The following is a 57,556-nucleotide window of genomic DNA, read 5'->3' on the forward strand; positions in this document are numbered from 1 at the left end:
GTGTAAATTCATGTTTGGTGGCGATAGCGGAGGGGTTCCACACGTACCCATCCCGAACACGACCGTTAAGCCCTCCAGCGCCGATGGTACTTGGACCGCAGGGTCCTGGGAGAGTAGGATGTTGCCAAGCTAAAAAAGAGTATGACCTTATTGGGTCATACTCCAGGCTGTCGAGAAAGTCTCGACAGCTTTTTTATGTTTACGGTTAATAAACAGACGACTCAATTTGACGATACCTGGGCCAGTTACCGGCATATATACATATCTTATCATGTTGTCGCTGAACAAAAGTATATAACATAAGAAACCGCGATTATCGCGGTTTTTTTGATTCGAAAATATATGTGCTTGTCAAAATTTAATATGAATTCCCAGGAGTCAAGACTGGTGCGACAAAAGTAATCCAGTTTTGTTTTAGAAAAAAACATGTTAAACTTCTCTGATAAAAATAAAAACGTACTTTCAGAGGTGAACTGAATGTTGGAACGTTCTATGGAGAATACAAGGGAATTACATAAAGGAAAGGGAGTGGTTTAAAGAAGAGCATCATTCGATAGCTCTTCTTAATAAAAAGAAAAGAGGACTATTAAAATGAGCAAATATCAAATTGTTATTAGTGATGGATTTGAGCTGAAATATTGTCTAAAAGGTTATGGAAAGCCGATAGTAGTGGTGATTGGCAGTAGTATATATTATCCTCGCTTATTTTCAGACTATTTATATAAAAAGTTCCAGTTCATTTTCTTGGATCATAGAGGATTTGTAAAATCGAGTCGAGCTTTAAATCTAGAAGACTATACATTGGATAAAGTAATAAATGATATTGAAACAGCAAGACAACGCCTTAAATTAGATCAATTTATCATATTAGGACATTCCGGGCATGCTTTTATGGCTGTGGAATATGCTAAACAATACCCGGACTATGTTCAAAGAGTGGTGTTATTAAATTCAGCACCTACGAACAGCGAAGAAAGACAGCGTCAAAGCTTTTCATTCTTTAATGAAACTGCCAGTTCAGAAAGAAAGGAACATTTTGGAAAGGATATTGTTTTATTAGAGGAAGATATCAAAAGAGACCCTGATAGAAGATTTGTTCACATGTGTATACGTATGGGAGCCCAAAGCTTTTATGACTACACTTTTAATGCAGCTTACATGTGGAATGATGTGTACACGAACATGCCTATCATTGATTATTTATGGGGAGAAGCATTCGGAAATATTAATCTGATACAATCTTTGGCGTATGTCCATAAACCCGTATTTATTGGTTTGGGAAGATATGATTACTTGGTTGGGCCCGTTTCATTGTGGAATTTAATTGATAATTCCTATGAAAACGTAAAGAAAGTTGTTTTTGAACATAGTGGGCATAATCCGATGTTTGAAGAACCTCATTATTTTGATCAAGTATTAATCGAATGGTTTAATGAAACTAACTAGAATTTAAAAGGTCGATTCCTATTAAAAAAGGAGTCGACTTTTTGATGTTAACAGGGCAATTACCCCTTCAACTGGTTGCGTTAGACGGAAGGAGAACAGCCGAATATTTTTTTGAATAGTCTAGAGAAATAATAGGGATCTTTGAAGCCAAGTGTTGCGGCGATTTCTTTAATGGAGCCATTTGTCAGGTCCAACAGTTGACCCGCGCGTTGCATCTTCAAACGCAGAAACTAAATTATAGAAGGGCTGAATAGAGACAGGGAGGATAGCCGAATTCATATTGCCTACGGCACATTATATACCGAAAGTGAGAACCATTTTCGTCAGGCCAAGGTGCGTCTCACATGGCGGAATCCCAACCCTTATGACGGTTTTCTATCAACTCGGCTTTTCTCTGAAGCATCAGGGACGGCTTGAGGAAGCATACTCCTCTTTGTATAAATCCATATGGTCAGCGGCTTGGCAAGACGAGGGTTACTTCGCACTGGCCCAAAGTGCATGCGAAAAAGGCAACTACGAAGAAGCGCTTGATCTGACGGAGCGGTCGCTTATTCGAAATTCACGCAACTACAAGGCGCCCGATCTGAAAGCGGCACTGCTGTGCAATCTTGGTCAGCATGAAGCGGGCTATACGCTTTTGCGAAGAAACTCTTAAGCTGGATATTACTGATTTCACTGCATACCATGAAAAGATACTGTCACTTCAAGAGCTGGACAGAGCATCCATTTCGATGGAAGTCACCGCCGAATTACTTAAACTGATGCGCAGCGATGCACATAACTATATGGCAGTAGCATCGGATTACGCAGCAGCAGGTCTGAACGAGGAGCCTTGGATGAACGTCTTGATGGAAAATCTGCCACGGAAAACAACGATCACGATGCGGGATTTCTCCTGGTATACGATGACTTTACCGGGAGAGCCTTATCACGATCTTGCGGCCCGTTTTAAGGAGGCTGTAGACAGGGACTACAATACATTCTGCATATGTGCGATGCCGTTTATGTTGTTTACAGCGGACGGTAAACGACCAGGACCGTTAAAGTTCGGGAATCTCGGAGCAGTCGGCCAACGCACACGTTGGTATAATTGCCGAGGCGGCGCCGTGTTGAACGGGCATGTACACCTGCTAGAACTATTCAGACAGGCGAAAAAGCACGGTTGTTATATTATCCTGTCCTCCTGGGAGTATCAGCAGAGTCCTAGCTTCCTGGCTCATACCGATACAGTGATCATAAAATTGCGATGCTGAAAAAGGCAGACTTGCGATTAGAGGATTTTATGAGTGAACCCGTCATTCCGGCATGCCCATTGTCATTGGAGAAGGGTACGTTGGCTATACGCCGTTTATGCCGGCTTTGAGGAAGGCCCAGTCGGCAAGTTCATTGCTGAATACGTCTTGCGCAAAGGTATGCCGCTTGGCTTTTAAGGAATGTCCCTGTGCCCAAATTGCGCACCGCATCATCCATTCTGGAACGATATAGCATGGCAGTGAAAGTGGAACAGCTTTATTCTCGAATCGGATTAGTTTTGCAAGGTTAACTCCATGTTGAGAGAGCTGCTCTTTATGAAAATTTACCGAATTATCGTCGAAGATGATCACAAGCACAGTAGCTATAATTTTGAGCCTTGTTACCTGCCAGAAACTTACCCGTATGCGTGTTGCGAGATGGGCGGGTGGCATGGTGCAGTTCTATAAATACCGTTTTGCATTTCCGTTCGTAGCGTTTCGGCCATGACGGTGATGAAAGTAGGGGAAGGTTGCAATCTAATCGGCTACAATATGTACTATGGCGGTTCCAATCCGAGAGGTAAACTGAATCCATATACAAAGGATTTGGCCACGTCCAAAATTCTTCTTTACTTCTCCGCTCCGAACTTCGCGTTCCAAAAGCTGCTGGTCCTCAAGTCGGCGAGGATGAAAATATCAAGTTCGATATACCTCTGCCAACCCTGTATCAAACTGCCCTTCAGCAGTCATCTCCTCAGTGATTTTTCCTACGGCTGATCATAAATTGAGTTACATTGGTGGCATGGATAAGTATGTCTTGGAGAGCCGTCCCAGCATCGGGTAGGAGCCTGTCCCTAGCCGCAGCCATAGCTGTGCAGTAGCGAAGTGGAGGATTTGAAATGTGGAGAAGCGATAGCGTTCGTAAGATCAAATCCTCCACGTAGCGTCTTATCTCCCCAGCTATAACCAAAGATTTTGCCTTAATCACAACTCCTCCACACATTGCCTTCGATATTAGATATACGTTATGATATACTATATTTTATAAGTGATAGACAAAAATGATAGAAAAAAAGAATTGCTGATCGCTGTAAGATCATGCAATTTGGTTGTTTGTTGACATTCGTCCCGTTTCTTCTGGGTTTTACATTTTGAGAGGAGGATGTTATTTGAAATTGCGTGCAGTTCCTATCGTTGTGGCGGCAGTTTTGGCAGCCTCGCTGCTGTTTGGGGGATGGTTCATTTACCGTCAGGTTACAATGCAAAGCCCTCTGGAAAAGCTGGTTTCTCAATATCCCGGCGTGACAAGCGCTCAAATAGATATTAAACAGGATCAGGTCGTATTGAAACTGGATCTCAAACCGCAGGCGGATGTGGCCGGATTGGTCGATGTGGTTAAGCAAAAAGGACAATCCATTATTGGCAGCCGCACCATTAAGCTGGATATTGCAGATCGTTCCAATTTAGCACTGAATCAATGGTGGTCTGAGGCTATGTTTCCCGTAGCCGAAGCGATGGAAAATAAAAAATATACTCAAATTTCATCTACAGTTGAACAGATGAAAAAGAAAAAGACGGGTATCAAGGCTGATACCGATATGGATTCGAACAATGTCTATATCCGACTCAGTGAAGGTAAAGCGACTAAGTTTATCGTTTTGCCACGTCAATCTCAGCAAATGGGGGTATGGCCTAATGCCTAGATGGATCAAGGAAGCATTAATCGGCATTGTGCCGGTGACCATTATATTTCTCGTCTTTATTGGGGTGAATATTATCCCTCTTCTGGTCGCAGGCGTGATGCTCAGTGGCTTGTTAATGCTCATGCACGCGCGTGGCGGCTTGGCCGTAGGTGCCGGGCAAGAGCGTAAACGCAAAAAAAATGGTCCGGACAAGCTGACTTTTGAGGAAATTGGTGGGCAAGAAAGCGCTAAGCAGGAACTGCGTGAAGCCCTGGATTTTTTGAATCGACATGATGAAATTTCCAAGTTTGGTATCCGTCCATTAAAAGGCGTTTTGCTCACAGGCCCTCCGGGAACAGGAAAAACACTGATGGCGAAGGCAGCCGCACACTATACCAATTCTGTATTTGTTGCCGCCTCAGGTAGTGAATTTGTTGAAATGTACGTTGGTGTTGGGGCAGGTCGTGTCCGTGAGTTGTTTCGGGAGGCCCGTACCCGTGCAGCCAAGGAAAAGAAGGAAAATGCGATTATTTTTATTGACGAGATCGACGTTATTGGTGGTAAGCGTGAGGGTGGACAGCAACGTGAATATGATCAGACATTGAATCAGTTGCTGACAGAAATGGATGGTATTTATTCGGCAGATACTCCGCGGATTCTGATCATTGCGGCAACAAACCGTAAAGAAATGTTGGACAGCGCCTTAACGCGTCCAGGGCGTTTTGACCGTCATATTCAAGTGGATTTGCCTGATAAGAAGGGCCGTCTTCATATTCTTAAGATTCATGCCAAAAACAAACCAATTCAGGAAGATGCGAATCTGGACAAAATTGCTGAAGAATCCTATGGTTTTTCCGGTGCACAGCTGGAGAGCGTCATGAATGAAGCGGCAATCTATGCGATGAGACAGGATCAGGAAATGATTGCGCAGAAGCATCTGTCGATGGCGATTGACAAGGTGATGATGGGTGAAAAAACAGATCGAGAATCAACGTTGGAAGAGAAAAAACGTGTAGCGATTCATGAACTGGGACATGCTATTATGGCCGAAATCGTTCGTCCCGGTAGCGTAAGTCAGGTAGCGCTCAGCCCGCGTGGGAAAGCGCTCGGCTATGTGCGTCACAATCCACAGCAAGAGCATTATTTATACACCAAGCAGTACCTGGAGGAGCAGATCATGATCTCGCTTGCAGGGGCTACGGCGGAAGAAATGTACTACGGCGGTCGCAGTACCGGCTCTAGTAATGATTTTGAGCAGGCGCTGAACATCGTTCATACGATGATGACTTCCGGTTTGACTTCACTTGGCATTATTAACATGGAAATGGTAACAAAAGAAGAACTCATGCGGGAAAATGGCGAGATTATGGATGACCTGCATACCCGAACTTTGGAGCTGCTGGAAAAGCATCGTCCTGTGTTCGACAACTCTCTTGACATCCTGATGAAGGAAGAAACTCTGTCTGGAGATCAATTTAGATGTCAATTTAGTGAAAATGCTTTATTACCAGCATAATTTTTTTATGCTGGTTATTTTTTTTTACTTTTAGTCCGTGCTAAGATATTATTATCTATTGGGACATAAACATGTATTTTTCGACAAAGAAGGATACAATATATGAGAGTGACCAGGAAAGGGTGGAGTAAAGAACCATGCAATTTAAAAAAATCGGCGTCATCGGCGGCGGCACCATGGGACAGGGGATTTCTGAAATGCTCGCGTCCAAAGGAATTGATGTGCTGCTGGTAGAGCAGACACCAGAGAAACTAGACTACGCCTATAATATGATTGAAACGAGTCTGGACAAACAACTGGAAAAGTGGGCAATTACACAAGCAGAGAAAAAATTGATCTTATCCCGCATTCAAAAAGTATCCCATTTGGCGGAGCTCGGTAGCTGTGATATGGTCATTGAGACCATTACAGAGAATCTGGACGAGAAGAAAGCAGTTTTCCAAGAGCTGGACTATGTGTGTCCAAGCAACATTATTCTTGCAAGTAATACATCCACGCTGAGCCTGACCGAGCTTGCCAGCTCGACCAAGTATCCAGAGCGTGTTATTGGTATGCACTTTATTTATCCAGTATCCCGCATTGATCTTGTGGAAATTATTCGTGGTTTGAAAACTTCGGACGATACGTTTGAAAACACTAAAATGTTCGTGGAAGAAATAGTGGAGAAAAAAGGAGTCATGATTTATGAATCTCCTGGATTCGTAACAAGCCGGATCATCTGTCTGCTGATTAACGAAGCCGCTCATGTACTACAAGAGGGCGTAGCTTCCGCCGAAGATATCGACGATGCTATGCGGATCGGCTACAGCTTCCAAAACGGACCTTTGGAAATGGCTGACCGCTTTGGTTTGGATTCCGTTTTGGCTGCTCTGGAACGTATGTTCCGTGAATTCGGTGAATTGAAATACCGTCCGTCCATCGTCTTGAAGAAAATGGTGCGTGCAGGTAATCTGGGCGTGAAATCGGGCGAAGGCTTCTTTAAGTACGACAAGGATGGTGACCGGTTATGAAAATTCTCGTAATCAATGCAGGGAGTTCTTCCCTGAAATACCAATTGTATGATATGACGGACGAGTCCGTTTTGGCAAAAGGATTGGTAGAGCGCATCGGTATGGATTCATCCATTCTGACGCATAAGCCAACCAATAAAGAAGAATACACTGAAGTTAGCGAAATTTTGGAGCATACTACAGCTATCCGTAAAGTGCTGAATGCACTCACAGATGCGGAACATGGTGTAATCTCCAGTACTAGCGAAATTCAGGCTGTGGGCCACCGTGTGGTTCATGGAGGCGAAATCTTCAAACAGTCAGCGGTTGTAACGCCTGAAGCTAAGAGTGAAATCCGCCGCTTGTTCGACCTTGCTCCACTGCATAACCCTGCTTCCATGATGGGGATTAAAGCGGCTGAATTGAATATGCCAGATGTACCGCAGGTTGTGGTATTTGATACCTCGTTCCATCAAACCATGCCTGAAAAAGCTTATATGTACGCTATTCCAAGAGTGTTGTACAATAAGTACAAGGTTCGTCGTTACGGTGCCCACGGTACTTCCCATGATTTTGTAAGTAAGGAAGCAGCCAATTTCCTCGGTCGTCCTTTGGAAGACTTGAAGATTATCACTTGTCATATCGGTAATGGTGGTAGTGTAACAGCAGTTCAAGGCGGTTTGTCCGTAGATACTTCCATGGGTATGACTCCACTGGAAGGACTTATGATGGGTACACGTAGCGGTGATTTGGACCCAGCAATCGTTCCTTATGTCATGAACAAAGAAGAATTGACTGTCAATGAAGTCAATTCCATGCTGAACAAACATAGTGGACTTTTAGCTATCTCCGGTGTCAGCAGTGATATGCGTGAAATTACAGAAGGTATGGAAAAAGGCGAAGCTAGTTCTACATTGGCATTTGAAATGTATGAATACCGTCTGCGTAAATACATTGGTTCGTATGCTGCCGCAATGAACGGGGTAGACGTGATTGTATTTACGGCAGGTGTAGGCGAAAACTCAGTCGTTCTGCGTAAGAGAGTGTTGGAGCAACTGACATTCCTCGGTATCGAGCTGGATGAATCGTTGAACGCTATTCGTTCTGGCGAGCCTCGCCGGATTACAACAGCAAATTCGAAGGTAGAAGTACTGATCATTCCGACGAACGAAGAACTGGTTATTGCCCGTGACACGTTCCGTCTGGTTCAGTAGTTCGATCCGAAAGTTTAAACTTTATGCATGCGGATTATGTTTGAGTCCCGCATGTACCAAACAGCGAGAGCAAACAGCCTAACCCAGGGGGAAGGGCTGTTTGATTTTCGGTTAAGAGGAGAGAGACGGTCATGACGAATAAAAGTACAATTGCCCAAGTGGGCCGCCATGTAGGGGAAACGGTTACAATCGGTGCTTGGGTAAACAATAAACGATCTAGCGGTAAAATTCAGTTCCTGCAATTGCGTGATGGTAGCGGATATATTCAAGGGGTTATTGTGAAAAGCGAAGTTTCCGAGGACATTTGGAATGACGCCAAATCTTTGACTCAAGAAAGTTCCCTTTACGTTACTGGAGTGGTGCGTGAAGAACCGCGTAGCCAATCGGGCTTTGAATTAACGGTTACAGGCATTGAAATTATTCATTTGACCGAAAACTACCCGATTACGCCAAAAGAGCACGGTGTAGATTTCCTGATGGATCATCGTCACTTGTGGCTGCGTTCCGCCAAGCAACGTGCTGTTCTGATCGTACGGGCGGAAATTATCCGTGCTGTACAGGAATTTTTTAACGGCAATGGCTTTACGAAGGTCGACCCACCTATTTTGACTCCTTCTTCTGCAGAAGGCACAACAGAGTTGTTCCATATCAAATATTTTGACGAAGATGCGTATTTGACACAAAGCGGACAGTTATACATGGAAGCAGCAGCAATGGCGCTGGGCAAAGTATATTCCTTTGGCCCAACTTTCCGTGCGGAAAAGTCAAAAACACGTCGTCACCTGATTGAGTTCTGGATGATCGAGCCTGAGATGGCTTTTGTGGATCATGAAGAATCCTTGCGCGTTCAGGAGCAGTTTGTAAGCCATATCGTGCAGTCTGTTCTGAAAAATTGTGCGAAGGAGCTTGAAACAATCGGACGCGATGTTTCGAAGCTGGAGCAAATTCAAGGCGAATTCCCACGTATTACGTATGATGAGGCGATTGCCTTCCTTCAAGGTGAAGGATTCGATATCCCATGGGGTGAAGACTTTGGCGCTCCTCATGAAACGGCTATTGCCGAAAGATATAACAAGCCTGTGTTCATTACGCATTGGCCGACTCACATTAAGGCATTCTATATGAAACCAGACCCGACCCGTCCTGAGGTTGTTCTGTGTGCCGATATGATCGCTCCTGAAGGCTACGGCGAAATTATCGGGGGTTCTCAACGGATAGATGATCCAGCATTGATGGAAGAACGTTTTAACGAGCATAACTTGGCACGTGAAGCTTACCAATGGTATATGGATCTGCGCACCTATGGTACCGTTCCGCATTCCGGCTTTGGACTGGGACTGGAGCGTACAGTAGCATGGATTTGTGGACTCGATCATGTACGTGAAACGATTCCGTTCCCACGTATGCTGTATCGTTTGTATCCGTAAGCGATGACCGGATCATTCGACAAGACATCAGCGGCAGAATGGGCGGAGGGAGTAGCCTTTGCTATGGAAGCCGGAATGGTCCAAATTCCCTACGCCCTGCTCAAGCATTATCGGACGCTTCGGCTGACGGATGGTGAAATGCTGCTACTGATGCAGTTGCTTGCCTTTAAACAAGCGGAACGTAATGAATTTCCGACATGGGAGCAATTGCAGGCCCGCATCGGATGCACTGCGAACGAAATCGCGCTCTATTTCAGTAAGCTCATGAAAGAAGGATTTTTGCGAATTGATTCCGTAGAAGACCGCAGTTCATCCGTACAATTTGAACGTTACAACTTAACGGGGCTGTATCGTAAACTGGCTGAATGTATGATCGCCGAGCGTACGGAACAGCGCGATGAAGATGACATTTTGTTTGCCGGGAAACCCGATTTACTGAATGGAATATCGGAATCCCCGCTTACCGAAGAACGGAATTTGTTCACGATTTTTGAGAAAGAATTCGGCCGACCATTATCACCAATGGAATACGAGACGATCACCAGCTGGGTGGATCAGGATCGGTATCCCGAGGAGCTAATTTTGCTGGCTTTGAAGGAAGCGGTATTTGCAGGGAAGGTACATTTCCGGTATATAGACCGTATTTTGCTGGAGTGGAGCCGAAACCGTGTCCGTAATGCACAGGATGCCAAAGAATACGCCCAGCGATTCCGTGGTGGCGGACGCAATTAAAGCATCAGTCTGAGCCTTTTAGGCAATAGATTTACGTACTGGGGCTGTCACGGCGAAGTAGCTATTGCAGTGGGGCAATCTGGAATATTGCTTGTGCATGTAAAATAAGCCGAAAATGAAAGCGACCAAATAGGCTTTAATGATAGAGGACACACCATTCCGACAGGAGGGTGTGTCCTTTTTTAATATTTTTTTCGAAATATGCAGGGGAGGGAATTTCCCTGGCGTCTATAGTATTGGGAAGGGGGAGAGCGTCATTGAAATAGAGAGAATCATTGAACGAATACGGTCCGGTGATCGGCAGGCGTTCCGTGAGATCGTAGAGCTGTACAGCAAGCACGTATTTCATGTGGCCTATTCGGTACTGCATGACAGCAAGGAAGCGGAAGATGCCGCGCAGGAGGCGTTCGTTCAGGTGTACAAGTCTCTCCCCCAGTACCGGAACGAAGGTTTTAAAACGTGGCTGAGCCGAATTGCGCTCCACAAAGCGCTGGATATCAAGCGCAAACAGGACAGACGGCCCGCAGAGCTTATAGACGTCGCACAATCCCTTGTGCAGCTCCCTTCCCGGGATGAAGATGTGCTGGCCCGTCTCATCCGCGAGGAGCAAACTGTAGAACTATCGCAAAAAATCTCCCAGTTGCCCCAGCAACATCGGGATATTATTCAAGCCTATTATATGCAGGGCAAAACCTACGACCAAATTGCTGAAGAGACGCAGGTAGCTTTAAAAACGGTAGAGTCCAGACTCTATCGGGCGCGGCTATGGATTCGAAATCACTGGAAGGAGGAGGAATGGCAATGACTGACCAACAGGATAAACCGTGGATTGAAGGGCAATCGAATGACTGGCATGCTTACATTACAGGAACTTGTACGATAGAGGAATCTGCCCGGCTGGAAAAGCTCCTGCTGGAAGACGAACAGGCGCTGATGATATATCTTGTTGCACTGGAGCAACTGGAGCCGACATTGAAAGATTATTCTGCCTGGATGGATATGGAGCGCTTCACAGATCAGGTAATGGCCGTTCTTCCCGATATAGAAGCAGAACCGAGTCAAGTTGTGTTTAAAAAACGCCGATGGTTTGAAAAACCTGTGTTTCACTATGTTGTTGCGGCAAGCCTGACGTTGATCTTGCTTTCCAGTGGAGCCTTTGACAAAATGATGCCGCAAACAGGCGGAAAACCGGTTCCTCCAAAAGAACGCGTTTCTTACAGCGAAGAGGTCATGCAAGCTACGACAACCTGGCTTGATAAATTAAAGCCCTAAATAAGTTAAAGAGTGAGACGAAAAAGTTTAAAAACAACCTTCAGATAGGGATTTTATCAAAATCCCGTAAATAGAAAGGAAGTGTAGCAGTGCCTTATACGGAACGAAGCAAGCTATTGGCATTTCTATTGAACATCATTCCCGGTGTGGGACACTATTACTGGACCCGAAAAGCCAATGCGTTTGTATACACCATTTTGTTTTTTGGATGTCTGGCGGGAGGATTATTTTTTTCAGTGGTATCAAGTGACGAAATGCCTTTATTGGCCAGTATGTTTGTTGCCGCCCTTTTCTGGGGACTCAGCATGCTGCATATCATTATTAGCTTGTTGCGTTATGATCCTCGTGCAGTTGCTGTTCCATATCCCCCTCATGCAGGGCCCCATCCATATGGCTTTTACTCTCAAAGTGGGCCCTATGGACATGCAGGTTTAACGGGAGAGGTACCGGAGAGTGCAACAGACGCGGATACGGATGCACCAGGAGCAGGAATGGGTTATGGTGCAGGCTATAACCATTATGAACAAGGACACTACGGTGTGGCAGGATCGCCTGCTTTTCAAAAAGGATCGGGCAATGAACGCTTTTTTACGATTTTGCTGTCATTTATCCCGGGACTGGGACACCTTCATCTAGGGATGATGCAGCGTGGTTTGTCTTTTTTACTGTCCTTCTTTGGCTTTGGTGCGATTCTTATCTTTATTACTAGCATTACTAACGAATCCGGATTTTTGGCCTTTGGGGGCGTGTTGCCGATCATTTGGCTGTATTGCATGTTTGATGCGGTGCAGCATGTACATCGCAAACAAGCTGGAGAAATTCTCCAGGACCGGACTTTATTTGAGGAACTGGAGCATGGAAGAGTCGAGGGACGCCGAAGTAAAATGCTGGCTACCATTTTATCGGTATTTCCCGGTGCCGGACATATGTATATCGGTTTGCAAAAACGTGGACTCCAGCTCATGCTTCTGTTTTTAGGAGGTATCTATGTACTGGACGTGCTGCATCTTTCACTCTTTTTGTTCCTGATTCCGGTGGTCTGGTTTTACAGCTTTTTTGATGCATTGCAGCAAGTAAGCCGTTATGGACGGGAGCCGCTAATCGACAAGCCTGTTATCGGTATGTTTGCTCAATATCACCGCTGGGTAGGCTTGGGGCTGCTGCTTCTGGGCGCATATTACATCCTAATTAACGTACTTGTTCCCTTACTGGACCGTCTGTTCCCGGACGGACAAATTTACACTATGGTTGATATGTACTTACGAACGATTATTGTATCCTTCTTATTGATTGGCGGTGGTATTTGGATGCTGATCGGTAATTCCAAATCTAAACGAGTAAAGGAGAAGCAATAGAATGGATACTGAATTTTCAAAGAGTGAGGCTCCCTTTAAGGGAGTCCATCACTCTCAGAGCGACGGGACAGGCGCAATAGGCTTATCGGGTGCTTCATCCCATAAGAATGGTACCTCCAAGACGTCAAACGCTCCAGCAGGGGTGTGGAAAGTCGGAAGGCTGTCAATGGGACTTTTCCTCGTCCTGCTGGGGGGCGTAACGTTTGCCTCCAAGTTTTGGGGAGCGGACATACTGGACCAGGCGTTGACCTGGTGGCCTGTCGTTTTTGTTTTGCTGGGACTGGAAATTTTAATGTACACCGCTTGGAAAGGGACGCGTGAACGCATTCGTTATGATTTGTTCAGTATGTTTATTACGGCGGTATTGGTTTTTTGTTGTATCGGATTTGCCTTGGTCAGTTCATTGGGGATCACTCCGCAAGTCAGAGAAATAATGAGTTCAGTTCAGGAAACAAGAATTCTCCCAGATTGGCATGAAAAACTGCCTGCCGGAGTGACCAAGGTGATTGTACAGGGAGAAGATCCTTATGCGGTCAAAATTGACGCAACCACCTCACCGGAGGTGCATGTGTTTGGAAGTTATGTATACACAGGCAGAGAGGCCGAAATAAAAGGACAAGATTTATATCAGACAAAGCAAATCGGCGATACCTTGTATGTGCTACTAGGTCAAATTCCGACACGTTTTATGCAGACTCAGCAGCAGCTTGATGTTACGATTGCTGTACCTGAGGGAATTACGGTTACTGTGCGCGATAGCCGAGGAAATATAATTGAAAAATAGGGAGAGCTTCCGGCTCCAGCTTTACATTCTGCATCATTCACGCGATACTTAAAAGAGAAGCCTGAGATGTCAGCCATGTCGCTAGCTGAATGGTGTATTTGCTTATTAGGCAAAACTTGATGATGTACAGTCGAATAGCGATTGTGATCGGAAAAGAGGGAGAAAAAATGATTTCATTGAATCCTGACACGCTTACGGGGCGTGAAAATTATAAGCTGTTGACCGGAAGTATTATCCCAAGGCCGGTAGCCTTTGTCACGACTTTGAGCAGCGAAGGGGTGCTGAATGGTGCGCCGTTCAGTTATTTTTCCATCGTAGCCTCCGAACCGCCACTGTTGTCTGTATCCGTACAACGTGTCGATGGAGTATCCAAAGATACAGCACGTAATGCGATGGAGCATAAAGCTTTTGTCGTACATATTACAGACGAGGACAATGTGGGCGCGGTGAATGTGACGGCTTCCCGTCTGTCGCCGGAGGAGAGTGAGGTAACACTGGCTGGCCTTACCCCGATAAAAAGTACAAAAATCGCAGTTCCCGGTGTGACTGAAGCAAAAATACGTATGGAATGTATTCTGGAGCAGGTGATACCGCTGGGAGGCAAGGAGGACACACCTGCCTGTGATCTATTAATCGGACGCGTAGTGCAGTATCATTTGTCCGAGGAAGCGTACCAAAATACATATGTGATTGCCAAGGAGCTGCGTCCAGTGAGTCGGTTGGCTGGGAATAACTATGCGAAGCTAGGAGAACAATTTACGCTGGAGCGTCCCCAATAGGGGGCGTTGTTTTTTTACAGCATTGAATAAAGGAATTTATCAGCCAATGAGGATTTTCCAGAGTCGAGCATAAACAAAGAGTGCCGCAATTAAGAAAGGGTGTTCTGATAATTCAATTATTCTTGGATTCCCTTGAACATCGCTCCTACGATTCTTAATCATCACATTTCCTTTATTAAGGCTATGTTTAATCTCAATGTTGATATTATTGTGGTATTTCGAGAGCCGAATGTTTAAAATAAGCCTCCTATTTTGTTGGAGTCCCCTGATGAAAAAACATTTGCCATTGCCCATCGTTTAATTTCCAAATATAATTTCTTAATGACTTATTTCCATTGTCAATCGATTCAGTACAGTATGTTGTATGTACAAATTCTGACGACAACAACTTTATTTTAAAGTCGGTAATCATAAATGGTATGTAGTTCAAAGTAGCTTTACCATTTAAAAAACTTAATTGCAATGACTTGTCGTATTTTTTACCTGAAGAACCATACTCAATATAATCATTAGCTAATAGTTTTTCAAAATCCTCTCTTCGATAATGCATTAACTGCTTTTCTAAATTTAATATAACATCGTGTAATTCTTTACTCACCTTATCACCTCAACTAAGATTTTATATCGCTAGTAGAATAGGGTGCCCTTTTCATAAAAAAGAGAACGTTCCCGTGCTTTCGCTTAGGCTACGTTCTCGATATTCAATGGCAATTTTTAATTCAATTATACGCACATTTAATGTTTATGGAGTTTTCATTTCGAAGTTTTCAGCAGCAGGGAGCGATAGGTCGTTTCAAACAAAAATTCAAACGCCTCCAGATGCTTTTTAGCTTCAAACACGTCACGCCCCCACGCATAAATGCCGTGGTTACGCAATAAAATTCCTGGCACCTGATCATTCAGAACACCGGGCACCAGCTTGGCAATCGAGGCGATATCCGCGTAATTAGGCAGTACGGGAATGTGGATTGCAGCATTTTCCTCCCAAATGTTAAAAGCCTTGATCAGCTCAATTCCTTGCACAGGTACAGAGCCTTGCTCTCCGTAATATTCGGATATGAGATTGTTAAACACGGTATGCACATGAAAAACGGCTCCGCAGCCTGTTAGGCGGTAAATTTCGCAATGTATGAGTGTCTCTGCGCTTGGCTTGAGGTTTGTGGCTTCTGCCGCTTTTCCGTACTGATCTACGAAAAGAAAATCCTCAGGAGTGCGCTTGGTTTTATCCTTGCCGCTGGCGGTGACTGCAAAATAAAATTGTTCGGGATGGAAGTCACCGATTCGGATTGACAAATTGCCGCTTGTGCCTGGGAACCAGTTGCGAGATGCGAATAGCTCTTTGACATCAGCGAGTTCTTCCAGTGCGCGACGTTTTTCTTCCAATGAAATGTCTGCCAAGTTAAAACTCATTTACAGCACCCCTTGCTCCTGTTTTTGCTTTAAATCCTCGATAATGTCGTCAAATGTTTCAAAGGGTACATGAGGTACACCCAACTCTTGGCACTTTAAAGTCAGATGTGAGCGAGAGTACACAAGGTCGGCAATTTTGGCTCCTTCAAAATCCGTCAGGCTGTCTCCGATCAAAATCCGCTCGTATTGTTCGGCAGGGTATTGACGAATGACGGTCGTTTTGCACATACCGCAGTCGTTCGTACACGGCTCCTGACATGGATGCGGCCACGTAATTTGGATGTTATCCCCGGAAAAATCCGCTCCATTGCAAAAGATGTGATCATGTGGAATATCGAAGGGTTTTAGCAATGGATCAATAAAAAAATCGATACCGCCGCTGGTGACGAAAAATTCAATCTGCTGCTCTCGTACATAGTCTAAAAAGCGTGCAAAGCCCTCGCGTATACCAGCTTGTCCAAGTACATATGAGATAATTTCGTCCTTTTGCTCCGAAGGCATCAGGGCAAACATGGCACCTACGCCTTCACGAATGGATGTATGCCCATTTACGATTTGATGCATGATGGGCTCACAGCCTACGGGCTGAAAATGTTTCATAATGGCGACAATGTTGTCGCTGTTCGTAATCGTCCCGTCAAAGTCGCAAAAAATGACGGGTTTCTTTGCTGTACTCATCGTTCGCCTCCCCACGTGTCGAGCGCGGATTGCAGCTCGGGGTGAGTACGGGCGTATTGTACCAGCGGAACGTTCTGTTGCACCGCTTCAATCGCTTGCACAAAGGCGCGCCCACCAGCTTCCGTACCCATCGGATGTCCGTGAATACCACCCCCGGCGTTAACAACAACGTCAGTACCAAAGTCACGTACAATTAACGGTACGAGGCCCGGGTGAATCCCTGCGGAAGGGACAGGCATGCTGGCCTTCTGCGGTAGATCAGGGGTGATCAGCTCATCGCGGATCGCCATGTTTTCCTCATGTGGCATCGTCACCGAGCCGTAGGGAGAAGGGAAGAGGACGAGATCAGCCCCAGCCAGCCGCATAAGCTGACCAAGCAGGACGGACGCCGATATACCATAATGCGGCGACGGATAAGCAGCACCCGCCAACGAAGGATGGGCTGCAATCGGCACCGAGACGGCGGGATCGCTGCTAAGTTCATGCAGCACATCGTAACCGTAGGCCAGCACGTTAAACAGTAACGCGTTCGCGCCCGCGTCGATGGCCTTAAGAGCTTGCGCTTTGAGCTGCGAGGTTGGCCCGGTTAAATTAGCGGCATACAGCAGCTTTTTACCGGTTTCACGCTCAGCCGCTTCGGCGGCTTTGATGCAGGCTTCAACACGTTTTTCAATCGGCGTCAGCGCATTTTCAAACAAGATCTCGTCGTCCTTGATCAGATCAACGCCACCGAGAGCCTGCCGGGTAAACTGTTCACGAAGTTCGTCCAAATTAAGACCAATCACGGATTTGAAAATGCTCATGAGCAGAGGACGATCGTACACGCCGAGCTGCTCACGCAAGCCGCTGATACCGAATTTCGGTCCCGGAAAAACAGAACGGAATGCTTCCGAGAAACCCAGTTTCGTTAGCTTAATTCGACCGTCCATCGAAATTTTGCCGAAGACCGTAACCAGCAGTGCAGGAATGTCCCGGCTGAAATTGACATCTGGATAAGCGATGGTCAGGTCGGCATACCGTTCACCGGGGCCTCCATCGTGAATGTCCACAGATTGAACAGAGCCGAGATGCTTTTGCATCGTGTCCCGCTTGGCTTGCGGGAGCTCAGTCCAGCTGCCCACCGTCATGCCGATGGCAATAGATTGGGCCTTTTGGTTAAAATCGGCTTTGTCATCGTATACCCGGTAGGTCGCCAAGCAATAGCTCATTCAATTCCCTCCTTTAGTACAGCTCCCATCTCGCGGGATCGTTCAGCGCACCGCTGCACCGCCGCAATCACTGTTTCGTAGAAGTCGCCTTTGTCCAGCGTTTCCAATGCTGCTACCGTGGAGCCATTGGGTGACATGATTTTGTGGCGAAGGGCAGAAGGCTCCTCTCCGGTTTGCTGTACCATGCGTGCCGCTCCAAGCGCGGTTTGCACCGTTAGTTCGTGTGCTTGCTCAGGAGTTAAGCCACCACGGATTCCCCCGGCAATCATGGCTTCCATCAAGTAATAGACATAGGCAGGACCGCTTCCGGATATCCCGGTCAAAACATCCATTTTCTCTTCTTCTATAATCGTTACCGTACCTACAGATTCGAACATCGCAAGCACGTTTTTACGCTGGTTTTCGCTGATCTCTTTGGAAAAACTGATGCCTGTGGCTCCCAGCCCAATCGAGCTGGATGTGTTTGGCATTGTCCGCGTGATCGGCTGCTTGCGCCCAAGCAACGTTTGCATCGTACGAATGGACAATCCGGCGATTACCGAAATGATCAGCTGCCCATCTGACAGGAGGGGGCCGAGCTTTCCAAGTGCTTGTGCAGCATCCTTGGGTTTCATAGCAAGCACGATGACCGGAGAATGACGCAGCAGTTCGGTTTTGGCGGCATCTTCGGTTTGGAACAATACTCCGTATTGCTTTTGAAGTTCTTCAAGGCGAGCCTGATTACTGCGGTTGATGACGGTAATACCGCCACGTTTGACGACAGAACGAGCCGTCATTCCGCGAATAATAGCCTCTGCCATTGATCCTGCCCCGAAAAATGTAATTTGTTCGTTAATTAAAACCTTTGTTTGTGATTCACACATGATTCATAACCTCCAAGGATACGGATTGATTTATGATATTATTCCCTGATTTGTCCAGTACCGTACACGCGATATTTGGTCGAAGTCAAGGCAGGCAATCCCATTGGGCCGCGGGCATGTAATTTTTGCGTGCTGATTCCGATCTCGGCACCAAATCCAAACTCGAAGCCATCCGTGAAGCGGGTGGATGCATTGTGGTACACGGCTGCGGCGTCTACTTCTTGCAGAAAACGTTCAGCATGGGCTTTGTCCTCGGTGACAATACATTCCGAATGCATCGTACCGTAACGGGCAATATGCTCCAGTGCTTCGTCCAGATTGTCTACGACCTTGACGTTCATAATGTAATCATTATACTCGGTGCCATAATCCTCTTCCGTGGCAGGAACAGCCCAAGGAGCCAGTTCTCGTGTCCGTGCGCAGCCGCGCAGCTCAACCCCGGCATCACGGAAGCGTTCTGCCAAACTCGTTAAGTGTGCTTGTGCATAATCGGAGTGAACGAGTAATGTCTCTATTGAGTTACATACGGACGGTCTTTGCACCTTGGCATTCAGTGTAATCGCTTCGGCCATTTCTACATCCGCTGTAGCGTCCAAAAAGGTATGGCATACGCCAGCCCCGGTTTCGATGACAGGCACGGTAGCGTTCTGAACAACATTTTGAATGAGTGAACGCCCACCGCGTGGAATAATCACATCCAGCAAACCGTTCAAGGTGAGCATTTCGTTGACGGAGGCACGGTCTGAATCTTCAATAAGTTGAAGCGCCTCGCGTGGCACGGCTGTTGCGTCTAGCGCCTGCTGAAGCACTTCAATGATCTTGCGGTTGGAGAAGAGGGCGGCCGAACCACCGCGGAGCACAACCGGATTGCCTGTTTTCAAGCACAGACCCGCAGCATCCACGGTCACATTTGGACGGGCTTCATATATGATGCCGATGACACCCAGCGGTACACGTATTTTCTCAATTCGCAGACCGTTTGGACGTTCAATATGCTCGAGCGTGTCGCCGACCGGATCAGGCAGTGCCGCAATTTGGCGTAATCCTTCGGCAATAGCCCCGATTCGGTCCTCGGTCAGCTTGAGGCGGTCGAGCAGCGATTCCGACGTTCCCAGTTCTCGTCCACGCTTCAGGTCATTATGGTTCGCTGCAATCAGCTCTTCAGTATGATTTACTAGAGCTTCAGCCATAGCAAGCAATGCTTCGTTTTTCTGTGCTGTAGTCAGGCGGTTCATGACCCCGGCACTTTTTTTGGCAAGATTCGCTTTGGTTCGTACTTCGCTAAACTGGTTCTCATCGGTTGCAGCTGTGTTCGTCGTTAATCCACTCATGCCTTACGGCCTCCCCACATTTATAATGTAATCCATTCATCCCTGTGAATCACCTCAAGCCGGTGAATGGGACCGATCTTGCCCACAACCTCGCCGCTGGGTAATCCTTGAACAATTTGAAGCTGTGCATCGTCATAATTGACGATACCGCGTCCCAAGACCTTATTTTCCGGCCCCAGCACCTCGACGACATCACCGGCATGAAAGCTGCCTTCCACACGGCGTACGCCAACGGGAAGCAGACTGTGTCCGCCATGCACCAGCGCTTCCTCGGCTCCATGGTCTACATGCACCGAACCCAGTGGGGTGGACATGAAACCAAGCCATTGTTTTTTCATCGGCAGCGAAGAGAGGTGAGTGTCAAAATAAGTCCCAGGCCCGTGTCCTTCGACGGCTGCGTCCAGATCGCCATTTGCGCTGACGCGTCCCACATATACAGGCACACCGCCGCGCGTAGCGACTTTGGCTGCTTCGATCTTGGATCGCATACCGCCGGTTCCTACAGCTGACCCGGAACCTCCGGCCAATGCATAAATCTCCTCAGTAATCTCGTCAATGCGTTCAAAACGTACGGCGTTCGGATGCTTGCGCGGATCTGCCGTATATACGCCATCGGTATCCGTAATAATGATCAAATGCTGCGCTTTGACCAGATTGGCGACCAGTGCAGACAGCATATCGTTATCACCGAATTTCAATTCATCAATCGATACGGTATCATTTTCGTTAAAGATCGGGATGACCTGCTGGCGCAGCAATTCTTCCACGGTCATTCCAGCATTATTCATCCGTTTACGGCTCAAAAAGTCACTGCGAGTCAGCAGGATTTGCGCGCTTACCAAGCCAAAATCTTTAAAAGCCTGCTGATAGGATTGCATGAGAAGAGCTTGGCCTACGGCTGCCGCCGCTTGCTTTTCATGCAGCAGTTTGGGGCGAAATGGGTACCCAATCTCCCTGAACCCGGCGGCTACTGCGCCTGATGTGACCAGCAGCACTTCATGACCTTTTGCACGAAGTAAGCTGATTTCTCGGGCAAAATAAGCAATGGCTTCCCGATTCAAGCCACCTTCCACTCCAGTCAGGGAGCTGCTTCCGATTTTAATGACGATTCGTGTTGACAAGACGTCCACTTCCTTAATTTTACTCTTTTTAATGCAAAAAAAACTTCCATCCTTTGTATGCAAAGGACGAAAGTTTGTGCTTCCGCGGTACCACCTTCATTGATGATTCATGATCATCCCACTTGAAACCTGTTAACGGCAGGGGCCGCCTGATTGCGCAGGGCGCTCGGGGATAGGAGTTGGGAGAGAGTCCAGGTAAATTCTTGCAGCCTATCGGAATTTACTCTCTGAACAGGACCGGGTCTCTCTTAATAGTCCCTTCAACGCGCTAAATGATATTGGATACAGAATACCACGAAAAGACCAGGTTTGGCAAAGAAGTTGTAGCTGGAAAATACGGCTTAACCAAACAGGTTTAGCTTGCCAATTCGATCAGCCGCCTCGGTCAGTCGAGCTTCTGAGCTCAGCAGCCCCGCCCGCACATATCCTTCACCGCCGCTACCGAAGCCGATCCCCGGAGCGACAGCCACCTTGGCTTCCCGCAGTAGCAGATCGGCAAAAGAAGCCGAAGTATAGCCCTGTGGTACAGGCAACCAACTGAAAAAGGAGCCGCTTGGGCGCGTCGCCTTCCAGCCTATTTGCCCAAGTGCATCATAAAAAGCGTTACGGCGCGATTCATAGCGGGATACCAGCTCGCCTACGCATTCCTGCGAGGCCGTCAGGGCCGTCGCCGCTGCTGCCTGAATGCCGCCAAACAGGCTTACATAAATATGATCCTGGAGCAGATTAATCATCGAGATGATTTCGGCATTACCGAGCGCGAAACCAACACGCCAGCCCGCCATATTGTATGTTTTGGACAAGGTATAGAACTCAATCCCCACGTCCTTAGCACCCTCAGCCTGGAGGAAGCTCACCGGACGTTCGCCGTCAAATCCAATAGCACCATAGGCAAAATCACTGGCAACCACGATACCGTTACGTTGCGCGAATTCAACCGTATCCTCGTAAAAGGAAAGTGGAGCAGTTGCCGAGGTTGGATTATTCGGATAATTAAGGAACATTAACTTGGCGCGGCGGCGATCTTCCTCGGAAATGGCCTCATAATCGGGCAGAAAACGGTTCTCTTCCTTTAATGGGAGAAAGGACATTTCCGCTTTAGCCAAGGCCACGCCAGACCAGTAATCCGGGTAGCCGGGATCAGGGACGAGACACACATCGCCGGGATTGAGTAAGATTTGCGGCAGCTGAACCAAGCCCGTTTTCCCGCCAAACAGGATGGCGACCTCGGTTTCGGGGTCGAGCGTCACACCGTAATCCTCCTGATAGCGCCGGGCAACGGCTTCCTTAAGAAAGCTGTAACCGCGAAAAGGCGAATATTTATGATACAGCGGGTTATCCGCTGATTCCTGCAAAGACTTTACAATATGAGATGGGGTGGGGGTATCCGGGTTCCCCTGTCCGAGATTAATGACATCATGCCCTGCCGCAATTTCACGGTTTACATTTTGTACAAGTGTGGCAAAAAATTGAGTGGGTAACTGTTTCATGACGTCAGCGGAGGGAATAAAAAAATGAGTCATCAATTCACACGACCTTTTGGAATAGTTTAAGAAATAATTTATCACGATTTTACCGAGTTGTATAGGAGGAATTAAGCTTGCATGGTTGCGTAATCCAGACTGATCGGGCTATGATGGGAGAAAATACCGGACAATGGGTCACGGGAAGCTCCGGCTCACAAGGAGGAGGAAGGATTTTGACGTATCAGGAAGCTCAGCCGTTCAGTGTTGCACTCATACAAGCTCATATTGAGCTGGGAAATCCCCCGGAAAACCGCAGTCATATCCGAGCTTTAATGGAACAAGCGATGAAAGCCGAACTGAAACCGGATCTGATTGTCCTGCCGGAAATGTGGAACACAGGCTATGCCTTAGATCGCATTCATGAGCTGGCGGACAAAGAAGGGACGGAGACTCGGGCATGGATAGCAGCATTCGCTGCCAACCATGAAGTGAACGTAGTAGCTGGGTCGATCGCAGAGAAAAAAAGCGACGGTCATGTGTATAATACGATGCTCGTTTTTGACCGAACAGGCAGAGAGGTTGCTTCGTATTCCAAAATTCATCTGTTCCGACTTATGGATGAAGAAAAATATCTGCAGCCTGGCGAAGAAAAGGTTTTATTCACACTGGATGGCGAGATTCGGGCAGGTGCGTCGATCTGCTATGATATCCGTTTTCCCGAACTAGCCCGCAGTTTGGCCCTGTCGGGCGCAAATTTGCTGATCGTACCCGCAGAATGGCCTCATCCCCGGCTTCATCACTGGCGTACCTTGCTGACCGCACGTGCTATAGAAAATCAGATGTATGTCATTGCTTGTAACCGGGTAGGTCGCAGCGGAGATACTGATTTCTTCGGGCATTCGCTCATAATTGATCCATGGGGAGAAATCATTGCCGAGGGCGGAGAGCAGGAGGAGGTTCTCACAGGAACAATTGAGTCTGCCTTGGTGCAGGACGTACGTGGTCGTATTCCGGTGTTTGAAGATCGGCGTCCCTCACTGTATGACCGATAATCAGTGTAGAAAGGAATACTCCATGCTTAAGGAACGCATTGAATTTTTGTGCAGCAGGGAAGCATTATAGAGGTCATTTATTCACCTCAAGTTCCTTCGAAATTGGTCTTTAAAACCCAAGTGAGTGAAGCCGAGGTACAGCAAGCATTTGGTTCTTCTCGATAATAAAAAAGTTTTCCGATACCTGTTTCAGATACAGTCCATAGGTGTATTATAATAGTATCCCGACACCAGGAGGTTGATAACGATGGATAACCAAAGTAGATCCGAACTGGCGAATAGGGATGGCCTGTCACGGCCGAGAGGCTTAAATAGACAGGTTGTCGGAAACAATTATGAAATGGGCTATGATCAGGATAAAAGTCCACCAGATTTAGGGAGACCCTGATCACAAAAAGGCGAGGACAGGCACTTTGGGATCACACAGCACATTGGAACTGAGGTAGGACACTCTTGGGAGACCAAGGCTAGAGACCTTAAGGAAAGAAGTGATGCGGGATGGATAAAGTGGAGTTTCCGAGCAAGCGTAAAGTAATCAGGCGAGGCTGACATGAAATTCAAATGAACATGAAATGTGGTTCGTTAAAGACAGATGGAAGCAACATCGCAACAGTGTAATCGAACCCGTAAAGTAAATGAAGTATTGAAAGTATAGGGGCGAAGCCCCGGGACCGCCTTCTTCTCTGGCTTTGGCTAGGGAGGAAGACGGTCCTTTTCACATTCGAAGCTACTTTTGAGAAAGTTGCTCGACCGTTTCTCGGAAGGTATCAATAAAGGCTTCGGCAGCTTTAGACAAATAACGTCCGTTTCGGTAAGCAATGGCCAGGGTACGGCTGGGGGTAGGTTCGGCGAGTGGCAATAATGCTGGAACAAACTCGCTGCTGGCGGCTCGGGCGATAAAACGGGGGACGAGTGTCACTCCCATACCTGTCGCTACGAGCGATTGGAGCGTCTCCATATTAGTGCTTTCAAATACCACATTGGGTTCAAAGCCTGCTTGATGACACAAATCCATCGTCAGCTTGCGAAATCCTTGCCCTTTTTTCAGCACGACAAAAGGCTCATCTTTCAGTTCTTCCATATGCACAGGCTGCGGATGGTCACCATTTTTACGCAGGGCTAGGGGGTGACCCGGAGGAACGGCAAGATCAATCCACTCTTCACCGATGGGCACATAGGAAAGTGTAGGTTCAACTAATGGAAGAGATAGCAGGCTGAGATCTGTATCCCCACTGGCAGTTTTTTTCTCCAAATTCATAGATGAATCCTCGACTAGCACGATTTCAATGTCCGGGTGAGCCTTTTTGAATACCGGCAACACATGCGGCAGCAAATGAGAACCTGTGATAGGCATACTGCCAACCACAACCTTCCCTTTTCGCAGTTGAGAAATATCGTCCATTTCCTGCCGGAGCTGCTCGACTGCATCAACTATTTTTTTTGCCTTTTCTACAAAGCTTGCTCCTGCATGTGTTAATTCCACCGTGCTGGTGTTGCGTTGAAATAAAAGTACCCCAAGTTCTTTTTCCAGTTTGGACAATTGTTGGCTCAACGAGGGCTGAGCAATATGCAGTTTTTCTGCTGCGCGTGAGAAGTTTTTTTCCGCTGCAATTTGCAGGGTGTACTGAAGCTGTCTGAATTCCATCGAATTTTGCGCCCCTTATCTTATAAGCTTTACCTATTACATCATAGATTGATTATACAATAATATAATGAAATTCCCAATCTTAACGATTCTCATGTGTCACAAGTTTTATATAGATGAAGCGTTTTTTCACAAATAGAGTCTTTTAATACAGATAACCAATTCTCTTAACATTCTCCTGATAAAATACGATTAATCTTAGTTCTGGTTGTAAATAAAGTGTCTGGGAGGAAAATGAATGCTAAAATGTTGGGGGATACATACGAAAAAATCGGTGGCTGCACTCGTGGCGACTATGATGCTAGCAGTAAGCGGCGGGACGGCGATGGCAGTCGAAAAGGACACGTCGATTAAAAACGTAATTATTTTGATTCCAGACGGTATGGCTAATGACGCCACTGCACTGGCTAGATGGTACAAAGGTTCTTCCTTAACGTTAGACAGCATGGCAAGCGGCATGGTGCGTACGCATTCTGCGGATGCTCCGATTGCCGATTCAGCTCCGGCGGGTACTGCTTTTGCCACAGGACATAAATCACATACTGGATACGTAGGTGTCCTTCCTGATGAAGCGACAATGCCTGGGCAAGAACCCATTGCAGCGGGTGACGCCAAAAAGCCTGTAGCTTCCATTCTCGAGGCTTCCAAGTTGGCAGGAAAATCGACAGGAATCATTGCTACTTCGGAGATTATGCATGCGACACCAGCCGATTTTACTGCTCATTACCCTGATCGTAAAAATTATGATGCACTCAGCATGCAGCAAGCCTACAACGGGGTTGACGTGGTGTTAGGTGGAGGCGGCAAGTTTTTGGAGGCAGCAGGACGTAAGGACGGCCAGGATTTGGTTGCCCAAATTAAAGACCAGGGTTATGAATTTGTCACGACACCTGAAGGTTTGAAAAATTCGATCTCCAGCAAGCTCTGGGGCAGCTTTTCTCCCGAAGCCCTCGCGTATAACCTGGATCGAGATGCATCCAAGGAACCTAGCCTGGCAGAAATGACAACGAAAGCAATTGATGTGTTATCCAAAAATGACAAAGGCTTCTTCTTAATGGTAGAAGGCAGTAAAGTAGATTGGGCCGCACATGCAAACGATCCAACGGGGATTATTAGCGACGTGCTTTCATTTGACGATGCGGTGAAAGTCGCTTTAGATTACGCCAAGCAAAACCAAAATACTGTCGTTGTAGCAGTAACAGACCACGGAAACGGCGGATTGACGATTGGTAGCAGTAATACAACAAGCAATTATGACAAAACGCCTTTAGCTTCTTTTATAGATCCTTTGAAAAAAGCGAAGCTGACAGGTGAAGGATTGGAAGCCAAGCTGAATGCAGATCGCAGCAATATTAAAGAAGTGCTTTCCACGTATTTTGGCATTACCGATTTGACAGACGAAGAAGTAAAAACAATTAAAGATGCCGAAGAAGGCAGCATGAACTATGCCGTCGGACCGATCATTAGCAAACGTGCGAATATTGGCTGGACTACAGGCGGTCATACAGGAGGTGATGTCGTGTTGTACACGTATGCGCCAAACGGGGACCGTCCATCCGGTGTTATCGACAACACGGATGTCAATAAATATATGACACGTGTACTCGGACTAGATTTGGATTCGGTCAGCAAGCAGCTGTTTGTTCCTGCGAAAGCCGCTTTTGAAGCCAAAGGAGCCAAGTTTACTGCGGACACGAAAGTCATTACGGTGACCAAAGGCAGTAACAAGCTGGAGCTTCCGGTATACAAAAATATTGCTACGCTGAATGGTAAAAATTCCGCGCTCAACGGTGTAGTCGTATTTAACGGCGTTGATTATTTTGTACCCCAGCAGGCAATAGATTTGATTCAGTAATAAGCAGAACCATCAACAAAGGCTGTTTCTTCCATCAAAGGAGGAGGCAGCTTTTTTGTGTGTTGAGATAAATATGTATTTTTTGGGGCGGAGAGTGAAGTTGATTTTCAGAAAATGGGATTTTTTGTGAAACTAGTCACGTTATATTCTCTCTGATGTTGCTAGAATAATACATGCACGGTACAAGCCGCTGATGATGTGAAGTCCGGATGGACGAGGGAAGAAGGGATGAGTCACGGACGAATTATTACTGCGTCTGGCTGACGGCAAGGAATGGACGCATACGGAAATGACGGAGCTGCTGACACGTCTGGATGATGAGCCGACGCTTCGGGCTCAACTGCGCAAACTGGCAGCTCGCACCAAGTTGGAGCGTTATGGCAAGGGTGTTTTTTTACGGGGATTAATTGAATTCTCCAGTATATGTCGTCAGGACTGCATGTACTGTGGGCTGCGCGCTTCGAATAAACAGGCAGATCGTTACCGTTTGCAGCCGGAAGAAATTCTGGCCTGTTGTGCGGAGGGGTATGAACTGGGTTATCGGACCTTTGTGCTGCAAAGTGGGGAAGATTACTGGTTTACGGCAGCCCGGCTGACGAAACTGATTCGGGAAATTAAAAGCCGTTTTGCGGATGTGGCGGTTACACTGTCCATCGGTGAACGGGATGATGAAACTTATGAGCGACTATACGAGGCGGGCGCAGACCGTTTTTTGCTGCGGCATGAGACAGCTTCCCCCAGTTTGTACGCCAAGCTGCATCCGACGATGACGATGGAAAGCAGGCGCAGCCGTCTGCTGGCTTTGCAACGAATCGGCTTTCAGATTGGGGCCGGATGTATGGTGGGGTTACCGGGGCAAACGAATAGTGAATTAGCAGACGATTTGGTCTATCTGCACCGCCTATCACCAGATATGATCGGGATTGGTCCCTTTTTACCGCATAGCAACACGCCGCTCCGGGATGCCAGTCAGGGGAGCATGGAAAAGGCACTCGATATCATTTCGTTATCCCGATTGGTCGTTCCAGATGCGCTTATTCCTGCGTCCACGGCAATGGGAACAATTCATCCCCAAGGCAGGGAGAAGGCGCTTCAGGCGGGAGCGAATGTGGTGATGCCCAATTTGTCGCCGCTGGCGGTGAGACCCAAGTATGCGATTTATGAGAATAAAATATGTTTGGGCGATGAGTCTGCCCAATGTCGACATTGCCTTGAGCTGCGGATCCGTGGAGCGGGATTTGAAGTCGATATGGGGCGCGGCGATAGTTTGAGAGTGCAACGACAGCTTATGAGACAGGAAACTTTGTGAGGCCATAACGGAAACATTGCAGTAACCATAAACAAGGAGATGGGTATACGTGAGTGGAGTACGAGAGAAAGTGTCGGCGGATTTTATTAATGAAGCAGAGATTATGGCGGCAGTGGAGCAGGGGAAACAAGAGGCAACGGATCGACACCGTATTTTAGAAATTTTAGAAAAGGGCAGAGCCTGCCGGGGGCTGAGTGCAAGTGAAGCGGCGGCTCTTTTGCATGTAAATGATCCTGAATTATTGGAAGAGATGTTCAAATCTTCGAGGGCAGTCAAAGAGCAGATTTATGGCAACCGGATTGTGCTGTTCGCCCCTTTATATGTAAGCAACCACTGCGTTAATAACTGCGAATATTGTGGTTATAAACATACCAATGACAGCTTTAAGCGCAGCCGCCTAACACCGGAGGAACTGGTCGAGGAGGTTAGAGTGCTTCAGGAAATGGGGCACAAACGGCTCGCACTGGAAGCGGGGGAGGACCCGATCAATTGTTCTATTGATTATATCGTCGATTGTCTGCGTCAGATCTACGATATAAAGGTGGACAATGGGAGCATCCGGCGGGTTAATGTTAATATTGCTGCAACGACGGAGGAGGATTACCGGAAGCTTGTGGAGGTCGGGATCGGTACGTATATTTTGTTCCAGGAAACGTATCATCGGGAAAGCTATCGCAAATATCATCTTCAAGGGCCAAAACGGGACTATGATTGGCACACCACCGCAATGGACCGAGCCATGAGTGCGGGTATAGATGATGTGGGGATCGGTGTGTTGTACGGTCTGTATGATTTCCGCTATGAAACTGTAGCGATGCTCAAACATGCCGAACATTTGGAAGAAGTCTTTGGCTGCGGTCCTCACACGGTTTCTGTTCCTCGACTTCGTCCGGCTGAAAATGTGGATCCGGAGCGTTATCCATATTTGGTGAGTGACGAGGATTTTATGAAAATTGTAGCGGTTCTTCGGCTGGCTGTACCTTATGCGGGAATGATCCTGTCTACGCGTGAGGAGTCGGAATTTAGGGACCGTGTCATTGGTTTGGGTGTATCGCAAATCAGTGCTGGTTCTGCTACCGGTGTAGGGGCATATGCAAGACAAGAGACGAATGATAAGCCTCAGTTCGAGGTTGGGGATCATCGCTCGCCGATGGAAATTATCAAAAGTCTGTGCCGTGGCGGATATATGCCGAGCTACTGTACAGCTTGCTACCGTGAGGGACGAACCGGAGATCGCTTCATGGAGCTTGCCAAATCCGGACAAATTCACAATGTATGTCAGCCGAATTCGCTGCTCACCTTTCAAGAATACTTGCTGGATTATGGGGATGAAGAGGCACGTGAACTGGGAGCTGCCGCCCTGCGAGAGAATCTGGAACGTATACCACGTGAGTCGACGCGTCGTTTGACACTTGACAGGCTGGAACGGCTGGAAGCAGGCGAGCGTGATTTGTATTTTTAGTAGCATGATTTCTGGCTATATAAATTTTTCATTATAAATTTTCATTATAATAGAAACGGAAAATAAAAAGCAGTCGCGTTGGTGTCAGCGCGGCTGCTTTTGTGTGTATGGAGAGATAACAAACATAAATTATAAGGTCTTTCAGGAATAGCTGCCAGATCCAATGGCTTGCTCCCATGCCAGCATAGCGGACGGAAAGCATTCAATGGCACGGGGGAAGACCCCCTGTACATAGGCGATAAAAATGCCATAGTTCACAATAGGCACCCCGGCAGCTTTCGTTTCTGACATTCGATGAAGCATCGTGCGCCGATTGAGCATGCAGGCACCGCAATGAATAACCAGTGCATACTCGCTCAAATCGTCAGGAAAGCTGGAGCCGGATGCATGCTCAATGATGAGGCGTTTACCTATCGTTTGACGGAGCCAACGAGGTATTTTCACTCGACCAATATCGTCAGATTGGCATTGGTGAGTGCAGGCTTCGGCAATGAGTACGCGGTCTCCATCCTTGAGGCGATCAATGGCTCTTGCACCTCGTACCAGTTCGTCCAAATCGCCCTTATGACGGGCAAACAGGATGGAAAAAGAGGTAAGAGGCACATCCTTGGGCGTATCGGCCGCTACTTTCATAAAAACCTGTGAATCGGTAATGACCAAGCGGGGCTTGCGTCCTAGTCGTTCCAGCGTCAATCGTAGTTCATGCTCCTTAGTCACTACAGCGATGGCATCGCTCTCTAGCGTATCGCGGATTGTTTGCTGCTGCGGCAGGATCAATCGGCCCTTTGGTGCAGCTTTGTCGATGGGAACGACCAACACGACAACATCGCCGGGTGACAACAAGTCACCGACGATACGGAAACGATCCTCGTTTTGGGGGAGTGTATTAGTGATGGCCTTTTTCAGTTCCGTGTCTCCCCAGAGCATAGAGGCGCTGAAAGGAATCAGGGCGAGATCCAGTTCATTTTCCAGCGTTGCAGCCATTTTATCTGATTCGGTAAGGGTATCTATCTTATTCAATACCCCAATAACAGGAGTTTTTTTGGTGCGAAGCTTTTCGAGTAGCTTGTGCTCGAATGGTCCGACTCCAATAGTGGCGTCGATAACGAGCAGGGCCAAGTCTGTACTATTAAGTATTTCTAGCGTTTTGTTGCGGCGCAGCTCCCCGATCTCACCCTCATCGTCCAGTCCGGCGGTATCCACCAGAACAATGGGACCCGCAGGGAGTAGCTCCATCGGTTTGAAAACTGGGTCCGTGGTCGTTCCTCCTACAGGAGATACCACAGCGGCGGGCTGGCCGGTCAGGGCGTTCAGAATGCTGGATTTGCCTGCGTTGCGGCGACCGAGCAGGACGATATGTGGTCGGTTGCTACGTGGGGTATCATTCATTCCCATGGTGAGTTCCTTCTTCCTGCCCCGGAATTCCGGGCTTGGTTACTGTATAGGGATGGCACAATTGGTCAATCCGTGAACGGGTCAGTAGGCCGCGATCTTCTGCAATATCCTCTGGTGCGCGACCTTGCGTAATGGCTGCTGATGCAATGGAGGCAGCTTCATCATAGCCAAGCTCCGCGACCAGCGCGGAAGCCATCACGGCTGAGTTACGCAGATTTGTAGAACAGCGTTCCTCACGTACGATCAGGCCACGCACACATCGTTCCTCGAATAGTCGAACCGCGCTGTTAAGAATATGTAGCGATTCCAGCAGCGATTCGGCAATCAGCGGCAGGAATGCGTTTAGCTCCAGCTGACCGGAGGCAGCGGCCATAGTTATAGCCGCATCTTCGGCCATCACACGCATGGCTGTTAGTCCTGCCATTTCAGCTATTACCGGATTGACCTTACCAGGCATAATAGAGGATCCGGCTTGAACTGGAGGTAGCGTGTATTCGCCAATACCACCGAAGGGACCAGAGGCCAGTAGGCGAAAATCGCTAGATATTTTGAACAGGTTCACGGCGGCGGATTTGAGTAGACCGGACACCTCCACAAAGACATCCATATTCTGAATCGGGTCCATCGGGTGGTCGCTGCGACTTAGTCCAAAGCCGGTCTCGTCCGCCAGCTTTTCGACCATTCGATAGCTGTAAGCGCGGGGCGCGTTCATACCTGTGCCAATCGCCGTGCCTCCAATCGGGATTTCCCGCAGCCGCTCTTCGGCTTTATAGAGACGCCAGCGGTCGCGTGCTATAGCCTTTGCGTAGGCACCAAAGCCTTGCCCGGCCATCATGGGCAGGGCATCCATTAGCTGAGTGCGACCTAGCTTGAGCAGGTCGGCATATTCTGTTTCTTTATGCTGTAAAGCATCTTGTAACGAAGCCATCGTGTCACATAAAGGCCGAAGCAGCCGTATCGCTGCAATTCGTAGCGCTGTGGGATAGACATCATTCGTAGACTGGCAGCAGTTCACATCATCCAGCGGATGTATAATCTCATACTGCCCTGGCTTGCCCCCTAGCTGTACGATGGCCAAATTAGCAATGACCTCATTCACATTCATATGGGTACTGGTGCCTGCACCGCCTTGTATAGCATCCACGGTAAACATATGTTGGTGCCGTCCGGCGAGTAATTCGTCGCAGGCGTTTACAATGGCAGAGGCCCGGTGGGCAGGAAGCCGTTTCTGCTCACCATTCACTTGAGCGGCAGTTTTTTTTACCAACACAAGAGCGTGGATCAGGTTTCGGTTCACGGGCCTGCCACTGACCGCAAAATTATTCATCGCGCGTGCAGTATGAATACCATAATAGGCATCTACAGGAATTTCCATTACTCCTAGCGCATCCCGCTCAGTTCGCGTATTTGTAGGCAGAGGAAAACCTTCAGTCATAGACCCGTTGCCGGAATGCGCGTCATATGCAGTAGCTGACGTGCGCTTGCAGCTCGTTTTTCCTCAACACGGGCGTGAACCAGATCCGGTTCGACCAACTTGAGGGCATGTGTTGGACATTTTCCAATGCAGGCCGGACCACCGTCCACACCTTCGCACAGATCACATTTGCTGGCAATCATGCGTTCTTTGGGTTGCAAACGCCCTGACATATTGGTGTACAATCCGTCTTGCACGACAGGCTGCCCGTTTCGATATTCGGGTACCATGGTAATCGCGCCGTAAGGGCAGGCGATCATACAAGTTTTACAGCCGATGCAGCTTTCGCTGTTAATGAGAATACAGCCGTCTGCGTTCGTAATGGAGCCGTTCGGACAAGCGTTGGCGCATGGGGCATCCTCACAGTGACGGCACTGAACGGGTGCGGTGACCCCAAATGATTTGATAACCTTCAGACGAGGGTGAAAATGAAATTCATCATCCGGCGAAATAAAAGGGTTCTCCGCTGAATGGGCGATGACACATGCGATTTCACAGGTACGACAGCCGATACACTGATCGGGATCAGCTAAAACAAAACGGTTCATACAACTCGACTCCTCTCTAACTAACGACAAATATAATGTATACAGCATTGAAATAACTTAACGTATTAATGAATGGAGTAATCGGTATCTCCTTTGGTGGAGATAGTACTGCTACGGCTTTGCTTGCCGGGCCCTCGTTTTTGGAAGGTCGTGTGCAACAGATGATGCGACACATGACCAAGCGGCTCACCCAGAAATTCATCATAAAGTTTGATGATGTGAGGGTTCTCATGCGATTTTCGTACCTGGTGTGCAGCATCATGTCCATAGATAGAGGATTTACGTGCCCGATAAGCTTCAATTCGTTGTTTTTCTAACATGAGCTTAGGTTGTCCGCCTCCGCTGATACATCCGGCAGGACAGCCCATCACCTCAATAAAATGATAATCACATTCGCCCGCCTGCACACGATCCAGTAGACGATAGGCGTGTTGTAGCCCGGCGACGACCGCCACCTTGAGCTGCAGCTTGCCTACCTGAACCTCAGCTACTCGAATGTCTTCCTCGCCACGTACAAAATCGAGCTGGAGCTTCGGTAGTTTTTCATTCGTCAGCAGCTCGTAACCTGTACGGATGGCAGCTTCCATGACCCCTCCCGTTACACCAAAAATGGAACCTGCTCCTGAATATTGCCCTAACGGTGAATCGAATTCTTCATCGGGCAGGTTCGTAAAATCAATTCCACGCTGCTTGATCCAGTATGCAAGTTCACGCGTGGTCAGTACCTCATCCACATCACGGAAACCGTCAGATTCCATTTCGGGACGATCGCACTCAAATTGTTTACAGGTACATGGCATGATGGCAACGCTGTATATATTCGCAGGTTCCACCTCGTCCAGTTGTGCGCCATAAGATTTGATCAGCGCTCCTAACATTTGCATCGGAGATTTGCAGCTGGATAGATGGTCTAGCAGATCGGGATATTCAATCTCGGCAAATCGGACCCATGCTGGACAGCAGGATGTGAACATGGGTAAGGGTCCGCCTTCGGTCACGCGACGAATTAATTCAGTGCCTTCCTCCATGATGGTCACGTCAGCTCCAAAGTTGGTGTCGTATACCCGGTCGAAGCCAAGGCGGCGCAAAGCAGCAGCCATTTTCCCAGGCGTCAAGGTGCCGAACGGCATTCCGAATTCCTCCGCGAGTGAAACACGAATAGCCGGAGCACATTGGACGATCCGAAACTGTCCAGGTTTGGTCATCATATCGGTTACCTTATTCAAGTTGTAGCTATAATAGGCAGCGAATAGCGGCTCTCTGATGTCGGCAGGCATATCGCGTTCTTGTATACGTTCCAGCCGTCTAGCGGCGCCTTCCTGTGGAGATGAACCTGCCCAGTCAGATGCGTATACGCTGCATATTTGTACACATTGACCGCAAATAACACATCGGTCTGCATTCACGGTTTGCGGTTCTCCGGGCAGTCCCTCTATGGCATTTACTGGACAAACCCCAGCACAACGTCTGCATCCCGTGCAGAGCGTAGGGTCAATATGAATGACAGGGTCTGTGCAATCAGTCGTCTTCATACAAGGAGGCGAAGAGATCTTGTCTATTGTGGTTGACATGGTTTTCTACCTTTCTGCGGCTGATTTTGACCTTACAGGCGTGGGAAAAAGACTTCCCGCCGAGGCTCTGGAGGCGAGTCGGATATACCTTTGGCCAGCCGTAGCACATGATTCGGGCAGGCCTCTACACATGCAGGCTGTCCGTCTGCTGTTTCTGCGCACAAATCGCATTTGCTTGCCGCGGTGCGGGGAAGGGCGGCTCGATTTGCACGGTGAGTCAGGCCGGACTGCGTTACAACGCGTCCTGCCCGATAGACCGGGGACACCTCAATTGCCCCGAAGGGGCAGGCCAATACACAGGAGGTGCAACCGATGCATCGTTCCTCATCAATCATGACGACGCCGTCCTCCTGACGAATGGCCTGAACCGGACAGGCATGTGCGCAGGGGGCATTTTCACAATGCCGGCATTGCACTGGCACATACGTATCCCCGGCGCGCACCACATACACCTTGGGTACCACAGGCACGCTGACGGTTCCGACCGAAGCGCCTATGCCGTTAGCCTGACTGTGAACGGCGAAGCACGCCAGTTCACAGGCTTTGCAGCCAATACATTGCCCACCGTCTGCGACTACGAAGGAGGAGGCGACAGCGCTTGTTCTATCTGCTGCACCCATTCTACTCGTCGGACGGTGTAGCGTGTTCCGCGCGCCGCTCATCTCGTCACCTTATCAGCCAAAACGGCTTCCTTGACGTTCATCTGTCTGCGAATCCGTTGATATGATTCATGTACATCACGTTCGGCCTGCGCTTGGTCTGCAATCCGTTCCAGCCGGATGGCACAGTATTTTAATTCCGGGGTTTTGGATACCGGATCAAGAAAATCGGCGGTCAGCTCGTTACACGCCCCAACCCACCAGTGATAGGTCATGTAGGTCGCACCTTGTTGCACACGGTCACTGATTTGTGCCCGTGCCATGATGCGTCCCCGACGGGAGGATATGGCAACAATTTCGCCATCCAGTATGTTCAGATCTGCTCCGTCTTCCGGGCTAATTTGAATAAATCCAGGCTCATCAGACAGCTGGCGTAGCGCACGGCAATTGCCAGTCATGGTACGCACGGAGTAATGGCCTACCTCACGGACTGTGGACAAGACAAGCGGATATTTTGCATCCGGCTGTTCTTGTGGCGGACGCCATTCGCAGGCGAATAATCGACCTTTGCCACTAGGCGTAGAAAATTGATTGCCTTTGTACAAATACGGTGTGCCTGGATGTTCCTCTGTAGGGCAAGGCCACTGTACGCCACCTTGCTTCTCCATTTTTTGGTAGCTTGCACCGGCGAATAACGGACAGAGGCTTCGCATTTCATCCCAAATTTCCTCTGTGTTTGCATACGACATAGGGTAGCCCATGGCGGTAGCAACCTCGCTAATAATGGCCCAGTCTGGCTTAACATCACCCTGCGGCTCGACGGCCTTACGGATACGCTGAAAGCCCCGGTCTGCCGAAGAATATACACCGTCATGCTCGCCCCAGGCAGTAGAAGGGAGGATGACATCGGCGTGTAGCGCTGTTTTGTTCATAAAAATATCCTGTACCACGACAAATTCCAATTGGTCTAGCGCTTCACGTAACTCGGCGGCGTTCGGATCACTTTGTACAGGGTCTTCGCCGAAAATGTAATAAGCTTTCAGCTTGTTCTCCTTCAGGATGAGGTGTGGCACCTCCGTAAGTGGATATCCTTTTTTACGCGGCAGCTCGACACCCCATGCTTTTTCAAACTTTTTGCGAACCGCGGTGTCTGTTACATCCTGGTAGCCAGGATACACATTCGGCAATGCGCCCATGTCGCAGGAGCCTTGGACATTGTTTTGTCCCCGTACAGGTCCGATGCCCACATTCGGCTTGCCCAGGTTTCCGGTCAACAGCGCAAGGGAAGCGAGCCCCTTTACCACGTCAACGGCCTGTGAAAATTGACATACGCCCATTCCATACAGAATTGTTGCGGTAGGGGCCTTTGCATATTCCCTCATAGCTGTCCGGATGTCAGCCGCCTTGACCCCTGTAATGCCTTCCGCATATTCGGGAGTATATTTTTTAATGCTCTCTACGTATTCAGCAAAGCCTTCTGTGTTTGCTTCAACATATCGTTTGTCGTACAGTCCTTCATGCACAAGTACATGACCAAAAGCGTTCACCAAAGCCATGTTCGAACCGCCTTTTAGTGGTAGCCACATATTCGAAATACGTGCGGTTTCGGTCATACGCGGATCGCATACAATAATTTTGGCGCCTCTTTGCTTGGCAGCTACAATGCGTCTTGCGACGATCGGATGCGTTTCGGGTGCGTTATATCCAAACACGAAAATGAGATCAGAGTGTTCAATTTCAGGAATAGAGTTAGACATGGCCCCATCCCCGAGCGAGTAAGTCAAACCTGCCACAGAAGGACCGTGGCATACACGAGCGCAATGGTCAATATTGTTCGTGCCAATGACCGCCCGCATGAACTTTTGCATGACATAATTGGCTTCATTTCCCGGACCGCGTGCGGAGCCTGTCCCCATAATGGAGTCGGGTCCGTACTTTTCCTTAATTGCTGACAGCCGTTCGGCAGTATACTGAATGGCTTCCTTCCACTCCACTTCCTCCATGACACCATTTTTGCGAATCAGGGGCTTGCGCAAGCGTGAAGTCAGAATCTGCGGATCATTCAGAAAATCCCATCCATAGTGTCCTTTCAGACACAGTGTTCCTTCATTTGTACGACCATCAGCCGGCTCTGCGCCAATTACCTGTCCCTTGTCCACCAGCAAATGAAGCTGACAACCGCTTCCGCAGTAGGGACATACTGTTAATACCTTGTCTGCCATGTGTGCAGCACCTCTTTTTATATGAAATAGATGAAACTCGTAACATGAAAAAAGCCAATACAAAAATGCCGCTTTACGCTGCATCCTGTACTGGCTTATCCGCGAGCGAGGAGACAAGCTCCTTCCCGCTAATCCAACCGGTGTATGTGTTGTAGTTCAAGAGTAATGATGATGTGTCCGTCTCCATGGACTGAGGGGCAGACCTCCCAAGTATAAGTGAAGGGACTGCCAAGCGTTTTTTCGGCTTCGTTCATAAACTCCTTTTCCAGATAGGGACGAAGGACGTTCCAATATTCCCTGACCTTGTCCTCGGCTCCTTCATGAACGAGAATTTCGGACAGGTTGGACAAGGTGCCTCGAATTTCTACCGTAATCCGGAGCGGCGAATCCAGTGAAACCTTGACGTTATCCGGTCCTTTTCCCCGGTAATGCTTGACAATGCATACGGCTAGCTTCCTTATGCGCTCACGGTATTCCCATTCGGTATTCAACATCTGGACACTCCGCTTCGAATCAAAATAAAGGCGTACTTGCCGCGCATGCCAGACAGCTTGTGTAGCTGGTTTAGAACAGGAAGCAACCGTCCCGCCCAAAGTAATCTGCCCAGCACGGCGTATCACCCTTCTATGGTAGAACAGGTTGACCCGGAAAGATGTGAAATTCATTACACTGGGCCAAAATTTTACATGGATTAGACCGCTCTTGAAGCAGTTATACCGCTATGGTTTTTATGTTGCTTCCTGTTCCCTCGCGTTGTTTGTACAGTTCTAACACAAAAGCAGTTGAATCACGTACTATGGGCTGAGATTAGTAAATGGCATTCCCAAAGCCCTACACTGAAACGTATCCTCAAACGTATTAAAACCAAGATACACATGAAAAACTATGAGAAATGCTGGTTCGCTCAACAGCTCGGATAGCAATCAAGCCTAAGAGTATACAGGAATTCCACGAGGACTACCTGCTATACATTGTGGATGAGGCTTCTGGTGTGGACGATAGGATCATGGCGGCGATATTCGGTACGTTTCAGGCGGCCACAATAAATTTTTCACGTGCGCGAACCCGACCAAAACGGAGGCCACTGAAAAAGTCTATTTTATAAAAAACGTCAAAAAAACGAGCCTCTAGAATCGCTTCTAAGGCTCGTTTCGCGTTCGAGGAATCATATTTGACCCCCTAAAGTTTTGGTGTTTTTAAAAATCAGGTAGTTTTTCAGTGGCCTCCAAAAACGTCGGGTGTTTTTTTATGATTTGCATAATAAGGACAGAGCGGACTATAAAACACGCAAGGCATCCTGTTTGGACAGTCCAAGAACCAGCAAGGATAATATCGCCATGCCCAAGCGGAAGTATGGCGAAGGCAGCGATGTCTGGAGAGTCCGGGTTGAAGGTGAATTTCTTTGTGGAGAATCGGATACATTTATTTCGTTGGAGGTAGCTGAATTTGCAGCTAAAGAAGTGAATCTGCATCCTTCCGGAGATATTCTAACTATAGCGTTGACGTTGCACCATTTGGTGATAATGAAACCTCAATGTTTGCTGGCATAGGGCCAAGAATTGCAGGGGAACACCATCATTTCAAGAAAGACACGATGGTAACTGCCGCATGGGTGATTAGCCTGGCTAAAGAACTACATTTAGATTATTCATTTTTGAACCGAATCAGAATAAGAGTGGACGATAGCGGTGTAGGTGGAGGAGTAACTGATCGACTAAACGAGATTGTAGCTGAAGAAGGACTGCCTTATGAAATCATTCCGATTAACAATGGCTCTTCTTCTTTAGATGAGCACTATGGAAATTTAGTTACTGAAATGGGCATCCATTAAGGAACAATTGGAACAGAATATGAGCAATTTCATAAATGGAGATACAAGTGTTCTGCAATTACCTGATGATGATGTATTGATAACTCAACTTACATCACGTAAATGGAACATGACTAGTAAAGGTAAAATATTGCTTGAAAGTAAGAAGGATATGAAAAAGCGTGGGCTCAAGTCACCAGACCGAGCTGACGCTTTTGTTTTGACATTTGGAGAATATTTGAAGGAACCAGATACACATATTATGCTTCCATCCATAGGTAGTGTGTCAGTGAAAAGATAAATAGAGGGATGGGCCTTGTTTGGTGAGAGTTGATAATTACAAATTCGTATTCATATAGAGAACATCACTCTACCAATGCGATCAGTAAGCGACTGAATCCATCGCTGTATACAAGTTGGATAAGGAGGTGGAGCTGCAGGCAAAAGATCGCTTGCTGGTGCTGGCAATGGACAAGCTTTCCAGTATGCAACTAGAGGTTATTCAGCGAAGTTATCTAGATAATGAGGGTGAGTTTTTGGTTATATCAGTTGTGGGGAAATGGGAATTAGTTACAGTACATTTCGTAGATTAAAATGTGAAGCTATCAACATACTAGGGACTGCATTGAATCTTAACGTTATAACAGAAAAATATATAGATATCCAAATTGTATAAAAAGCAAAAGTCGAAGATCGGTTTCTTCGACTTCTGCTACTTTAGTCTTCTACAAAACGGATATATGGACGTTGGAAATATCTTTGGTCAGACACGAAGTAATATTCTTTCCCCACAACAAGAGGAGGGATAACGGACTTTGAAGAGATATATAATTTTTTAATCTCGCCTCCGTTAGAAGCATCGCTTTGGATGACTAAGTAATCATCTTTAACTTCGACTAATTTAGCGGTTTCACTTGGATGAGATCCTGAATAATAATAAATCAAACCAATGATTAGTGAAAAAAATGCAATTTTTAAAATAAATGATGAAATTTTTTTTTGTTACTAACATTAGAATTCACCTCCAATAATTGCTCATTATACTATATCTATGATATTATTGGAAATGTATTTACAATATTATTCCACTTTGGAGGTAAAAGATGAAAAAGAAGACAGGGTTACTCTCGCTTGTGGTAGTTGGACTCCTTGCATTTTCTCAAGGCTCAGTTAGCGCGGCTAGTGCGGCAGAAATGGAGGTAATGGACTATACTCCACTGAAAATTGACAACAATCTAACGGTTAAAAAATTTTCTGATGGCCGTATTGCGCCGATTGAAAATGCAAAATCTTTGACGGAGAAACAACAATACGAGATCTTAAGCGAAATGGGTTATACCGAAAAAGAAAGTGAAGAACTCTCTGAGGCAGAGAAAGTTTATCTCATTACTGAGGGTGGAGTGAAAGTTAATGTAACCCAAAGTGAAATGGTTCACAAATATTTTGATCTTAGTGGTAAGGAACATATAATTACACCAGAAAATGAAGCTGAAATTAACAAAATCAAAGAAGCTGATTTAAAAAAATAAAAGGTGATAAGTTTAGTACATCTGCAATGGGATCTGTTAACGACGGTACTTTTTCAGGCACTTCTTCAATTCATTATATGGGGAAAACAGCTAATGGTAGAGAGTACAAGTATTCATACAGAACACATTTTAACTGGAGCAACATCCCTTGGATTACCTTATCTGATAGGGTAGCGCATGCTTTCCAATCCCATACTTCTGCCATTGGGTCAAAAGCTGATTTCTTTTATCGTTCAGCAAATGGAAACTGGCAAGATGGTGAATTTAGTAATATTGATCAATCACAAACTTTGGGAACTATTGGGTCGGTGCGCTTAATACCCATCAAAGAGCAATACGGAACTTTATATACTGAAGTAAGAATACCAGAAGCGCATGGTGGCGCTACAGGAAGCTTTGCCAATAGTTATGCTCATTCATACACTGAGGTACCATTCGCTATATCTTTAGGTTCAGTGAGTATTACTGGGACTGGATTAGGCGATTTTTGGAGTTGGAGAAGCAATTTCACAATTGGTCAATGGGAATAGTAATATTTTTGACGGGAAAATGACCTCTTTATGACCCGCCACTGGACTTTTCATGTGGTAAATTTGTATCATGGAAAATCAAATAAGGAACGCATCGCAGCGCTTTCGAGCCTCGGTAAATCAGGTTGGTCAATGTGCAGGCCTTTTTTACATGGCCCGCGCAGGCGACAAGGGTAACGTTAACCAGTGGAAATATTAACAGCCTGATCAGAATTCTCGCGCGGTTCAATTCCGTAGAGACTTTTCTCCTACCTATTAATTCCAATCTCTTTATTGTCGATATATACAGAATAAGGGGGAATTATTAATGGCTAGAAGACGGAGAAGAAAGCAGAAAAGTTCTATTGAGGAGGTCATCGCAGGGATTGCGTTAATAGCACCGTTCTTTTTTATCTTTTCAGTAACGGGTTCAATCGGTGCCTCTGTTTTTGCATCTTTTATGGCAGTAGAAATAGTCATAGCATTTATTATCTATCGTCAAATGGCTGCTTCAACAAGACTGCGTAACTCTGGGACTGCTGAAATTGATAAAATGGATGGTTATCAATTCGAGAAATATTTAGGACATCTGTTCAGAGCACAAGGATACAAAGCTGAGGTTACACAAGCTTCTGGAGATTAAGGTGTCGATCTGGTTCTTACAAAAAGCGGTCAGTGTATCGTGGTTCAGGCGAAACGGTACAGTAAAAATGTTGGACTTAAAGCGGTTCAGGAGGTTTACGGTGCGGTAGCTCATTACCGTGCATCTTCGGCATGGGTCGTGACAAATAGTGATTACACAGAGCAAGCCTACAGACTGGCAAGGTCCAATAACGTTCGCTTGATCAACAGGGAACAGCTTATTGAAATGATTTTGGAGGTTAAACAAAGGAATTCTGCAACTAAGAAAGCAGGTTAGAAGCAAGAAAGAGAGGAATTCAAAGAATGAATAAACTGAGTTTGATTTCTGAGCGTATTCTCTTTTTAACTCATCCTCTCTAGTAACTAAGTACAAATGCTTTTATGCACAGCGCAGCGTTTTGCATCCCGTTTAACGTGAATGGGTCTTATCGCTGTTTATTTTTTTAGGTTTTAAATAAGCGCTTGTGTTACTTTGGTGCTATAAATACATAGGCAGATACAGGTCACTCATTTGGGTGGCTTTTTTATTGCCTTGAAAGGATTTTAGTCTTGAAGAAGAAGCAGACGAAAGGAATTTTGCTCCCGTTTAGAGGACTACCAAAACAGCCGAAGAAATGCAAAGGTTGTGTATGGGGTAGATGGGAGGAGGTAGCTTAGTTTTATTTTTGGTCTGACTATGTGAAAAAGGATAGGCCTTCCTGAGTGTCGAATTGTGCATAATAGGAGGGATAGTAAAAATGTTTGACATAATAGCGAATTTAAAAGAGCTAAAGGAAGGAACTTAGTATTTCAAAGGTCTTAGTCTTCAGCTCGTTCATTTTACTTGTTTTATCATATATTAGGAAAAACATACCTGATGTAAATGGTGATTTTTTAAAAACGTTATCTTTCTTTTCTAAGAAATTTGGATATGAAAATTGGGATTCAATTTTTCTAATCTTCCAAATAATTTTAGCAACTATCGTGGTGGTGGTGTTGTTTTTTTATATCTGTTTTGTTTGATAATTTATTCAGTTTACTGGAAGAAACAAAGAAATGCTCCTTATCTGAATGATTTAAGAGAAGAATGGGTATTAAATAAACTTCCTGCTTATTTAGTTTTATCATGTGTGAGTTACTTGAATTTAATCGGATATTATTTTGTTTTAGAAATTAAGTCGATTGACTATTTTATCCCTCTGATAATTTCGATACTTGGTTCATTTCTCTTATTTTTAGCCTTTTTGGGAAAATATCTAATTCAAAATTATGATTAGTAGGCACTTTCGGGTGCTTTTTCTTTTGCCCTCATACGACGAAATTTAAGCCGTTTTGAGCTTGCCTTCTGTTGAGGCGAATGCTGGAAGGAGTGCAGCAGAGATAGGGTATACACACATTCTCATAGCGGTATCAGCTACTCACCCGAATAGTGGAAACCAACTCAAATAGCCTTTTGAACATTTACACTACCTCTTTCATAGTATATGGCAGTTGATAAAGAGAGGTGGCCGTTTGATGGAAATACCAATAACAGGTTTTGTTGTTCATTCCGGTGATTCCGACTCTAACCATTCGCATAAGCTTTTTATTAGTTCGTGGGACGGTAGACCAGTTAATGTTCACGTACATCCTTTTAAAGGGAATACATCATTTGATGCGGGACACTACCACCATTACGCTGGAGTAACAGAGCCAGCTCCAAGTGGTGTTCCGCATGTTCATCATTATTATGTAGAAACATCATTTAACGATCAACATACGCACTTAATTAGAGGAACTACAGGACCAGCCATTCACTTAGCGGGTGGTGGTCATTACCATCACTTTGAAGGGTATACAACAGTAAACGGTAGAATTCCTCACTCCCATATGTACAGTGGAAATACTGGAGATGAGAAAGAGTACCGATATTAATTAACTAAAAAAACACATCCCCGTACAAATTTCCTTTGACTAATCTATTTGTCCTTTACGTTTTTTACGGCCCTTCATACTATAAACTAATCCTATTTAGAAAGGGGTATGGAAATATGGGTGGGACTGATGGAGCTGGTTATGGCGGTATGTTTACCAGTGTCGGGGTTATTCTCGTACTATTTATACTGCTTGTGATTGTTAGCCGTACTTGGGGGTTGTAATGCTTAAAGGGCTCAGCCACAGGTTACTGAGAATTCGACTCTTATGAGTACAATGTAATTGGTCGAACAATTTAAAATCAATAGTAACAATGACGAGCTGCTACTGGCTCGTTTTTTCTTGTTTCAAGGGACTGACGCTTAAAAGGTAATCTGATGGGAGTACCAAGTTAAAGAACACTAGAAAATAAGGAGGTCATACAAGTGGAAATCAGAGCCCTACCGATAGAACAAATCAACGCAGCAGCATACAACCCGAGGGTAGATTTGCAGCCAGGCGACCCCGAATACGAAAAGCTTAAAGCTAGCATTGAATCATTCGGCTATGTCGAGCTAATTGTCTGGAATGAGCGCACCGGGAACATGGTCGGCGGTCACCAGCGGTACAAGATCATGGTCAATGAGCTTGGGCATACGGAGCTGGCCGTTTCCGTCGTCGATCTGGACGATCAGCAGGAGAAGCTTCTCAATCTAGCGGCAGAGTTTGCTGTTCCGCAGGATGAAGCTTTGGACCTTCCCGTTACCGACGATGACTTTGATATCCAGCGTGCTCTGGATGAAATCAAGGAGCCAGAGACCAGGCGTGGGGATTATGGCAGCTTGGTCGGCATCGGTTGGTGTGTGGTGACGCGACGAATCCTGATGACGTATCACTTTTGATGAACGGAGCTAAGGCATCGCTGGTGGTCACTGACCCGCCGTATAACGTGGCGGTGGAGAGTGATTCTGCACGATTGAGTGCACACGGCCGTAGTAGCATAATGAATGACAACATGCCCGCCGAGGGCTTCGCGGGCTTTTTGTATGCTGTTTTTTCCAACTATGCAGTTGTGATGCAGCCTTCAGCAGCCATTTATGTACTTCATCCTTCGTCCTATCAACGTGATTTTGAGAATGCCATGAATACTGCAGATATTACGGTCCGCTGCCAGTGCATTTGGGTCAAGAACGTGGCTACTTTTGGTTGGGCACAGTATCGTTTTAAGCATGAGCCGGTCTTTTATGCTCACCTGAAAAACAAGGCTCCAGCCTGGTACGGTGATCGGACACAGACAACGGTATGGAAGGCTGGTCTTCCTGTTGAGGAACCGCTGCCTGAGACAGTATGGGAAGTTTCGAGGGGCGATGTAAATAAGTATGTTCACCCCACTCAGAAGCCCCTTGATCTATTGGCTATTCCAATTAAGAATAGCAGTTAGCGTGGTGACGTGGTTGTCGATTTCTTTGGCGGCAGCGGCTTCACGCTTATGACATGTGAGCAGATGGGCCGGACATGCCGGACGTTGGAACTGGATCCGATCTTCTGCGATGTAATTAAGAAACGTTTCCTTGAGAGCATCGGTATTGAGCCGATACTGTTGCATCGCGTGAATCCCCTATAATAAATTTATTAGGCTATATACCTAGTTGTAGTCACCTATTAATGATAGGATCATGAAAAATAGGAGGGGATTAAATGAAAATAATCAAGAGAATGAGCTTCTGGCTGCCGATATTATCTCTGATTATTTGTATGTGTAACCTATCAGGAAACGATGATAAAAATATACTACTATTTTTAACAAATCCTTTACTTTTATGGCTTAATCCTTGGTTGACAGATTTGCATTATTCGATGGTAAATGAACTCCATTACAAGTTTGTTCTCTACGGAATTCATTTTTTTCTTGGTTACTTATTGTTTTTTTAATAGATTGGTTGATTTCAGAGTATAAAGTAAAAATAACCACATAGCTCTCCAAGTCATCCGCCCAAATAATATAGGCGTTTTTTTAAAATAAAAAGGGAGACGCGCAAACGTTTCCCCCATCATCCAGGCTATCCCCCCGGCTGAGATAGCGGCCCGCCACGCGTGGCATTTTCGAGTCATCCGCTATCTCTATATTCCAGTATATGGGAAATTACGAAGGATATGACAATGGGAACAGACAACGAGCTACAACGCAGCATTACAATATGAAATAGAAGTCATCGAAGGAATCCTCGAATCCAAGGCACAGTATCGGAAGATTGTTAAGGCTGGCATAGCTCAGTGGGTAAAGGATTTGCAAGCTGGAAATATAAAAATGCAGACGGTGCAGGATCTGGATCGGTTGATTGAACTGGATAGTAAGCTTCAGAAGGATGCGCTGTAATAATTCTAACACGATAGGGTCAGGCCTATGCCTATTTTCCCTAGATGAAGTCAACAGCCCAATCTTTTTGGTTAATTGCACAATAAGCTACTTTGACTAGACTTTGGAGGTGATCATTAACTATGTTTCGACATTATTGTTGGCAAAAGAAAATGAATCGGAGAAAATTTAGAAGGTGTATAGTTAAAAAAGTCAAAGTTTTGCCGAAGGTTATTGTTAAAGGGATCCGAGGACCTCAGGGACCTCAGGGGCCGCAGGGACTGCCGGGTTCACAGGGAGTTCCAGGTGCTCAAGGCCAGCAAGGGCTACAAGGTTTTCAAGGAATTCCCGGACCAGCAGGAGCAGTAGGGCCAGCAGGACCAGCGGGACCGGCAGGAGCGGTGGGGCCAGCAGGACCAGCGGGACCGGCAGGAGCAGTAGGGCCAGCAGGACCAGCGGGACCAGCAGGAGCAGTAGGACCAGCAGGAGCAACGGGGGCAGCAGGGCCTGCAGGCGCCGGGATATCAGACTTCTTAAGTGTTTTCCGAGCAGATCCTGGTACGGGAACTGACACAGTTCCGGGTAACTCACCAATTACCTTTACTGGAGTTTTGGCTAATGTTGGTGGTGCATTTACTTTCACTCCTCCATCTTCAACGATAACAATCAACGAAACGGGGAGTTATCTAATAGATTTTACAATTCATAACCAAGGCGATGCTAACTTTAACCTTACCGTAAATGGAATCCCTGTTACCCCTGTTCCCTTTACGGGTAACGGTGGCGGACCAACTTCGGCAGAAGTCATTATTACTGTAGGGGTCGTTCCTACAACTATTCAATTGGTAAATGCAAATGCAACCCCAGCCCAACTTCATAACTTTACCAATACTACTCTTACTATATTAAAGTTGACTGTTTAAACCATTTTTAATGATATATAGAACATTATATGTAGCCGCTTTAGAAAAGACTATACGATTTCATATCGTCAGTTTGTCTAATTACACTCATAGTAAGCAGACGTATTTATGGGGGGTGATTGTGTAGCATGGCCAGAGAACGTAGTGGCAGTAATAAGATCAATTAAATACTACCACTACTCCAAAGCCTATCTCTAAAGTTAAAATGGAAAATCCGTAGTAACATTGTAATAAACCAATGATATTATTTAGACATAGAAAATATGAACCTTAAGAAGGTCAGGAAACTTTTCCTGCCTTCTTTTTTTATTGAAATACTTCAAAATATCCGAAAAAGGAACCTGTGTGATCGTACTGTTCAGCTAGCCTAAAATCAGTATTATCCTATTTCATCTTCAGGTCCTGTCTGATTTAAAGGCTGTTGTCCATAACCAAGGCTATCCTAGGCTTGATATTTCCATGTTGGAAGAAATCATGCTGAAGAACATGCCAAACAACTTAAAGAGTAATTTCTTATCGACTAACGTTCTGAAAATGAAGTTGAACGTGATCGACAGATGAAAATCAATAACTACATTACAGGTGTACATTAACTCCAACTGTACTTAACTCCATTAGAAGCTACAGAAGAATTCGCTGACGATTGGACTAAATGCCAAGGTTCCCGCAGAAGTTATTTCAAAGTTTGAGAAGAAATATGAGGCTCCATCTGATGAACAGATTATGATAATTCTTTCCCAATTCATCTTATAGTCTTAACCTATCACTTCTATAGATATCATATCTTAGACCAATCAAACGTCTCGTGGTATATTGTTGACATCCAAGAGAGAGCCGTACAGCTTCTCTCCACTAGGTTCGAAAAACACAGGGGTGAATATTGATGAGTAAAAAGACCATGTTCGAGAAAATTTGGGATAACCATGTCATCTATCAGGAAGCGGGCAAGCCGAGTATTTTGTACATTGATCTTCACCTCGTACATGAGGTAACTTCGCCGCAGGCGTTTGAGGGGCTACGGCTTAGCGGACGTCAGGTGCGTCGTCCAGAGCTTACGTTTGCAACGATGGATCATAACGTACCGACGAAGGACCGTTACAATATTACGGACCCGATTTCCAAGCAGCAGATCGATACATTAACTCAAAATTGCCGTGATTTCGGTGTCACACTGTATGATCTGGATACGATTGATCAAGGTGTCGTTCACGTTATGGGGCCTGAACTTGGTCTGACTCATCCGGGGAAAACGATTGTTTGTGGTGATAGTCATACCTCCACACACGGGGCGTTTGGAGCGCTCGCTTTTGGTATCGGAACCAGTGAGGTAGAGCACGTAATGGCAACGCAATGTCTCCAGCAAGCAAAAGCAAAAACGATGGAAGTTCGTTTTGTAGGCCGCCGCAAACCTGGGGTGACAGCGAAGGACATGATTTTGGGTGTCATCGCCAAATACGGTACAGATTTCGCTACAGGCTATGTTATTGAGTACACAGGTGAATCCATCCGCGAATTGAGCATGGAAGAGCGCATGACTGTGTGTAACATGTCTATTGAAGGCGGAGCCAGAGCAGGTATGATTGCGCCGGACGAAACCACCTTCAACTACTTGCGTGGACGTGAACATGTAGCACAAGGAGATGCTTTTGAGCAAGCGGTTGCTGAGTGGAAAGAGCTTGTCACAGATGAAGGCGCTGAGTTTGACGTCGTGCTGGAGTTTGACGTTGATGCTTTGATTCCACAAGTAACTTGGGGCACCAGCCCGGGCATGGGTACAGATATTTCCTCAACCGTACCGATTCCGGCAGAACTTCCAACAGAAAACGAACGTAAAGCTGCTGAAAAAGCGCTTGAATATATGGATTTGAAGCCAGGTACTCCGATCACGGATATTGCGATTGACTATGTGTTTATCGGCTCCTGCACCAATGGGCGGATTGAAGATTTGCGCGCCGCGGCTGAGGTTGCCAAAGGTTATAAGGTTTCTGACAAAGTAACGGCCATCGTCGTACCGGGTTCGGGTCGTGTGAAAATTCAGGCTGAACAAGAAGGACTGGACGTCATTTTTAAAGAAGCAGGATTTGAGTGGCGCGAAGCGGGATGCAGCATGTGTCTTGCGATGAATCCAGACGTACTTCAACCGGGACAGCGTTGTGCATCGACTTCTAATCGTAACTTTGAAGGTCGTCAGGGACGCGGAGGACGAACTCACCTCGTATCTCCTGCAATGGCAGCCGCTGCGGCGATTCATGGACATTTTGTCGATGTACGGGATTGGAAATTCAAGCAGGAAGAAGTAGTCCGCTAGGATACAGAGGAGGAATTACGATGGAAGCTTTCACAACATTAAAAGGAATTGTAGCACCTGTGGATCGGGTGAACGTGGACACAGATGCTATTATTCCTAAGCAGTTTTTGAAACGAATCGAACGTACGGGCTTTGGACAGTTTCTGTTCTACGAGTGGCGGTTTGATGAAGCGGGCAATATCAATCCTGAATTTGAACCGAACAAGCCTCGTTATGCAGGAGCGTCTGTGCTGATCTCTCGCGCTAACTTTGGCTGTGGCTCCTCACGTGAGCATGCGCCCTGGGCGATTATGGACTATGGGTTTCGTTGTGTAATTGCACCGTCTTATGCGGATATCTTCTATAATAACTGTTTCAAAAACGGTATATTGCCGATCAAGCTGTCTGAAGAGCAAGTAGAAGAATTGTTTCAGCGCACGGCGAAGCATGATAACTACCAGTTGAACATAGACCTGAATGATAAAACAGTCACTGATGATTATGGTCTGCATATTGAATTCGATCTGGATGAACATCGCCGTCAATTCCTGCTGCAAGGTTTGGATGACATTGGCTTGACACTCCAGCATGAGTCTGAAATTCTGGCTTATGAACAAAAACGTGCTGCGAAACAAGGCGCATAATTATAATTCCCAGTTCAGTTTCAATATGAAGCAATATAATTACTAGTTTGTTAGACAGAAAGCCCGTACTGGCAATTCTTTTGCCTGCGGGCTTTTATCATGTTCAAAAAATAAATTGGTAAATAAGGGGTTGACGGTTCGACACAGCATGGTATTGTAAATGTAAAATGGTTGAAGGACTATGCCTATGAGAAGCACAAAAAAATACATATAAGTTAGGGGAATGAGGATGAAGAAATATGGTTGGGTGATACTAGCGGCTTTCTTGATTTGGTTGTGGCCGTCCTCCCCTCATGTGAATGCGGCTGGAGCAGATTTGTTTTTGGATGGCAGAAGGGTGGAAGCGCCTGCAGATGCCAAGCCTGAAATGGTCAATGGAAAAATCATGGTACCGCTCCGGGTGGTTGGGGAGCAGCTTGGGTATCAATTCAAGTGGGAACCACAAGCCTATAAAATCTCAATTCAAAAAAACAGCACAGACATGTCTATGTATGTAGGCCGTACATCGGCTGATGTGAATGGAAAAACAGTTAATCTGGATGCGCCACCTGTGCTTCGTGGCAACTCGACCATGGTACCATTGCGTTTTGTTGGGGAGCAAATGGGGCTAAAAGTGGATTGGAATAATAAAAGTAAATCCGTAAATCTCAGTCAAAAGGCTGCAACTCAACAAGCAGATAAACAGTCTCAATCCCAAAAATCGGAGCAAACGTTGACACAGAGTACAACAAGCACACAAAAACTGTCTACAGCTACAGAGACGACAATAAATTCAGCTGAAGTAGACAAGCATACTGAGACTGCACTTTCACCGTCCAAACAGCAGAATGTAGAGCTGTCAAAGGCAAATGCGTTGCTTGTGCAAAACATTACTTTTGATGATGAAGCATTACGAATTTCTCTGAACAAAGATATAACCCCAAAAGTGTTCAAAATGACGGGACCTGACCGTATTGTTGTGGATTTACCGGAAGCAGCGCTGGTGTCGGAGTTTTCCCAAACCTTCCCGATTCGTGACGATGGTTCACGGGTGCTGACGAATAGTAACAACGAGGATGTGCAGGAAATTAGGTTTGCTCCTACAGACGGACAAAATGGGGGCGTCCGCATCGTTATTGTTTTAAATCAAGCACGTGATTACGATCTCTCAAAAAACAGCTCAGGTGAAATCACCCTCCAAATGCGTGCACGTAATGTGGACTCGGTGATGACCCCAACGAATGTCGAAGGACGACGAATCGTCGTAATTGATCCCGGACATGGTGGCAAGGACCCTGGAGCAGGCAGTGTGACTGGAAGACATGAGAAGGAATTTACATTGGCGGTAGCCTTAAAGGTTGAGCAGCTTCTGCGAAATGATCCTGATATTCAAATCGTATTGACTCGCAATGGAGATACGTATCCCACGCTGGATGAACGCCCACAGATTGCTAACAATCAACAGGCAAGCGTGTTTGTTTCCATCCATGGTAACAGTATGCCAGCCTCTAATAACGGAAAAGCCAATGGCTCTGAAACCTATTATGCACGTCAGGAAAGTTTGGGATTGGCAACGACCATGCACAGGCATCTTGTAGACGCTACCGGATTTAAGGATAACGGCATTAAAGTGGCAAACCATGTGGTAACGAGAAAATCACAAATGCCTGCTGTGCTGCTGGAATGTGGCTACCTTAGTAATCTGTCAAATGAAGCGGCCATGTTCACAGAAGAAACACAGGAGAAGATTGCCGAAGGTATTGTTGATGGGTTGAAGGAGTATCTTGGAACGGGAACGGGTACAACTGAATCGCTTAACTAAGGATGTTTGCAAAAAAGCTACTCTCCACCTTTAATGAAAATTCATGGGGTGAAAAGTAGCTTTTTTTGTTTTTTTAGCAATGACTTTTGACGGAAAGCGAATGAACTATATTTTTAGTCAAAATTCGACAAAAGTAGTTCTTTGGCACGTATATTTCTGTTATGATGGAATATATTCGCAACTTTTGGTGTGAGATAACGTCTAAAAGGTTGTCTGATATTACATAAGCGCGTATATCAGGTCGCCGCACCGGAGCATGTGGCAAAAAAATTATGAATGGAAGGGTGACGAATGAAGAAATTTGGTTTTTTGTTGTTATTATTTGTCTTCATGTGGGCGGTTCCGGGTTATGGACATGCGGCTTCGAGTGGAACACAAATCTATCTCGACGATCAACAGTTAAGTGTCCCTAGTGGTGCTAAGGCACAAGTAATTGGCGGAAGTACAATGGTCCCGCTACGCGTAATTTCTGAAAATTTGGGATATGACGTGACATGGAAGCAGCAGGCGCGAACCATAACGATTGAGAAGGACAGTACCTCGATCCGAATGATAATCGGAAGTAAGACAGCGACTGTCAATGGAAGCGACATTAGTCTGGATGCTTCGCCTCTGCTGCGTTCCAATTATGCCCTTGTACCGCTTCGTTTTATCGGCGAGCAAATGGGACTGGACGTAAAATGGGACAGCAACTCCAAGTCCGTAAAATTATATACCCGCAGTAGCGGGTCAGGAAACGGGGAGTTTACACCTCCCAAATCCGGGAATAACAGTACAGGTACAGGAAGCGTAACTGCACCGACTAATAATGCGAGTACAGGTGTTACGCAGGTGCAGGGAATTAGTTTCAGTCAAAACCGTTTAACAATCACAACTGCGAGTGCAGTCAAGCCGAAAGCGTTTACGATGACAGGCCCTGATCGGGTAGTTGTGGATTTGCCGGCGACTGCGTTTGCTGATAATTTTGGAGACCAGCAAAAGCTGGATAGCAACTTAAATGGTTCGCTGGACATTGAGAATGAAGCGGATGTGTCCGGTATCCGTTATGCTTTATTCCAAAAGGAACCTTCAACGGTTCGCGTTGTTATTGATTTGAAACATGCCATGAATTATACCGCATACAATGATGGATCGAATCGTGTTATCGTCGATCTGGCTTCCAAGGATTCAGTTAATACAACGCCAGACGCAACGTTACCAGATGGTTCACAGCCGGATGACACGCAGACATCACCAGTTAACAGCAATGGTAAAAAGGTCGTTGTTATTGATGCTGGTCATGGAGCAAAAGATTCCGGAGCGGTTGGGGTTTCAAGAAAAAATTATGAAAAGACCTTCAACCTGTCTATGGCTCTGAAAGTAGAAAGCATATTAAAGCAGAACCCCAATCTTGAGGTTGTGTTGACACGCAACGATGATACATTCTTGGAGCTTAAACAGCGCGTAAAAGTGGCTGAAAATCTTAATGCTAACGTGTTCGTGTCCATTCATGCTAACAGCAGCGGTAGCTCAGCTTCCAACGGTACAGAGACGTATTACCAGCGTAGTGCAAGCAAAGCGTTCGCCAACGTTATGCATAAGTACTTTGCTCCTGCGACGGGTCTGACAGATCGAGGCATTCGTTATGGCAATTTCCATGTGATTCGGGAAACGACTATGCCAGCCGTTTTGCTTGAAGTAGGATATCTGAGTAATGCAAAAGAGGAAGCCACACTGTTTGATGAAGATTTTCAAAACCGGGTAGCTCAAGGGATTGCTGATGGCATCACAGAGTATCTTGGTGTAAAATAAATCTTCAACAAATTGCTTGCCAACGTCAAGCAAGGAGGGGGACATATGAACAAGAAAATCGTAATTGCAGGTCTGCTGGCACTGTTCGCCATCGCAGGTGCAGGGTGTGCCTCCAAGCAGACAGCTGCTCCTGCGACTCCATCTCAAGAAACACAAACACCTGCTGCACAAAATAGTACGCCCGAGCAGACCACTGATCCATCGGCTCAATCTGCTGAAAATAATGGGGCGAGTCAAACGCCTGCATCCCCGTCGACGGAGCCTACAAAGGCCAAGACGGATACGGAAAATTCAGGAGATCGACAAACACAGCAGATCACGGTGTACTATACGGATACACAAGAGAACGGCTTGAAAGAACAGAAAAAGGAAATTACCTACCCGAGCGAGCTGGAAAAATTCCAAAAAGCGTTTGAAGCTCTGCAAAAGAGTGGGGATTCTGCTCTGATCCCGTTGTGGTCCGAGAAAATTTCCGTGCATAAGATCAAATTGGATAACGGAGCATTGACCTTTGATATTTCCCTGCCTGATGAGGCTCGACTGGGTGCAGGCGGCGAGGAATTGGCTATCGATGCGTTGAAGAAAACCATGTTCCAATTCAAGGAAGTCAAAACGCTGGATTTACTCGTAGATGGTCAGTCCCTGGAGTCCTTAATGGGACATGTAGATTTGGATCATCCAATGACCCGCTAACAGATCAGACTGTATGAAAATTTCTTGGGAATTTACACACTTTTCACGTGCAATCTGTGACAGATAATGATAATATAGGAGTGTATTTCTCGCCTATGCAGGCAGTCATGCACAAATAGTATTCGTTTCTTTCCGGATGATTATTTAGAGTGACCGTCTTGATGCGGGCTATCCCGTATCAAGACGTTTTTTTTGGTAGGAGGTAGGATTCCGTGAATGCAGCAACCGCACGTCATATATTGGACACCATCGGTACGATGTTTCCGGATGCCCATTGTGAGTTGAACCATGACAATGCTTTTGAATTAACGATCGCTGTGTTATTGTCTGCTCAATGCTCCGATCAGATGGTCAATAAAGTAACGGCAGACCTGTTTCAAAAATACAAGTCACCCGAGGATTATTTGGCTGTTCCTCTTGAGGAGCTGGAGCAGGATATTCGCAGAATCGGCTTGTACCGAAACAAGGCCAAGCATATTCATAACCTGTGCCGTATTTTAATAGACCAGTACGGGGGAGAGATACCGTCGGAGCACGATCAACTGGTCAAGCTACCCGGTGTTGGCCGCAAGACGGCTAATGTCGTAGTCTCTACTGCTTTTAATGTACCAGCTATTGCGGTAGACACGCATGTAGAGCGCGTTTCCAAGCGACTCGGCTTTGCAGGGTGGGATGATTCAGTGCTTGAGGTGGAAAAAAAGCTGATGAAGAGGGTACCTAGGGATGAATGGTCTTTGACCCACCACAGGCTTATTTTTTTCGGACGCTACCATTGCAAAGCTCAAAACCCTCAATGTCAGGTATGTCCGTTGCTTGATGTGTGCAGGGAAGGGAAGAAACGTATGAAAACGTCTCTTATCAGAAAAGATAAGGAACGTAGAGCTTAAAGACCCAACAGAGGCTACAGAGGGTTTAACCATTTATGTGTAGAAAAGGATGAAGAGTATGAAGTGCATTTCGGTATATACAGACAATTTTGAAGCTTTCTCCGATATTTTCGAGCAAATTGTAACAACAGAGTTTGCTGAAAACGAAGAGCGCGAGCTAGAGGGAATCACGGTTAGCCATTCCGGTGATGTACCCGAGCATTATCTGGAGCGTATGTCACAAAAACCAGAAGTGGTCGTAATGAAGGACAAATCCCGTGGGATTACGATTTTACAGCATGGTCAAGTATTTGAAATTTTGCTGCCGGTGCTTGAGACTGCAGCCAATTAATTTCATGTAGCGGACATGCGTGCATGTTCCAGTGTAGGCGGCTCGGCTGGTCTAACCAGCCTAAAGGCGCATGATCTACACGATTCTTGAAGACCCTCATGGAATGGTGGGCATGGGCGATTTTCGTCCGTTGTTTACATATCTTGCTTCGTCATTGCCTTTTCAAGGTTTTGATGACTCGCCGCATACGATTGCTAAATTACTTATTTGCTTTCAATTGAAGCCTTGCAGTAATGGCGGCTTCTAAAGCGTTCCCCAGTGTCATGAATTGACGGGGAGCGCTTTTTAGTTTTTTCAATTGTGATGATTCTCACAGTGACTTAGGAATGCTACAATATAGCTATTTGGTGCAGCCAAGAGACAAGGAGTGAACCGTAGCTTATGATGCAAACGATTACAGGAGATGCGGGCAAGTGGTTGGATACGATAGAACAGATACAGAACACCTTGCGTAAAGCTGGGGATGAAGCGGGAGCAAAGGCAGTAGGTGATCTGCTGGAAAAGGCGCATGCGCAGGAGCTGACTATTGCCTTTTGTGGACATTTTTCAGCGGGCAAATCGAGCTTGATTAACAGCCTGTGCGGTAAAACCGTGCTGCCATCCGGGCCGGTGCCTACGAGCGCTAATGTAGTATCCATCCGCTATGGACGCTCGAGAGCGCTCATTCATCCAGCCAAAACACCGGAAAACCCGGAGCCGGAAATCGTGGAAGCCTCCCTGTCCGAGCTGGCTGAGTATTGTAAAAATGGTGGAGCCTATGAATCGGTTCAGGTATGGGAGGATGTTCCGATGTTATCTGGCGGAGGAGTGTTGCTGGATACACCCGGCGTAGATTCCACAGACCACGGACATGCGCTGGCGACACATTCAGCTTTACATTGGGCAGATATCGTTTTTTATGTGATGGATTACAACCATGTCCAATCTGAAAATAATTTGTCCTTTGCCAAAAGTTTGTCGGATTGGGGCAAGCCGTTATATTTGATCATCAATCAAATAGATAAACACCGGGAGCGGGAGCTTTCATTTACACGTTATCGTAGTGAGGTGGAGACCAGCTTTCACGCCTGGCAGGTTCATTATACGGATATCCTGTTTACTACCTTGAAAGAGCAGAACCACCCATGGAACCAGTGGGAACAGTTGACGCGCCTGATTCCAAAATTGCTGGAGCGCAAAACAGAGCTTTTAGCATACAGTTTAGTGTCTTCCATGCACCATTTGGTAGAGCAACATGTGGAGGCTGTGCAGGCGGCTGAAGAAGAGGAACTGAACACACTGCTGAAAGAGGCAGGTGGGGAAGAAGCCATTTTGCGCTTGGATATAGAGCAGAAAACCTTACAGCAAGAAGATGAACACTGGAAGATGCTTCCCGAGCAGGAGCATAAACGGCTGCGTCAAGAGCTGGATCATCTACTGGAACACGCACATTTGACGCCTGCGGAGCTACGTGAAGCGGCGGGCGAATATTTGGAGAGCCGCAAGTCGGGCTTCAAAACAGGGCTATGGTTTGCCGGAGGAAAAACAGAGCGAGAAAAGGAACGCCGTTTGGAACGGCTGACAGGAATGCTGACGGATCAGGTGGAGGGCCAGCTGCTTCCTCATGTGCGGGAGTTACTGAGATCTTGGGGTGATGGACAGGGGTTGTGGTCCGCTGCGATGGAGCAGGAGCTGGATAACATTCGCCCTGTGACAGACCGGCAACTGGTAGAGCAGACAGTGAAGGAAAATGCATTGTCGCCTGAGTATACGTTGAACTATTGCAAGGACCTACGCGCCGCTGTCACGGCCGATTGCCGCCGCAAGGCGCTGACGCTGGTAGACCGCTTGCTGGCCCAGCTTGT

52 protein-coding genes, 1 rRNA gene and 5 pseudogenes are annotated in these 57,556 nt (G+C 46.5%); 40 read left to right on the forward strand and 18 right to left on the reverse strand.

Features of this window, described 5'->3' with window-relative positions:
- Positions 1 to 13 precede the first annotated feature (13 nt).
- Both rrf and AC6EJC_RS24385 read left to right on the forward strand, forming a co-directional pair.
- Positions 14 to 130 (forward strand): 5S ribosomal RNA (gene rrf, locus AC6EJC_RS24380).
- A 461-nt stretch (positions 131 to 591) separates the two neighbouring features.
- On the forward strand, positions 592 to 1,446 hold the full coding sequence (locus AC6EJC_RS24385) for an alpha/beta fold hydrolase (RefSeq protein ID WP_444956158.1): 855 nt from the start codon (positions 592 to 594) through the stop codon (positions 1,444 to 1,446).
- An 80-nt stretch (positions 1,447 to 1,526) separates the two neighbouring features.
- Here the strand turns inward: AC6EJC_RS24385 and AC6EJC_RS24390 are convergent.
- A pseudogene (locus AC6EJC_RS24390) lies at positions 1,527 to 1,676 on the reverse strand (helix-turn-helix transcriptional regulator); the annotation flags it as partial.
- Between the two features lie 134 nt (positions 1,677 to 1,810).
- Between AC6EJC_RS24390 and AC6EJC_RS24395 the strand changes: the two are divergent.
- The 14 genes and pseudogenes from AC6EJC_RS24395 to AC6EJC_RS24460 all read left to right on the forward strand — a co-directional run bounded on the left by AC6EJC_RS24395 (position 1,811) and on the right by AC6EJC_RS24460 (position 14,428).
- Positions 1,811 to 2,101, forward strand: coding sequence for a hypothetical protein (locus AC6EJC_RS24395; RefSeq protein WP_444956159.1), 291 nt, complete (start codon positions 1,811 to 1,813; stop codon positions 2,099 to 2,101).
- A gap of 181 nt (positions 2,102 to 2,282) precedes the next feature.
- Positions 2,283 to 2,942 (forward strand): annotated as a pseudogene (locus tag AC6EJC_RS24400) (hypothetical protein).
- A 114-nt stretch (positions 2,943 to 3,056) separates the two neighbouring features.
- A pseudogene (locus AC6EJC_RS24405) lies at positions 3,057 to 3,320 on the forward strand (beta-galactosidase); the annotation flags it as partial.
- Between the two features lie 527 nt (positions 3,321 to 3,847).
- Positions 3,848 to 4,381, forward strand: a complete 534-nt coding sequence (locus AC6EJC_RS24410; RefSeq protein ID WP_444956160.1) for a hypothetical protein — start codon at positions 3,848 to 3,850, stop codon at positions 4,379 to 4,381.
- On the forward strand, positions 4,374 to 5,876 hold the full coding sequence (locus tag AC6EJC_RS24415; RefSeq protein WP_444956161.1) for an AAA family ATPase: 1,503 nt from the start codon (positions 4,374 to 4,376) through the stop codon (positions 5,874 to 5,876). The genes AC6EJC_RS24410 and AC6EJC_RS24415 overlap by 8 nt, the downstream gene beginning before the upstream one ends.
- A 137-nt stretch (positions 5,877 to 6,013) precedes the next feature.
- Complete coding sequence (locus AC6EJC_RS24420; RefSeq protein WP_444956162.1) at positions 6,014 to 6,886, forward strand: 3-hydroxyacyl-CoA dehydrogenase family protein; 873 nt, start codon at positions 6,014 to 6,016, stop codon at positions 6,884 to 6,886.
- A complete protein-coding gene (locus tag AC6EJC_RS24425; protein WP_444956163.1) occupies positions 6,883 to 8,079 on the forward strand; it encodes an acetate/propionate family kinase in 1,197 nt (398 codons plus the stop codon). Before AC6EJC_RS24420 ends, AC6EJC_RS24425 begins: the two co-directional genes overlap by 4 nt.
- 131 nt (positions 8,080 to 8,210) lie before the next feature.
- Positions 8,211 to 9,506, forward strand: coding sequence for an asparagine--tRNA ligase (gene asnS / locus AC6EJC_RS24430; protein WP_013310674.1), 1,296 nt, complete (start codon positions 8,211 to 8,213; stop codon positions 9,504 to 9,506).
- 3 nt (positions 9,507 to 9,509) lie between these two features.
- Complete coding sequence (locus AC6EJC_RS24435; RefSeq protein ID WP_444956164.1) at positions 9,510 to 10,238, forward strand: DnaD domain protein; 729 nt, start codon at positions 9,510 to 9,512, stop codon at positions 10,236 to 10,238.
- A gap of 172 nt (positions 10,239 to 10,410) precedes the next feature.
- On the forward strand, positions 10,411 to 11,043 hold the full coding sequence (locus AC6EJC_RS24440) for an RNA polymerase sigma factor (protein WP_444956165.1): 633 nt from the start codon (positions 10,411 to 10,413) through the stop codon (positions 11,041 to 11,043).
- The gene (locus AC6EJC_RS24445) at positions 11,040 to 11,510 is read left to right on the forward strand and encodes a hypothetical protein (RefSeq protein WP_444956166.1); all 471 of its coding nucleotides are present in this window, start codon (positions 11,040 to 11,042) and stop codon (positions 11,508 to 11,510) included. The genes AC6EJC_RS24440 and AC6EJC_RS24445 overlap by 4 nt, the downstream gene beginning before the upstream one ends.
- 89 nt (positions 11,511 to 11,599) lie before the next feature.
- Positions 11,600 to 12,865: a multi-tm2 domain protein gene (locus AC6EJC_RS24450; protein ID WP_444956167.1), complete on the forward strand. Its 1,266-nt coding sequence runs from the start codon at positions 11,600 to 11,602 to the stop codon at positions 12,863 to 12,865.
- A 1-nt stretch (position 12,866) separates the two neighbouring features.
- Positions 12,867 to 13,649 carry a hypothetical protein gene (locus AC6EJC_RS24455; protein WP_444956168.1) on the forward strand — a complete coding sequence of 261 codons (783 nt, stop codon included), beginning with the start codon at positions 12,867 to 12,869 and terminating at the stop codon, positions 13,647 to 13,649.
- A 167-nt stretch (positions 13,650 to 13,816) separates the two neighbouring features.
- Positions 13,817 to 14,428: a flavin reductase family protein gene (locus AC6EJC_RS24460; protein WP_444956169.1), complete on the forward strand. Its 612-nt coding sequence runs from the start codon at positions 13,817 to 13,819 to the stop codon at positions 14,426 to 14,428.
- 247 nt (positions 14,429 to 14,675) lie between these two features.
- On the opposite strand, the gene AC6EJC_RS24465 is transcribed toward AC6EJC_RS24460, so the two are convergent.
- The 8 genes from AC6EJC_RS24465 to AC6EJC_RS24500 all read right to left on the reverse strand — a co-directional run bounded on the left by AC6EJC_RS24465 (position 14,676) and on the right by AC6EJC_RS24500 (position 22,562).
- Positions 14,676 to 15,026, reverse strand: coding sequence for a nuclear transport factor 2 family protein (locus AC6EJC_RS24465; RefSeq protein WP_444956170.1), 351 nt, complete (start codon positions 15,024 to 15,026; stop codon positions 14,676 to 14,678).
- 155 nt (positions 15,027 to 15,181) lie between these two features.
- The gene (locus tag AC6EJC_RS24470; RefSeq protein WP_444956171.1) at positions 15,182 to 15,838 is read right to left on the reverse strand and encodes a methylthioribulose 1-phosphate dehydratase; all 657 of its coding nucleotides are present in this window, start codon (positions 15,836 to 15,838) and stop codon (positions 15,182 to 15,184) included.
- Positions 15,839 to 16,516, reverse strand: a complete 678-nt coding sequence (locus tag AC6EJC_RS24475) for a 2-hydroxy-3-keto-5-methylthiopentenyl-1-phosphate phosphatase (protein WP_444956172.1) — start codon at positions 16,514 to 16,516, stop codon at positions 15,839 to 15,841.
- Positions 16,513 to 17,724, reverse strand: coding sequence for a 2,3-diketo-5-methylthiopentyl-1-phosphate enolase (locus AC6EJC_RS24480; RefSeq protein ID WP_444956173.1), 1,212 nt, complete (start codon positions 17,722 to 17,724; stop codon positions 16,513 to 16,515). The genes AC6EJC_RS24475 and AC6EJC_RS24480 overlap by 4 nt, the downstream gene beginning before the upstream one ends.
- The gene (proC, locus tag AC6EJC_RS24485; RefSeq protein WP_444956174.1) at positions 17,721 to 18,587 is read right to left on the reverse strand and encodes a pyrroline-5-carboxylate reductase; all 867 of its coding nucleotides are present in this window, start codon (positions 18,585 to 18,587) and stop codon (positions 17,721 to 17,723) included. Before proC ends, AC6EJC_RS24480 begins: the two co-directional genes overlap by 4 nt.
- 38 nt (positions 18,588 to 18,625) lie before the next feature.
- On the reverse strand, positions 18,626 to 19,918 hold the full coding sequence (locus AC6EJC_RS24490; protein WP_444956175.1) for a glutamate-5-semialdehyde dehydrogenase: 1,293 nt from the start codon (positions 19,916 to 19,918) through the stop codon (positions 18,626 to 18,628).
- Between the two features lie 20 nt (positions 19,919 to 19,938).
- Positions 19,939 to 21,039 (reverse strand): glutamate 5-kinase, encoded by a 1,101-nt coding sequence (proB, locus tag AC6EJC_RS24495; protein WP_444956176.1) that lies wholly within the window; start codon positions 21,037 to 21,039, stop codon positions 19,939 to 19,941.
- Between the two features lie 341 nt (positions 21,040 to 21,380).
- The gene (locus tag AC6EJC_RS24500) at positions 21,381 to 22,562 is read right to left on the reverse strand and encodes a pyridoxal phosphate-dependent aminotransferase (RefSeq protein ID WP_444956177.1); all 1,182 of its coding nucleotides are present in this window, start codon (positions 22,560 to 22,562) and stop codon (positions 21,381 to 21,383) included.
- Between the two features lie 176 nt (positions 22,563 to 22,738).
- On the opposite strand from AC6EJC_RS24500, the gene AC6EJC_RS24505 reads away from it, so the two are divergent.
- Together AC6EJC_RS24505 and AC6EJC_RS24510 are read left to right on the forward strand one after the other, a co-directional pair.
- Positions 22,739 to 23,557, forward strand: coding sequence for a carbon-nitrogen family hydrolase (locus AC6EJC_RS24505; RefSeq protein ID WP_444956203.1), 819 nt, complete (start codon positions 22,739 to 22,741; stop codon positions 23,555 to 23,557).
- Between the two features lie 247 nt (positions 23,558 to 23,804).
- Positions 23,805 to 23,945 (forward strand): hypothetical protein, encoded by a 141-nt coding sequence (locus AC6EJC_RS24510; protein ID WP_023989112.1) that lies wholly within the window; start codon positions 23,805 to 23,807, stop codon positions 23,943 to 23,945.
- Between the two features lie 339 nt (positions 23,946 to 24,284).
- Here the strand turns inward: AC6EJC_RS24510 and AC6EJC_RS24515 are convergent, their stop codons facing one another.
- The gene (locus AC6EJC_RS24515; protein WP_025723122.1) at positions 24,285 to 25,202 is read right to left on the reverse strand and encodes a LysR family transcriptional regulator; all 918 of its coding nucleotides are present in this window, start codon (positions 25,200 to 25,202) and stop codon (positions 24,285 to 24,287) included.
- A gap of 238 nt (positions 25,203 to 25,440) precedes the next feature.
- Here AC6EJC_RS24515 and AC6EJC_RS24520 point away from each other — a divergent pair, with 238 nt between their 5' ends.
- The 3 genes from AC6EJC_RS24520 to hydG all read left to right on the forward strand — a co-directional run bounded on the left by AC6EJC_RS24520 (position 25,441) and on the right by hydG (position 29,828).
- On the forward strand, positions 25,441 to 27,057 hold the full coding sequence (locus AC6EJC_RS24520) for an alkaline phosphatase (RefSeq protein WP_444956178.1): 1,617 nt from the start codon (positions 25,441 to 25,443) through the stop codon (positions 27,055 to 27,057).
- A 256-nt stretch (positions 27,058 to 27,313) separates the two neighbouring features.
- Positions 27,314 to 28,366, forward strand: coding sequence for a [FeFe] hydrogenase H-cluster radical SAM maturase HydE (gene hydE / locus AC6EJC_RS24525; RefSeq protein ID WP_444956204.1), 1,053 nt, complete (start codon positions 27,314 to 27,316; stop codon positions 28,364 to 28,366).
- A gap of 49 nt (positions 28,367 to 28,415) precedes the next feature.
- Positions 28,416 to 29,828, forward strand: coding sequence for a [FeFe] hydrogenase H-cluster radical SAM maturase HydG (gene hydG, locus AC6EJC_RS24530; protein WP_444956179.1), 1,413 nt, complete (start codon positions 28,416 to 28,418; stop codon positions 29,826 to 29,828).
- A 141-nt stretch (positions 29,829 to 29,969) separates the two neighbouring features.
- Here the strand turns inward: hydG and hydF are convergent, their stop codons facing one another.
- The 7 genes from hydF to AC6EJC_RS24565 form a co-directional block, all read right to left on the reverse strand.
- Positions 29,970 to 31,223, reverse strand: a complete 1,254-nt coding sequence (hydF, locus tag AC6EJC_RS24535; RefSeq protein WP_444956180.1) for a [FeFe] hydrogenase H-cluster maturation GTPase HydF — start codon at positions 31,221 to 31,223, stop codon at positions 29,970 to 29,972.
- Entirely contained in the window at positions 31,210 to 32,658 is a 1,449-nt protein-coding gene (locus AC6EJC_RS24540; protein ID WP_444956181.1) for an aspartate ammonia-lyase, read from the reverse strand. Before AC6EJC_RS24540 ends, hydF begins: the two co-directional genes overlap by 14 nt.
- Positions 32,655 to 33,245: a 4Fe-4S dicluster domain-containing protein gene (locus tag AC6EJC_RS24545; RefSeq protein WP_444956182.1), complete on the reverse strand. Its 591-nt coding sequence runs from the start codon at positions 33,243 to 33,245 to the stop codon at positions 32,655 to 32,657. The genes AC6EJC_RS24540 and AC6EJC_RS24545 overlap by 4 nt, the downstream gene beginning before the upstream one ends.
- 65 nt (positions 33,246 to 33,310) lie before the next feature.
- Positions 33,311 to 34,816: a [FeFe] hydrogenase, group A gene (locus AC6EJC_RS24550; protein WP_444956183.1), complete on the reverse strand. Its 1,506-nt coding sequence runs from the start codon at positions 34,814 to 34,816 to the stop codon at positions 33,311 to 33,313.
- Between the two features lie 32 nt (positions 34,817 to 34,848).
- A complete protein-coding gene (locus AC6EJC_RS24555; protein WP_444956184.1) occupies positions 34,849 to 35,478 on the reverse strand; it encodes a 4Fe-4S dicluster domain-containing protein in 630 nt (209 codons plus the stop codon).
- Entirely contained in the window at positions 35,475 to 37,637 is a 2,163-nt protein-coding gene (fdhF, locus tag AC6EJC_RS24560) for a formate dehydrogenase subunit alpha (RefSeq protein ID WP_444956185.1), read from the reverse strand. Before fdhF ends, AC6EJC_RS24555 begins: the two co-directional genes overlap by 4 nt.
- Before the next feature lie 128 nt (positions 37,638 to 37,765).
- Positions 37,766 to 38,131: a DUF2294 domain-containing protein gene (locus AC6EJC_RS24565; protein ID WP_444956186.1), complete on the reverse strand. Its 366-nt coding sequence runs from the start codon at positions 38,129 to 38,131 to the stop codon at positions 37,766 to 37,768.
- A gap of 843 nt (positions 38,132 to 38,974) precedes the next feature.
- On the opposite strand from AC6EJC_RS24565, the gene AC6EJC_RS24570 reads away from it, so the two are divergent.
- From AC6EJC_RS24570 to AC6EJC_RS24615, 10 genes and pseudogenes are all read left to right on the forward strand, one after another.
- Complete coding sequence (locus AC6EJC_RS24570) at positions 38,975 to 39,187, forward strand: hypothetical protein (protein WP_444956187.1); 213 nt, start codon at positions 38,975 to 38,977, stop codon at positions 39,185 to 39,187.
- On the forward strand, positions 39,172 to 39,468 hold the full coding sequence (locus tag AC6EJC_RS24575) for a hypothetical protein (RefSeq protein ID WP_444956188.1): 297 nt from the start codon (positions 39,172 to 39,174) through the stop codon (positions 39,466 to 39,468). The genes AC6EJC_RS24570 and AC6EJC_RS24575 overlap by 16 nt, the downstream gene beginning before the upstream one ends.
- Before the next feature lie 407 nt (positions 39,469 to 39,875).
- Positions 39,876 to 40,040, forward strand: a complete 165-nt coding sequence (locus tag AC6EJC_RS24580) for a hypothetical protein (protein ID WP_444956189.1) — start codon at positions 39,876 to 39,878, stop codon at positions 40,038 to 40,040.
- 510 nt (positions 40,041 to 40,550) lie between these two features.
- A complete protein-coding gene (locus tag AC6EJC_RS24585; RefSeq protein ID WP_444956190.1) occupies positions 40,551 to 40,976 on the forward strand; it encodes a hypothetical protein in 426 nt (141 codons plus the stop codon).
- Between the two features lie 26 nt (positions 40,977 to 41,002).
- Positions 41,003 to 41,506: a hypothetical protein gene (locus AC6EJC_RS24590; protein ID WP_444956191.1), complete on the forward strand. Its 504-nt coding sequence runs from the start codon at positions 41,003 to 41,005 to the stop codon at positions 41,504 to 41,506.
- Positions 41,507 to 41,987: 481 nt separating this feature from the next.
- Positions 41,988 to 42,404 (forward strand): annotated as a pseudogene (locus AC6EJC_RS24595) (restriction endonuclease).
- 1,217 nt (positions 42,405 to 43,621) lie between these two features.
- The gene (locus tag AC6EJC_RS24600; RefSeq protein WP_444956192.1) at positions 43,622 to 44,020 is read left to right on the forward strand and encodes a YmaF family protein; all 399 of its coding nucleotides are present in this window, start codon (positions 43,622 to 43,624) and stop codon (positions 44,018 to 44,020) included.
- A gap of 116 nt (positions 44,021 to 44,136) precedes the next feature.
- Complete coding sequence (locus tag AC6EJC_RS24605) at positions 44,137 to 44,244, forward strand: YjcZ family sporulation protein (RefSeq protein WP_444956193.1); 108 nt, start codon at positions 44,137 to 44,139, stop codon at positions 44,242 to 44,244.
- A 201-nt stretch (positions 44,245 to 44,445) separates the two neighbouring features.
- The gene (locus tag AC6EJC_RS24610; RefSeq protein WP_444956194.1) at positions 44,446 to 44,901 is read left to right on the forward strand and encodes a ParB N-terminal domain-containing protein; all 456 of its coding nucleotides are present in this window, start codon (positions 44,446 to 44,448) and stop codon (positions 44,899 to 44,901) included.
- Positions 44,901 to 45,623 (forward strand): annotated as a pseudogene (locus tag AC6EJC_RS24615) (DNA-methyltransferase). Before AC6EJC_RS24610 ends, AC6EJC_RS24615 begins: the two are co-directional and overlap by 1 nt.
- Positions 45,624 to 45,916: 293 nt before the next feature.
- Here AC6EJC_RS24615 and AC6EJC_RS24620 read toward each other — a convergent pair.
- Positions 45,917 to 46,054, reverse strand: a complete 138-nt coding sequence (locus AC6EJC_RS24620) for a hypothetical protein (RefSeq protein WP_444956195.1) — start codon at positions 46,052 to 46,054, stop codon at positions 45,917 to 45,919.
- Between the two features lie 522 nt (positions 46,055 to 46,576).
- Between AC6EJC_RS24620 and AC6EJC_RS24625 the strand changes: the two genes are divergently transcribed.
- From AC6EJC_RS24625 to AC6EJC_RS24665, 9 genes are all read left to right on the forward strand, one after another.
- The gene (locus AC6EJC_RS24625; protein WP_444956196.1) at positions 46,577 to 47,278 is read left to right on the forward strand and encodes a collagen-like protein; all 702 of its coding nucleotides are present in this window, start codon (positions 46,577 to 46,579) and stop codon (positions 47,276 to 47,278) included.
- An 883-nt stretch (positions 47,279 to 48,161) separates the two neighbouring features.
- The gene (gene leuC, locus AC6EJC_RS24630; RefSeq protein WP_444956197.1) at positions 48,162 to 49,586 is read left to right on the forward strand and encodes a 3-isopropylmalate dehydratase large subunit; all 1,425 of its coding nucleotides are present in this window, start codon (positions 48,162 to 48,164) and stop codon (positions 49,584 to 49,586) included.
- Between the two features lie 20 nt (positions 49,587 to 49,606).
- Positions 49,607 to 50,209, forward strand: a complete 603-nt coding sequence (gene leuD, locus AC6EJC_RS24635; RefSeq protein ID WP_444956198.1) for a 3-isopropylmalate dehydratase small subunit — start codon at positions 49,607 to 49,609, stop codon at positions 50,207 to 50,209.
- Between the two features lie 229 nt (positions 50,210 to 50,438).
- On the forward strand, positions 50,439 to 52,010 hold the full coding sequence (locus AC6EJC_RS24640; protein WP_444956199.1) for an N-acetylmuramoyl-L-alanine amidase family protein: 1,572 nt from the start codon (positions 50,439 to 50,441) through the stop codon (positions 52,008 to 52,010).
- A gap of 291 nt (positions 52,011 to 52,301) precedes the next feature.
- A complete protein-coding gene (locus AC6EJC_RS24645) occupies positions 52,302 to 53,801 on the forward strand; it encodes an N-acetylmuramoyl-L-alanine amidase family protein (protein WP_444956200.1) in 1,500 nt (499 codons plus the stop codon).
- A 45-nt stretch (positions 53,802 to 53,846) separates the two neighbouring features.
- Complete coding sequence (locus AC6EJC_RS24650) at positions 53,847 to 54,494, forward strand: GerMN domain-containing protein (protein ID WP_444956201.1); 648 nt, start codon at positions 53,847 to 53,849, stop codon at positions 54,492 to 54,494.
- 212 nt (positions 54,495 to 54,706) lie between these two features.
- Positions 54,707 to 55,381, forward strand: a complete 675-nt coding sequence (gene nth, locus AC6EJC_RS24655; RefSeq protein WP_029514969.1) for an endonuclease III — start codon at positions 54,707 to 54,709, stop codon at positions 55,379 to 55,381.
- A gap of 58 nt (positions 55,382 to 55,439) precedes the next feature.
- Positions 55,440 to 55,712, forward strand: a complete 273-nt coding sequence (locus tag AC6EJC_RS24660) for a hypothetical protein (RefSeq protein ID WP_013310628.1) — start codon at positions 55,440 to 55,442, stop codon at positions 55,710 to 55,712.
- Between the two features lie 381 nt (positions 55,713 to 56,093).
- A partial coding sequence (locus tag AC6EJC_RS24665) for a dynamin family protein (protein WP_444956202.1) occupies positions 56,094 to 57,556 on the forward strand: 1,463 nt, incomplete at its 3' end.

This window comes from Paenibacillus sp. TY11 (assembly GCF_059772165.1).

Coding starts and splice junctions, on each gene's coding strand:
- AC6EJC_RS24640 (WP_444956199.1), top strand. CDS start 50,439: ATGAAGAAATATGGTTGGGTGATACTAGCGGCTTTCTTGATTTGGTTG.
- AC6EJC_RS24475 (WP_444956172.1), bottom strand. CDS start 16,516: ATGAGTACAGCAAAGAAACCCGTCATTTTTTGCGACTTTGACGGGACG.
- AC6EJC_RS24490 (WP_444956175.1), bottom strand. CDS start 19,918: ATGAGTGGATTAACGACGAACACAGCTGCAACCGATGAGAACCAGTTT.
- AC6EJC_RS24645 (WP_444956200.1), top strand. CDS start 52,302: ATGAAGAAATTTGGTTTTTTGTTGTTATTATTTGTCTTCATGTGGGCG.
- AC6EJC_RS24510 (WP_023989112.1), top strand. CDS start 23,805: ATGGATAACCAAAGTAGATCCGAACTGGCGAATAGGGATGGCCTGTCA.
- AC6EJC_RS24660 (WP_013310628.1), top strand. CDS start 55,440: ATGAAGTGCATTTCGGTATATACAGACAATTTTGAAGCTTTCTCCGAT.
- fdhF (WP_444956185.1), bottom strand. CDS start 37,637: ATGGCAGACAAGGTATTAACAGTATGTCCCTACTGCGGAAGCGGTTGT.
- AC6EJC_RS24570 (WP_444956187.1), top strand. CDS start 38,975: ATGCCCAAGCGGAAGTATGGCGAAGGCAGCGATGTCTGGAGAGTCCGG.
- AC6EJC_RS24425 (WP_444956163.1), top strand. CDS start 6,883: ATGAAAATTCTCGTAATCAATGCAGGGAGTTCTTCCCTGAAATACCAA.
- AC6EJC_RS24555 (WP_444956184.1), bottom strand. CDS start 35,478: ATGAGCGGCGCGCGGAACACGCTACACCGTCCGACGAGTAGAATGGGT.
- AC6EJC_RS24590 (WP_444956191.1), top strand. CDS start 41,003: ATGGGATCTGTTAACGACGGTACTTTTTCAGGCACTTCTTCAATTCAT.
- AC6EJC_RS24565 (WP_444956186.1), bottom strand. CDS start 38,131: ATGTTGAATACCGAATGGGAATACCGTGAGCGCATAAGGAAGCTAGCC.
- AC6EJC_RS24515 (WP_025723122.1), bottom strand. CDS start 25,202: ATGGAATTCAGACAGCTTCAGTACACCCTGCAAATTGCAGCGGAAAAA.
- leuC (WP_444956197.1), top strand. CDS start 48,162: ATGAGTAAAAAGACCATGTTCGAGAAAATTTGGGATAACCATGTCATC.
- AC6EJC_RS24605 (WP_444956193.1), top strand. CDS start 44,137: ATGGGTGGGACTGATGGAGCTGGTTATGGCGGTATGTTTACCAGTGTC.
- asnS (WP_013310674.1), top strand. CDS start 8,211: ATGACGAATAAAAGTACAATTGCCCAAGTGGGCCGCCATGTAGGGGAA.
- AC6EJC_RS24445 (WP_444956166.1), top strand. CDS start 11,040: ATGACTGACCAACAGGATAAACCGTGGATTGAAGGGCAATCGAATGAC.
- AC6EJC_RS24480 (WP_444956173.1), bottom strand. CDS start 17,724: ATGAGCTATTGCTTGGCGACCTACCGGGTATACGATGACAAAGCCGAT.
- AC6EJC_RS24600 (WP_444956192.1), top strand. CDS start 43,622: ATGGAAATACCAATAACAGGTTTTGTTGTTCATTCCGGTGATTCCGAC.
- AC6EJC_RS24650 (WP_444956201.1), top strand. CDS start 53,847: ATGAACAAGAAAATCGTAATTGCAGGTCTGCTGGCACTGTTCGCCATC.
- AC6EJC_RS24455 (WP_444956168.1), top strand. CDS start 12,867: ATGGATACTGAATTTTCAAAGAGTGAGGCTCCCTTTAAGGGAGTCCAT.
- AC6EJC_RS24415 (WP_444956161.1), top strand. CDS start 4,374: ATGCCTAGATGGATCAAGGAAGCATTAATCGGCATTGTGCCGGTGACC.
- AC6EJC_RS24575 (WP_444956188.1), top strand. CDS start 39,172: ATGTTTGCTGGCATAGGGCCAAGAATTGCAGGGGAACACCATCATTTC.
- AC6EJC_RS24545 (WP_444956182.1), bottom strand. CDS start 33,245: ATGAACCGTTTTGTTTTAGCTGATCCCGATCAGTGTATCGGCTGTCGT.
- leuD (WP_444956198.1), top strand. CDS start 49,607: ATGGAAGCTTTCACAACATTAAAAGGAATTGTAGCACCTGTGGATCGG.
- AC6EJC_RS24420 (WP_444956162.1), top strand. CDS start 6,014: ATGCAATTTAAAAAAATCGGCGTCATCGGCGGCGGCACCATGGGACAG.
- AC6EJC_RS24520 (WP_444956178.1), top strand. CDS start 25,441: ATGCTAAAATGTTGGGGGATACATACGAAAAAATCGGTGGCTGCACTC.
- AC6EJC_RS24460 (WP_444956169.1), top strand. CDS start 13,817: ATGATTTCATTGAATCCTGACACGCTTACGGGGCGTGAAAATTATAAG.
- AC6EJC_RS24470 (WP_444956171.1), bottom strand. CDS start 15,838: ATGAGTTTTAACTTGGCAGACATTTCATTGGAAGAAAAACGTCGCGCA.
- hydF (WP_444956180.1), bottom strand. CDS start 31,223: ATGGGAATGAATGATACCCCACGTAGCAACCGACCACATATCGTCCTG.
- AC6EJC_RS24395 (WP_444956159.1), top strand. CDS start 1,811: ATGACGGTTTTCTATCAACTCGGCTTTTCTCTGAAGCATCAGGGACGG.
- proC (WP_444956174.1), bottom strand. CDS start 18,587: ATGTGTGAATCACAAACAAAGGTTTTAATTAACGAACAAATTACATTT.
- AC6EJC_RS24620 (WP_444956195.1), bottom strand. CDS start 46,054: ATGATGGGGGAAACGTTTGCGCGTCTCCCTTTTTATTTTAAAAAAACG.
- AC6EJC_RS24585 (WP_444956190.1), top strand. CDS start 40,551: ATGAAAAAGAAGACAGGGTTACTCTCGCTTGTGGTAGTTGGACTCCTT.
- AC6EJC_RS24500 (WP_444956177.1), bottom strand. CDS start 22,562: ATGACTCATTTTTTTATTCCCTCCGCTGACGTCATGAAACAGTTACCC.
- AC6EJC_RS24550 (WP_444956183.1), bottom strand. CDS start 34,816: ATGTCAACCACAATAGACAAGATCTCTTCGCCTCCTTGTATGAAGACG.
- AC6EJC_RS24435 (WP_444956164.1), top strand. CDS start 9,510: ATGACCGGATCATTCGACAAGACATCAGCGGCAGAATGGGCGGAGGGA.
- AC6EJC_RS24540 (WP_444956181.1), bottom strand. CDS start 32,658: ATGACTGAAGGTTTTCCTCTGCCTACAAATACGCGAACTGAGCGGGAT.
- AC6EJC_RS24385 (WP_444956158.1), top strand. CDS start 592: ATGAGCAAATATCAAATTGTTATTAGTGATGGATTTGAGCTGAAATAT.